General features: G+C 67.2%; 52 protein-coding genes and 1 other RNA gene (1 of these 53 running past the window's edge). 26 read left to right on the top strand and 27 right to left on the bottom strand.

Annotated elements, in window-relative coordinates; all coding sequences use genetic code 11:
• Positions 1-669, top strand: partial view of an IclR family transcriptional regulator gene (locus P6F26_RS01755; RefSeq protein ID WP_278026919.1) — the 3' portion only. 129 nt of this gene lie to the left of the window's left edge; only the last 669 of its 798 coding nucleotides appear in the window; the start codon falls outside the window, past its left edge; its stop codon occupies positions 667-669.
• 37 nt (positions 670-706) lie between these two features.
• On the top strand, positions 707-1762 hold the full coding sequence (locus P6F26_RS01750; RefSeq protein WP_278026918.1) for an ABC transporter ATP-binding protein: 1056 nt from the start codon (positions 707-709) through the stop codon (positions 1760-1762).
• 98 nt (positions 1763-1860) lie between these two features.
• On the opposite strand, the gene cueR is transcribed toward P6F26_RS01750, so the two are convergent.
• The 7 genes from cueR to hemC all read right to left on the bottom strand — a co-directional run bounded on the left by cueR (position 1861) and on the right by hemC (position 9254).
• Complete coding sequence (gene cueR / locus P6F26_RS01745) at positions 1861-2250, bottom strand: Cu(I)-responsive transcriptional regulator (RefSeq protein ID WP_278026917.1); 390 nt, start codon at positions 2248-2250, stop codon at positions 1861-1863.
• Positions 2247-4694, bottom strand: coding sequence for a heavy metal translocating P-type ATPase (locus tag P6F26_RS01740; RefSeq protein ID WP_278026916.1), 2448 nt, complete (start codon positions 4692-4694; stop codon positions 2247-2249). The genes cueR and P6F26_RS01740 overlap by 4 nt, the downstream gene beginning before the upstream one ends.
• Before the next feature lie 123 nt (positions 4695-4817).
• On the bottom strand, positions 4818-5687 hold the full coding sequence (rfbA, locus tag P6F26_RS01735; RefSeq protein ID WP_278026915.1) for a glucose-1-phosphate thymidylyltransferase RfbA: 870 nt from the start codon (positions 5685-5687) through the stop codon (positions 4818-4820).
• Positions 5684-6544, bottom strand: coding sequence for a dTDP-4-dehydrorhamnose reductase (gene rfbD, locus P6F26_RS01730; RefSeq protein WP_278026914.1), 861 nt, complete (start codon positions 6542-6544; stop codon positions 5684-5686). The genes rfbA and rfbD overlap by 4 nt, the downstream gene beginning before the upstream one ends.
• A gap of 4 nt (positions 6545-6548) precedes the next feature.
• A complete protein-coding gene (gene rfbB / locus P6F26_RS01725) occupies positions 6549-7589 on the bottom strand; it encodes a dTDP-glucose 4,6-dehydratase (protein WP_278026913.1) in 1041 nt (346 codons plus the stop codon).
• Positions 7586-8158: a dTDP-4-dehydrorhamnose 3,5-epimerase gene (gene rfbC / locus P6F26_RS01720; RefSeq protein WP_278026912.1), complete on the bottom strand. Its 573-nt coding sequence runs from the start codon at positions 8156-8158 to the stop codon at positions 7586-7588. Before rfbC ends, rfbB begins: the two co-directional genes overlap by 4 nt.
• A gap of 133 nt (positions 8159-8291) precedes the next feature.
• Complete coding sequence (gene hemC, locus P6F26_RS01715; protein ID WP_278026911.1) at positions 8292-9254, bottom strand: hydroxymethylbilane synthase; 963 nt, start codon at positions 9252-9254, stop codon at positions 8292-8294.
• Between the two features lie 105 nt (positions 9255-9359).
• Between hemC and hemE the strand changes: the two genes are divergently transcribed.
• From hemE to P6F26_RS01680, 7 genes are all read left to right on the top strand, one after another.
• Complete coding sequence (gene hemE / locus P6F26_RS01710; RefSeq protein ID WP_278026910.1) at positions 9360-10406, top strand: uroporphyrinogen decarboxylase; 1047 nt, start codon at positions 9360-9362, stop codon at positions 10404-10406.
• A gap of 133 nt (positions 10407-10539) precedes the next feature.
• Positions 10540-11712, top strand: a complete 1173-nt coding sequence (locus P6F26_RS01705) for an NAD(P)/FAD-dependent oxidoreductase (protein ID WP_278026909.1) — start codon at positions 10540-10542, stop codon at positions 11710-11712.
• Positions 11713-12061: 349 nt separating this feature from the next.
• Positions 12062-13357 carry a nucleotide sugar dehydrogenase gene (locus P6F26_RS01700; RefSeq protein WP_278026908.1) on the top strand — a complete coding sequence of 432 codons (1296 nt, stop codon included), beginning with the start codon at positions 12062-12064 and terminating at the stop codon, positions 13355-13357.
• A 9-nt stretch (positions 13358-13366) separates the two neighbouring features.
• On the top strand, positions 13367-14317 hold the full coding sequence (locus P6F26_RS01695) for a Gfo/Idh/MocA family protein (RefSeq protein WP_278026907.1): 951 nt from the start codon (positions 13367-13369) through the stop codon (positions 14315-14317).
• Positions 14314-14886, top strand: a complete 573-nt coding sequence (locus tag P6F26_RS01690) for an acyltransferase (protein ID WP_278026906.1) — start codon at positions 14314-14316, stop codon at positions 14884-14886. The genes P6F26_RS01695 and P6F26_RS01690 overlap by 4 nt, the downstream gene beginning before the upstream one ends.
• Before the next feature lie 3 nt (positions 14887-14889).
• A complete protein-coding gene (locus tag P6F26_RS01685; RefSeq protein ID WP_278026905.1) occupies positions 14890-16005 on the top strand; it encodes a DegT/DnrJ/EryC1/StrS family aminotransferase in 1116 nt (371 codons plus the stop codon).
• A gap of 29 nt (positions 16006-16034) precedes the next feature.
• Positions 16035-17612, top strand: coding sequence for a glycosyltransferase (locus P6F26_RS01680; RefSeq protein ID WP_278026904.1), 1578 nt, complete (start codon positions 16035-16037; stop codon positions 17610-17612).
• On the opposite strand, the gene wecB is transcribed toward P6F26_RS01680, so the two are convergent.
• On the bottom strand, positions 17558-18634 hold the full coding sequence (wecB, locus tag P6F26_RS01675; RefSeq protein ID WP_278026903.1) for a non-hydrolyzing UDP-N-acetylglucosamine 2-epimerase: 1077 nt from the start codon (positions 18632-18634) through the stop codon (positions 17558-17560). The genes P6F26_RS01680 and wecB overlap by 55 nt on opposite strands.
• A 181-nt stretch (positions 18635-18815) precedes the next feature.
• Between wecB and P6F26_RS01670 the strand changes: the two genes are divergently transcribed.
• From P6F26_RS01670 to P6F26_RS01650, 5 genes are all read left to right on the top strand, one after another.
• Positions 18816-19643 carry a class I SAM-dependent methyltransferase gene (locus tag P6F26_RS01670; RefSeq protein ID WP_278026902.1) on the top strand — a complete coding sequence of 276 codons (828 nt, stop codon included), beginning with the start codon at positions 18816-18818 and terminating at the stop codon, positions 19641-19643.
• Between the two features lie 381 nt (positions 19644-20024).
• On the top strand, positions 20025-21863 hold the full coding sequence (locus P6F26_RS01665; protein WP_278026901.1) for an ABC transporter ATP-binding protein: 1839 nt from the start codon (positions 20025-20027) through the stop codon (positions 21861-21863).
• A 63-nt stretch (positions 21864-21926) separates the two neighbouring features.
• Positions 21927-22718, top strand: coding sequence for a glycosyltransferase family 25 protein (locus tag P6F26_RS01660; RefSeq protein ID WP_278026900.1), 792 nt, complete (start codon positions 21927-21929; stop codon positions 22716-22718).
• A gap of 25 nt (positions 22719-22743) precedes the next feature.
• Positions 22744-23619, top strand: coding sequence for a glycosyltransferase family 2 protein (locus P6F26_RS01655; RefSeq protein WP_278026899.1), 876 nt, complete (start codon positions 22744-22746; stop codon positions 23617-23619).
• Between the two features lie 127 nt (positions 23620-23746).
• Positions 23747-24325 (top strand): tyrosine-protein phosphatase, encoded by a 579-nt coding sequence (locus P6F26_RS01650; protein WP_278026898.1) that lies wholly within the window; start codon positions 23747-23749, stop codon positions 24323-24325.
• A gap of 122 nt (positions 24326-24447) precedes the next feature.
• On the opposite strand, the gene hemF is transcribed toward P6F26_RS01650, so the two are convergent.
• Positions 24448-25329, bottom strand: coding sequence for an oxygen-dependent coproporphyrinogen oxidase (gene hemF / locus P6F26_RS01645; RefSeq protein WP_278026897.1), 882 nt, complete (start codon positions 25327-25329; stop codon positions 24448-24450).
• 257 nt (positions 25330-25586) lie between these two features.
• On the opposite strand from hemF, the gene P6F26_RS01640 reads away from it, so the two are divergent.
• Positions 25587-27059, top strand: a complete 1473-nt coding sequence (locus P6F26_RS01640; protein ID WP_430736712.1) for a D-alanyl-D-alanine carboxypeptidase family protein — start codon at positions 25587-25589, stop codon at positions 27057-27059.
• A gap of 36 nt (positions 27060-27095) precedes the next feature.
• On the opposite strand, the gene ccoS is transcribed toward P6F26_RS01640, so the two are convergent.
• The 9 genes from ccoS to ccoN all read right to left on the bottom strand — a co-directional run bounded on the left by ccoS (position 27096) and on the right by ccoN (position 35855).
• Positions 27096-27254 (bottom strand): cbb3-type cytochrome oxidase assembly protein CcoS, encoded by a 159-nt coding sequence (ccoS, locus tag P6F26_RS01635; RefSeq protein ID WP_278026896.1) that lies wholly within the window; start codon positions 27252-27254, stop codon positions 27096-27098.
• Positions 27255-27261: 7 nt separating this feature from the next.
• On the bottom strand, positions 27262-29463 hold the full coding sequence (locus tag P6F26_RS01630; RefSeq protein WP_278026895.1) for a heavy metal translocating P-type ATPase: 2202 nt from the start codon (positions 29461-29463) through the stop codon (positions 27262-27264).
• Between the two features lie 16 nt (positions 29464-29479).
• Positions 29480-29965, bottom strand: a complete 486-nt coding sequence (locus tag P6F26_RS01625; RefSeq protein WP_278026894.1) for a FixH family protein — start codon at positions 29963-29965, stop codon at positions 29480-29482.
• Positions 29962-31383: a cytochrome c oxidase accessory protein CcoG gene (gene ccoG, locus P6F26_RS01620; protein ID WP_278026893.1), complete on the bottom strand. Its 1422-nt coding sequence runs from the start codon at positions 31381-31383 to the stop codon at positions 29962-29964. Before ccoG ends, P6F26_RS01625 begins: the two co-directional genes overlap by 4 nt.
• 208 nt (positions 31384-31591) lie before the next feature.
• Complete coding sequence (locus P6F26_RS01615; RefSeq protein ID WP_278026892.1) at positions 31592-32029, bottom strand: hypothetical protein; 438 nt, start codon at positions 32027-32029, stop codon at positions 31592-31594.
• Between the two features lie 328 nt (positions 32030-32357).
• The gene (ccoP, locus tag P6F26_RS01610) at positions 32358-33272 is read right to left on the bottom strand and encodes a cytochrome-c oxidase, cbb3-type subunit III (protein WP_278026891.1); all 915 of its coding nucleotides are present in this window, start codon (positions 33270-33272) and stop codon (positions 32358-32360) included.
• Positions 33269-33496 (bottom strand): cbb3-type cytochrome c oxidase subunit 3, encoded by a 228-nt coding sequence (locus P6F26_RS01605; RefSeq protein ID WP_278026890.1) that lies wholly within the window; start codon positions 33494-33496, stop codon positions 33269-33271. The genes ccoP and P6F26_RS01605 overlap by 4 nt, the downstream gene beginning before the upstream one ends.
• A gap of 14 nt (positions 33497-33510) precedes the next feature.
• Complete coding sequence (ccoO, locus tag P6F26_RS01600) at positions 33511-34239, bottom strand: cytochrome-c oxidase, cbb3-type subunit II (protein WP_278026889.1); 729 nt, start codon at positions 34237-34239, stop codon at positions 33511-33513.
• A 14-nt stretch (positions 34240-34253) separates the two neighbouring features.
• On the bottom strand, positions 34254-35855 hold the full coding sequence (gene ccoN, locus P6F26_RS01595; RefSeq protein WP_278026888.1) for a cytochrome-c oxidase, cbb3-type subunit I: 1602 nt from the start codon (positions 35853-35855) through the stop codon (positions 34254-34256).
• A 210-nt stretch (positions 35856-36065) separates the two neighbouring features.
• On the opposite strand from ccoN, the gene P6F26_RS01590 reads away from it, so the two are divergent.
• On the top strand, positions 36066-36905 hold the full coding sequence (locus tag P6F26_RS01590; protein WP_278026887.1) for a universal stress protein: 840 nt from the start codon (positions 36066-36068) through the stop codon (positions 36903-36905).
• Between the two features lie 82 nt (positions 36906-36987).
• On the opposite strand, the gene fnrL is transcribed toward P6F26_RS01590, so the two are convergent.
• Complete coding sequence (gene fnrL, locus P6F26_RS01585) at positions 36988-37734, bottom strand: transcriptional regulator FnrL (RefSeq protein WP_278026886.1); 747 nt, start codon at positions 37732-37734, stop codon at positions 36988-36990.
• An 83-nt stretch (positions 37735-37817) separates the two neighbouring features.
• Between fnrL and hemN the strand changes: the two genes are divergently transcribed.
• Positions 37818-39173 carry an oxygen-independent coproporphyrinogen III oxidase gene (gene hemN, locus P6F26_RS01580; protein ID WP_278026885.1) on the top strand — a complete coding sequence of 452 codons (1356 nt, stop codon included), beginning with the start codon at positions 37818-37820 and terminating at the stop codon, positions 39171-39173.
• Between the two features lie 18 nt (positions 39174-39191).
• Here hemN and P6F26_RS01575 read toward each other — a convergent pair whose 3' ends face one another.
• The 5 genes from P6F26_RS01575 to P6F26_RS01555 all read right to left on the bottom strand — a co-directional run bounded on the left by P6F26_RS01575 (position 39192) and on the right by P6F26_RS01555 (position 45916).
• Positions 39192-40796 (bottom strand): ABC transporter ATP-binding protein, encoded by a 1605-nt coding sequence (locus P6F26_RS01575; RefSeq protein WP_278026884.1) that lies wholly within the window; start codon positions 40794-40796, stop codon positions 39192-39194.
• A complete protein-coding gene (locus P6F26_RS01570) occupies positions 40793-42085 on the bottom strand; it encodes an ABC transporter permease (RefSeq protein ID WP_278026883.1) in 1293 nt (430 codons plus the stop codon). The genes P6F26_RS01575 and P6F26_RS01570 overlap by 4 nt, the downstream gene beginning before the upstream one ends.
• A 4-nt stretch (positions 42086-42089) precedes the next feature.
• Positions 42090-43241 carry a microcin C ABC transporter permease YejB gene (locus P6F26_RS01565; RefSeq protein WP_278026882.1) on the bottom strand — a complete coding sequence of 384 codons (1152 nt, stop codon included), beginning with the start codon at positions 43239-43241 and terminating at the stop codon, positions 42090-42092.
• A 6-nt stretch (positions 43242-43247) separates the two neighbouring features.
• Positions 43248-45194, bottom strand: coding sequence for an extracellular solute-binding protein (locus tag P6F26_RS01560; protein ID WP_278026881.1), 1947 nt, complete (start codon positions 45192-45194; stop codon positions 43248-43250).
• Positions 45195-45394: 200 nt separating this feature from the next.
• Complete coding sequence (locus tag P6F26_RS01555; protein ID WP_278026880.1) at positions 45395-45916, bottom strand: c-type cytochrome; 522 nt, start codon at positions 45914-45916, stop codon at positions 45395-45397.
• Between the two features lie 109 nt (positions 45917-46025).
• Here P6F26_RS01555 and P6F26_RS01550 point away from each other — a divergent pair, with 109 nt between their 5' ends.
• On the top strand, positions 46026-46856 hold the full coding sequence (locus tag P6F26_RS01550; RefSeq protein WP_278026879.1) for a prephenate dehydratase: 831 nt from the start codon (positions 46026-46028) through the stop codon (positions 46854-46856).
• 19 nt (positions 46857-46875) lie between these two features.
• Positions 46876-47826, top strand: a complete 951-nt coding sequence (locus tag P6F26_RS01545; protein ID WP_278026878.1) for a DMT family transporter — start codon at positions 46876-46878, stop codon at positions 47824-47826.
• Here P6F26_RS01545 and P6F26_RS01540 read toward each other — a convergent pair.
• Together P6F26_RS01540 and nudC are read right to left on the bottom strand one after the other, a co-directional pair.
• Complete coding sequence (locus P6F26_RS01540; RefSeq protein WP_278026877.1) at positions 47823-48296, bottom strand: SRPBCC family protein; 474 nt, start codon at positions 48294-48296, stop codon at positions 47823-47825. The two genes, P6F26_RS01545 and P6F26_RS01540, sit on opposite strands and share 4 nt — an antisense overlap.
• Positions 48293-49312, bottom strand: coding sequence for an NAD(+) diphosphatase (gene nudC / locus P6F26_RS01535; protein ID WP_278026876.1), 1020 nt, complete (start codon positions 49310-49312; stop codon positions 48293-48295). The genes P6F26_RS01540 and nudC overlap by 4 nt, the downstream gene beginning before the upstream one ends.
• A gap of 153 nt (positions 49313-49465) precedes the next feature.
• Between nudC and P6F26_RS01530 the strand changes: the two genes are divergently transcribed.
• The 5 genes from P6F26_RS01530 to ffs all read left to right on the top strand — a co-directional run bounded on the left by P6F26_RS01530 (position 49466) and on the right by ffs (position 54523).
• The gene (locus P6F26_RS01530) at positions 49466-51403 is read left to right on the top strand and encodes a bifunctional 2',3'-cyclic-nucleotide 2'-phosphodiesterase/3'-nucleotidase (protein WP_278026875.1); all 1938 of its coding nucleotides are present in this window, start codon (positions 49466-49468) and stop codon (positions 51401-51403) included.
• Positions 51404-51653: 250 nt separating this feature from the next.
• Positions 51654-52646 (top strand): ABC transporter substrate-binding protein, encoded by a 993-nt coding sequence (locus P6F26_RS01525; protein ID WP_278027040.1) that lies wholly within the window; start codon positions 51654-51656, stop codon positions 52644-52646.
• Between the two features lie 59 nt (positions 52647-52705).
• On the top strand, positions 52706-53590 hold the full coding sequence (locus tag P6F26_RS01520; protein WP_278026874.1) for an ABC transporter ATP-binding protein: 885 nt from the start codon (positions 52706-52708) through the stop codon (positions 53588-53590).
• Positions 53587-54354 (top strand): ABC transporter permease, encoded by a 768-nt coding sequence (locus tag P6F26_RS01515; RefSeq protein ID WP_430736710.1) that lies wholly within the window; start codon positions 53587-53589, stop codon positions 54352-54354. The genes P6F26_RS01520 and P6F26_RS01515 overlap by 4 nt, the downstream gene beginning before the upstream one ends.
• Before the next feature lie 72 nt (positions 54355-54426).
• Positions 54427-54523: signal recognition particle sRNA small type (ffs, locus tag P6F26_RS01510), an RNA gene on the top strand.
• Between the two features lie 78 nt (positions 54524-54601).
• Here the strand turns inward: ffs and P6F26_RS01505 are convergent.
• Positions 54602-54943 carry a hypothetical protein gene (locus P6F26_RS01505; protein WP_278026873.1) on the bottom strand — a complete coding sequence of 114 codons (342 nt, stop codon included), beginning with the start codon at positions 54941-54943 and terminating at the stop codon, positions 54602-54604.
• A gap of 70 nt (positions 54944-55013) precedes the next feature.
• Between P6F26_RS01505 and P6F26_RS01500 the strand changes: the two genes are divergently transcribed.
• Together P6F26_RS01500 and P6F26_RS01495 are read left to right on the top strand one after the other, a co-directional pair.
• Positions 55014-55376, top strand: coding sequence for a YidH family protein (locus P6F26_RS01500; protein ID WP_278026872.1), 363 nt, complete (start codon positions 55014-55016; stop codon positions 55374-55376).
• A 27-nt stretch (positions 55377-55403) separates the two neighbouring features.
• A partial coding sequence (locus tag P6F26_RS01495) for a DNA polymerase III subunit gamma/tau (protein ID WP_278026871.1) occupies positions 55404-56708 on the top strand: 1305 nt, incomplete at its 3' end.

The raw sequence follows: 56708 nt of genomic DNA, 5'->3' as shown, positions 1-56708 counted from the left end.
GCCACGCTCTACCGTTTCGTTCAGGTCCTCACCAAGCAGGGGATGCTCAGCTACGACCCCGAGCGGCAGACCTACGCCCCCGGCCTCAGGCTGGTGCGGCTGGCCCATGCGGCATGGCAGACCTCGTCGCTTGCGCCGATCGCCCGTCCTCATCTCGACCGGCTGAGCCGGGCAACGGGCGAGACCGTGCACCTTGCCCAGCTCGATTCGGGACAGGTCCTCTATGTCGAGAAGCGCAACGCGGCCGAGCCGGTGGCGATGTATTCGCAGGCCGGCAAGGTCGGTCCCGCCTACTGCACCGGCGTCGGCAAGGCGATGATGGCCTGGCTGCCCGAGGCCGAGCTGGCGCCGGTCCTGCAACGGCAGGCGTGGCACCGCTTCACCGACAACACCATCACGAGCGCCGAGGCGATGCGCGCGGAACTCGCCGCGATCCGCGCGCGCGGTCACGCCTTCGACGACGAGGAGCACGAGCCCGGCATCATCTGCATCGCCGTGCCGATCCTCGCGCGATCGGGCCGCGTGCTGGGCGCGCTGTCGGTCACGTCGACGACGGCGCGCACGGACCTTGACGGGCTCACGCGGCATCTGCCGGAAATCGGGCGCGCCGCCGACGCCATAGCCGGGGAGGCGCAGGACTGGCGCTTTCCCGACGAGGCCGCGGAATAACGGCGCCGAGGGGACAAACGAGAGGGAGGGGCCCGGAATGTCGGGACTGCAACTGCAGAACGTGATCAAGCGCTACGGCGCGACGCAGGTGATCCATGGCGTCGACCTGACCATCAAGGACGGCGAGTTCTGCGTCTTCGTCGGCCCGTCCGGTTGCGGGAAATCCACGCTGCTGAGGATGGTCGCAGGCCTGGAGGAGACCACGGAGGGCGCCATCTCGATCGGCGCGCGCGACGTCACGCGGCTCGACCCGGCCGAGCGTGGCGTGGCCATGGTGTTCCAGTCCTACGCGCTTTACCCGCACATGAGCGTGGCCGAGAACATGGGGTTCGGCCTGAAGATGACGGGCCACCCGAAGGCCGAGATCGACGCCAAGGTGGCCGAGGCGAGCCGCGTCCTGAAGCTTGACGATTACCTCAAGCGCAAGCCCAAGGCCCTGTCGGGCGGACAGCGGCAGCGGGTGGCGATCGGGCGGGCCATCGTGCGCGGGCCGGAGGTGTTCCTGTTCGACGAGCCGCTGTCGAACCTCGACGCGGAGCTGCGCGTCGAGATGCGGGTGGAGATCTCGCGCCTGCACCAGGAGATCGGCGCGACGATGATCTACGTCACCCACGACCAGGTCGAGGCGATGACGCTCGCGGACAAGATCGTGGTGCTGCGCGCGGGCCGGATCGAACAGGTCGGCCGGCCGCTGGACCTCTACAACGATCCCGACAACCGGTTCGTGGCGGGCTTCATCGGCAGCCCCGCGATGAACTTCTTCGAAGGCACGAGCGCGGGCGGGACGGTTTCGGCGCCCGGCCTCGGCGGGACGGCGCTGCGCGCGCCGGAAAGCCTGCCCGGCGACGGCCCAGTCACGGTCGGCGTGCGGCCGAACCGGCTGGGCCTGACGGAGGGCGACAGCCACATGGTGGAACTTTCCGAGCACCTCGGCGGGGTGAGCTACCATTACCTGACCGGGCCCGACGGCACCCGCCTGATCGTCGAGGCGCACGACCAGCACACCCCGCGCCCGGGAAGCCGAACGGGCCTTGCGGTGACGGAGGACGCGGCGCTGTTCTTCGACGCGGCGACCGGGCTGCGCCTTCGCTGAGGGCGGGAAGCGGGAGCCGTGGCATCGAGCCACGTCCCCCGCTGCGCCGTCGGCGTGCGTATTTCGAGAAAGATGAAGGGGAGGCGCGGGGCCCCGCCTCAGCCCGGATCGGCGAGGTCGCTCAGGATCGGGCAGTCCGGGCGCCTGTCTCCCGCACAGCGCCGGACGAGATCGGAGAGCGTGGCGCGCATCGCGGCCAGTTCGGCCATCTTCGCATCGATTTCGGCAAGGTGCCTTTCGGCGACGGCCTTGACGTCCTGCGACGCGCGTTCGCGGTCCTCCCAGAGGGCCAGGAGCGTCCGGCAATCCTCGATCGAGAAGCCGAGCGAGCGCGCGCGCCCGAGGAAGGCGAGCTTGTGCAGGTGCTGCCCGTCGAAGCGCCTGTAGCCGTTGGCGTCGCGATCGGGCCGGACAAGGCCGATCTCCTCGTAGTAGCGGATCGTCTTGGCCGGAAGGCCGGTGCGTTCGGAGACCTCGCCGATGTTCATGCCGCCCTCATCCGCTTGAGCCGAAGCGCGTTGGCGACCACGAGGACGGAGCTTGCCGCCATCGCGCCCGCCGCGAGCATGGGGTTGAGGAAGGGCCCGCCCGCGAGCGCGAGGACGCCCGCCGCGACGGGGATCAGGGCGACGTTGTAGCCGAAGGCCCAGACGAGGTTCTGCGCGATGTTGCGCAGGGTGCGGCGGCTGACCTCGTGGGCGGTCACGACCGCGGAGGGCGCGCCCGACACGAGGACCACGTCCGCCGCCTCGATCGCGACATCGGTGCCGGAGCCGAGCGCGATGCCCACGTCGGCCGCCGCGAGGATGGGCGCGTCGTTGATGCCGTCGCCGACGAAGGCGACCTTCAGGCCCTCGTCGCGCCAGGCGTCGAGCGTCGCGCGCTTGTCCCCGGGCGACAGGGCGTGGCGCGCCTCGGTCACGCCGAGAGTCTCGGCGGCGGCCCGGACCGGCCCCTCGCCGTCGCCCGAGAGGATCGCCACGGCGATGCCGCGCCGCATCAGGCCGGCCACCGCGCGCGCGGCGTCCGGCTTGAGCGGATCGGACAGCGCGATTCGGCCCAGGTAACGCCCGCCGCGCGCGACGTGGACGTTCGTCTCGGGGCCCGGCGGCGGCGCGGGAACCCTGACGCCCGCCGCCTCGAGATGCGCGGCGCTGCCCACGAGGAGCGGCGAACCGGCGAGGCTGGCGGAGATGCCGGACCCCGTCACGCTCTGGAAGCCGTCGGCGTGCGGGACGTCGAGGTCCCGGGCCTCGGCCTCCTCGACGATCGCGCGCGCGAGCGGGTGCTCGGAGGCGCGCTCGCCGGCGGCGGCGAGGGCGAGAAGCTCGGCCTCGGCGATGGCGACGGGGTGCAGGCCCGTCACGGCGGGACGCCCCTCGGTCAGGGTTCCGGTCTTGTCGAAGGCCACGAGGTCGACGCGCGACAGCGTCTGGAGCGCGTCGCCCTGCCGGAAGAGGACGCCGAGGCGCGCCGCCCTGCCTGTCCCCGCAAGGATCGAGACCGGGGTGGCGAGGCCCATCGCGCAGGGGCAGGCGATGATGAGGACGGAGACCGTCACGACGAGCGCTTGCGACGGGTCGGGGCCGAAGGCCAGCCAGAGCCCGCCCGCGACCAGCGCGATGGCCAGCACCACCGGCACGAAGACGGCGGTGACGCGGTCGATGAGGGACTGCACCGGCAGACGGGTCGCCTGCGCGTCCTCGACCATTGCGACGATGCGCGACAGGACGGTGTCCGAGCCGACCGCCGTCGCGCGGTAGACCAGCGCGCCGGTTCCGTTCACGGTGCCCGCCGTCACCGGATCGCCTTCGCCCTTGCCGACCGGCAGGGGCTCGCCTGTCAGCATGGCCTCGTCGACATGGCTGCGGCCATCCTCGACCACGCCGTCGACGGCGACGCGCCCGCCCGGACGCAGCCGCAGAAGGTCGCCGGGACGGATGCGCTCGAGCGGCACGTCCTCTTCGGTGCCGTCCGCGCGGAGACGTGTCGCGGTGTCGGGCCGCAGCGCCATGAGCCCCGCGATCGCCGCGCCGGCCTGTCCGCGCGCGCGGGCCTCGAGCCAGCGGCCGAGAAGGATCAGGGTGACGATGACGGCGGCGGCCTCGAAGTAGACGTGACGACCGCTCTGGGGCACGAGGTCGGGCGCGAAGGTGACGACCGTGGACCACGCCCAGGCCGCGCCCGCGCCCAGCACCACGAGGCTGTTCATCTCGGGCGCGCGGCGCAGGAGCGCGGGCACGCCGAGGCGGAAGAACACCGCGCCGGGGCCCGCCAGCACGGCCGTGGTCAACACGAACTGCGCGATCCGCAGGGGCGTCTGGCCAAAGGTCATGGTCAGCCAGTGGTGAAGCGCGGGCACGATATGGCCGCCCATCTCGGCGACGAAGACCGGAAGCGTCAGGAGCGCGGAGATGACGAAGGCGCGGCGGTAGGGCGCGGCCTCGTCGCGCTCGGCCGGCGCGGTGGCGGACGCGGCCTCGGGCGTGTCGTCGAGGGGGCGCACGGGGTAGCCGGCGGCCTCCATGTGGGACTGCAGCGCGTCCATTTCGAAGGGGCCGCCCGTGCGGATCTCGGCGCGGCGCGTCGCGAGGTTCACGGTCGCCTCCTCGACGCCGGGGGCATTCAGAAGCGCCTTCTCGGCCCGCGCGACGCAGCTTCCGCAGCTCAGGTTGGCGACCTCAAGCCGGATCGGCCGCGCGGGCGCATGCGGCGTGGCGGGGTAGCCCGCCTTCTCCATGGCGGGGCCGACCGCGCCCGGATCGAAGCCGGGACCGGGCAGGATGTCGGCGCGGCGGGTCGCGAAGTTCACGCGCGCCTCGGCGACGCCCGGAATGGCGGACAGGGCGGTCCGCGCGCGCGCGGCGCAGCCACCGCAGCTGAGATTGGCGATGTCGTAACGCAGTCGGTGCTGCTGGAGCGTGTCGGGCATCTGGGTCGGGTCCTTTGGGTGCCGACCGCACATAGGCCTTCCAGTCACTGGAAGGTCAAGAGGCCCCGCCACCTTTTCCGGGCGACGGGCCGCCCGCCGGTGCCACGAGGCGGTTTGAGCCTGTCAAAGAAGGGATTTCAAGTAGTCGCCATAGCCGTTCTTGGTGAACATTTCGATCCGCGCGCGGAGCTGGTCGCCGTCGATCCAGCCCTGCGCGAAGGCGATCTCGTCGGGGGAGCCGGTCTGCAGGCCCTGCCGCTCGGTCAGCGTGCGCACGAAGTTTCCGGCGTCGAGCAGGCTGCCGTGCGTGCCCGTGTCGAGCCATGCGTAACCGCGGCCCATGCGTTGCACGTCGAGCGATCCGTCGTGGAGGTAGCTTTCCAGAAGCGACGTGATCTCCAGTTCGCCGCGGGCCGAGGGCGTCACCTGCGCGGCACGGTCGGGCGCGGTGCCATCGAGATAGTAGAGCCCCGTCACGGCGTAGGGCGAGGGCGGGATGTCCGGTTTCTCGACAATCGCGCGCACCTCGCCGTTCGGTCCGAAGTCCACCACGCCGTAGCGCTCGGGATCGGCGACGTGATAGCCGAAGACGGTGCCCGCGGCGTCGGAGGCGTCGGCGGCCGCCAGCATCTCGGGCAGACCGTGGCCGAAGAATATGTTGTCGCCCAGAACCATCGCCGAGGGCGCGCCGGCGAGGAAGTCGCGCGCGAGGATGTAGGCCTGCGCCAGCCCGTCGGGCGAGGGTTGTTCGATGTAGGTGAACGAGAGGCCCCACTGGCTGCCGTCGCCCAGCGTGCGGATGAACTGCGCCTGGTCCTCGGGCGTGGTGATGATCGCGATCTCGCGGATGCCGCCAAGCATCAGGACGCTGATCGGATAGTAGATCATCGGCTTGTCGTAGATCGGCAGAAGCTGCTTCGAGACGCCGAGCGTGATCGGATAGAGCCGCGTGCCGGAGCCGCCGGCCAGGATGATGCCCTTGCGCTGCGTCATGCGAGATCGCCTTTCGCCTTGAGGTCGGTGAGGATCGCCGCGAGGCCCTCGCGCCAGTCGGGGCGGGCGATGCCGAAGGCGGCTTCGGTCGCGCTGCAGTCGAGCCGCGAGTTCAGCGGCCGCCGCGCAGGCGTCGGATAGTCCGTCGAGGGGATCTCCTCGACGCCGACCTCCAGGCCGGCCGCCTCGAAGATGGCCCTCGCGAAACCCGCCCAGGACGTGTCGGGCGCGCCGGCGAAGTGGTAGGTGCCGGATTTCGCGGGATCGGCAGAAAGCGCCCCGGCGATCTTCAGGCAGGCCGCCGCGATGTCGGCCGCGGGCGTCGGCCCGCCGATCTGGTCGCTCACCACGCGCAGGTGGCCGCGCTGGGGCCCGACCCTGAGCATGGTTTTCACGAAGTTCGCTCCATGCGCCGAGACGACCCAGCTTGTTCTCAGGATCGCGTGGGGCCCGCCCGCCGCACGCACCCCCTCCTCGCCCGCGAGCTTGGAGCGCCCGTAGGCGCCGAGCGGCCCGGTGGGTTCGTCCGGGCGGCGCGGCGAGGCACCCTCGCCGTCGAAGACATAGTCGGTCGAGATGTGGACGAGCGGCACGCCCAGCTCCGCGCAGGCACGCGCCATGGCGGCGGGTGCGGCGCCGTTGATGATCGTCGCCAGCGTCTCGTCCTCCTCGGCGCCGTCGACCGCAGTGTAGGCGGCGGCGTTGATGACGGCGTCGGGGGCGTGCTCGCGGATCGCCGCGGCGCAGTCCTCGGGCTTGCCGAGATCGGCGGCCCCGCGCCCGAGCGCGATCACATCGGCGGCGCGCGCGAGTTCCGTCGCGACCTGGCCGGTCCGGCCGAAGACGAGCACGCGCATGGCCCTACCCCGCCTTTCCCAGACGTTGCCCCACGCCCTCGCGCGCCTGAAGCGCGCGCCACCAGTCCTCGTTCGCGAGATACCAGTCGACGGTGCGCGCGAGCCCCTCCTCCACGGTGACGGACGGGCTCCAGCCCAGCTCGTCGCGGATGCGCCTTGCGTCGATCGCGTAGCGCAGGTCGTGGCCGGGGCGGTCCTCGACGAAGGTGATCAGCCGGTCATGCGGCGCCGCGTCCGGCCGCCGCTTGTCGAGCAGCGCGCAGATCGTGCGCACGAGGTCGATGTTCCGCCGCTCGTTGTTGCCGCCGATGTTGTAGCTGCGGCCTACCACGCCCGTCTCCACCGCAAGCAGAAGCGCGTCGGCGTGATCCTCGACAAAGAGCCAGTCGCGCACGTTAAGCCCCTGCCCGTAGACCGGGATCGGCCGCCCTGCGAGCGCGTTCAGGATGACCACCGGGATCAGCTTCTCGGGGAAGTGGAAGGGGCCGTAATTGTTGGAGCAGTTTGTAAGGATCACCGGCAGGCCGTAGGTCTCGTGCCAGGCGCGCACGAGGTGGTCCGAGGCGGCCTTCGACGCCGAATAGGGCGAGTTCGGCGCATAGGGCGTCTCTTCGGTGAAGAGGCCGGTTTCGCCGAGGGTTCCGTAGACCTCGTCGGTCGAGATGTGGTGGAAGCGGAACGCCGAGGGTCTGCCAGCCTGGGTCCACCACGCCCGCGCGGCCTCCAGAAGCGTATAGGTCCCGGTCACGTTCGTCTCGATGAACGTGCCCGGCCCGTCGATCGAGCGGTCCACATGGCTTTCGGCGGCGAGGTGCATGATCGCGTCCGGGCGGTGTTCCGCAAGGATGCGGTCCATCGCGGCGCGGTCGCGGATATCGGCGTGCTCGAAGGCGTAGAGCGGGCTGTCGGCGACCTCGGCCACGTTGTCGAGGCAGGCGGCATAGGTCAGCGCGTCGACGTTGACCACGGTATGCCCACGCGACACCGCCAGCCGCACCACAGCCGAGCCGATGAAGCCCGCGCCGCCCGTCACCACAAGCTTCACGTTGCGCCCTCCGCGTAGGTGAACGGGCTTTCGAACCCGGCGAAGCGGCCCGCGGCGGCGTCCTTGCCCGACAGGATCGGCGCAAGGCCGCCGAGGCCCCAGTCGATGCCGATGTCAGGGTCGTCGAACCGCAGCGCGCCCTCGGTCTCTGGGGCGTAATGGTCCGAGCACTTGTAGACGATCTCGGTGTCGGGGACGCGCGTGGCGAAGCCATGCGCAAAGCCCTCGGGGATCAGAAGCTGCCTGCCGTTCTCGAAGCTGAGCTCGATGCCGAACCAGCGTCCCCAGGTCGGCGAGCCCCGGCGGATGTCCACCGCCACGTCGAACAGCACCCCGCGCCCGCACCGCACGAGCTTGGCCTGCGCGTGCGGCGGCGCCTGGAAGTGGAGGCCGCGCACCGTTCCGGGCTGCGCCGAAAGCGAATGGTTGTCCTGAACGAAATCGATGTCGATCCCGTGTTCCGCCAGCCGCGCGCGGTTCCACGTCTCACCAAAAAAGCCGCGGTCGTCGCCGAAGCGCGCGGGCGTCAGCACGAGAAGGCCCGGAATGCCGGTCTGGTCGACATGCATTGGTTGAAACCTGCGGTCTTCGTGATCCAAACTGGCCGATCTTCATCGGCGGGTGCGACGATTGCACGGGTGCCGCCCGGTCACAAGATGTCGGGCGCAAGCCTCGGGCGGCGCTGCCGCGCGGCGTCGGGCCTCAGGCGGCGATCCAGTCGAAAAACCCCTCGCCCGCCCGCGCCCGCATGTCACGCGCCATGTCGGCCCCCAGCTTCGCGCCGTCCTCGACGGGTGCTGTCCGGTCGTCGGTCAGCACCTCCGAGCCGTCGGGGCGAAGGATCTCTCCGCGCAGCCTCAGCGTGCCGCCGTCAATCTCCGCAAGCCCCGCGATCGGCGTCTCGCAGGAGCCGTCGAGGCCGGCGAGGAAGGCCCGCTCGGCCGCGAGGCGCAGGCCGGTCACGGCGTCGTGGATCGCCTCGAGCATCGCGGCCGCGCGCGCGTCGTCCGTCCGGCGCTCGATGCCGATCGCGCCTTGCGCGATCGCTGGAAGAACGTCCTCGGGCGCGATGGCGGACTTGACGACCTCGGTCATGCCAAGCCGCCTGAGCCCCGCCATGGCGAGGAACGTGGCGTCGGCCACACCATCGCCCAGCTTCTTCATGCGGGTCTGGACGTTGCCCCGGAACTCCACGACCTCGAGGTCGGGCCGCCGCGCCTTCAGCTGGGCCCGCCGCCGAAGCGACGAGGACCCGACCCGCGCGCCGGAGGGAAGGTCGGCGATGGCGTCGTGGCGGAGCGACACGAAGGCGTCCCGAACATCCTCGCGCGGGAGGTAGCAGTCGAGCACGAGGCCCTGCGGCTGCAGCGTCGGCATGTCCTTCATCGAGTGGACCGCGATGTCGATCCGGCCCGACAGCATGTCCTCCTCGATCTCCTTCGTGAACAGACCCTTGCCGCCCAGCGTCTTCAACGCGACATCCGCGTCGATCAGGCTGCGGTCGTCCCCGGTCGTCTTGATCACGACGATCTCGAATGCCGCCTCGGGCAGGTCGAACGCGGCCATCAGGCGGCGGCGCGTCTCATGCGCCTGCGCCAGCGCGAGCGGCGAGCCGCGGGTTCCGATGCGGAGGGGCTTGGCGGGGGTCGGAAGATCGGTCGTCATGGCTTTCTCCTACATCTGTCAACCTTGCTTGACAATCACCCTCGGGTTGACAGACTGAACCTTGCGCACAATTCCTGTGGCGCAAACGACCGAAGGACAACACCCATGTTTGACGCGCCTGCCACGGGCCAGAAGAAACTCCTGCGTTCGCTGGCGGGCGAGGCGATGGACGTGCCGCCGGTCTGGCTGATGCGGCAAGCCGGGCGCTACCTCCCGGAATACCGCGAGACGCGGGCGAAGGCCGGGGACTTCCTGTCGCTGTGCTACAACCCCGAGCTCGCCGCCGAGGTCACGCTCCAGCCGATCCGGCGCTACGGTTTCGATGCGGCGATCCTGTTCGCCGACATCCTGCTGATCCCGCAGGCGCTCGGCGCCGATCTGTGGTTCGTGACCGGAGAGGGGCCGCGCCTGTCCACGATCACCGGCCCCGAGGGCCTGCGCGCGCTGAAGGGCAAGGACGACATCCACGACCACCTCGCGCCGGTCTACGAGACGGTGAAGATCCTGTCGCGCGAATTGCCGCAGGAGACCACGCTGATCGGCTTCGCCGGCGCGCCCTGGACCGTCGCGACCTACATGATCGCAGGGCGCGGGACGCCCGACCAGGGACCGGCCCATGCACTGCGCGAAAGCGACCCGGCGACCTTCGCCGGGCTGATCGACCTGCTGACCGAGGCCACGATCGAATATCTCGACGCCCAGGTGCGTGCGGGCGCCGAGGTCGTGAAGATCTTCGACAGCTGGGCGGGATCGCTGAAGGGCGAGGCCTTCCGCACCTTCGCTCTGGAGCCCGCGAAACGGATCACGGGCGAGTTGAAGCGGCGGCATCCGGACCTTCCGGTCATCGCCTTCCCGCGCGAGGCGGGCGAGAAATACGTCGGTTTCGCGAAGGAGGTCGGCGCGGATTGCGTGGCCATCGACACCCAGGTCGACCCGGCCTGGGCGGCAAGGCACCTGCAGCCCGACAGCTGCGTCCAAGGCAACCTCGACCCCAGGCACATGGTGACGGGCGGCCAGGCGCTGGTGGATGCGACGCGCGCCATCGTGGACGCGCTGAAGGGCGGGCCGCACATCTTCAACCTCGGACACGGCATCACGCCGGAAGCCGACCCGGAGAACGTGCACCTGCTCCTGGAGACCATCCGCGGCTGAAGCGGCGGCGGCGCCATGGGGCGGGCGCGGCGATGCGTATTTCGGGAAAGATGAAGCCGGGAGCGGGTCCGGGGCGGTTTGCGAGCGCGCGGGCCGCAGGCTCGGGCAAGGCGACCCCGGGAGATCGGCGGAGATGAGAAAGCGCTTCGACCTGGCCGTGATCGGCCGAGGCCTGATGGGGACGGCCTGCGCACGCCACCTCGCCGAAGCCGGGCGTTCGGTCGCGCTGATCGGGCCGGACGAGCCGGAAGACGCGGCCGCCTTCGAGGGACCCTTCGCCAGCCACCATGACGCGGGACGCATCACGCGCATCCTGGCGGCAGACGCGGACTGGTCGCGCCTTTCGGCGCGATCCGTCGCGCGCTACCGCGACATCGAGGCGCGTTCGGGGATTGCGTTCTACCATCCTGTCGGCGGGATGATGGCGGCGCCGTCCGAGGGCCATGGCAAGGCCTTCGGCGACGCCTTTCTCGCCGTCGCCGATGCCGAAGGGATCGCCCATGACCGGCTGTCGGACGCGGCCCTCGCCGCGCGGTTTACGATGTTGCGCTTCGCGCCCGGAACGCGGGCGGCCTGGGACCCGGCGGGCGGCTGGATCGACCCGCGGGCGATGCGGCGCGCCGAGGAGGCGCTGGCCGTGCAGGCAGGCGCCACCGTCCTGCGCGAAACGGCGGTCAGGCGCCGTGGCGGCGAGGTCGCGCTTGGGTCCGGGCAGATCGTCGTGGCGGGCCATGTGGTCGTGGCGACGGGCGGCTATGCGGGCATGGACGCGCTTTTGCCGAGACCTCCCCGTCTGCAGGTCTTCGGGCGCACGGTCGCCTTTGCGGAGGTCGGCCGAGACCAAGCCGCCGCGTTCGCGGACATGCCCGCGCTGATCTTCTTTCCGGAGGGGCACGGACACGACCTCTACGTCCTGCCCCCGATCCTGTATCCCGATGGCCGCTGGCTCGTGAAGATCGGGGGGGAGTCGACGAGCCCGTCCCTTGGCAGCGCGGCGGAGATGGCGGCATGGTTTCGGGGCGGAGGCAGCGTGGAGGCGGGACGCGGCCTCCTGCGGGAGCTGGCGCGCCTCATGCCGGACCTCCCGATGGAGCGGACATCCGTGGGCGCCTGCGCGGTGACATTCACGGCGACGGGCAAGCCCTGCATCGCGCGGCTGGACGAGACCGTGACCGTGCTGACGGGCGGCAACGGGGCCGGGGCGAAGTGCGCCGACGAGCTGGGACGGTTGGGGGCGATGGTGGCCGAGGGCGCCAGCCTCGCGGCGGAGGGCTACGGGTGCGATTTCGATGCGCCCGCGATATGAAGGACGGTGCCCCGGGATGGGCGCTCCGGATGAGCGCGAAGCGCGTCCCGACCTCGATCGCGCGCCCCCTCGATGAGGGCAAGGGCACCGGCCCGGCCCGTTCGGTGATGAATGCCGGCGCCCTCCGGCGCGGATGCAGGCGAGACTTCCGGCCAGGAACGGCTTTCGCCGGGCGGGCACTTGCTCCCGCCCCCATGATTGCCTAGACCGCCGGGCAGGATCACGCGTCCTCGGATCGCAAGCGCGGCTGGGGATGAACCCGGGACGCCGGAGACTGCGCGCGCGAAGATGAAAACGACCACGACGCGATACCCGACTTCGGCGAAGCCGCCAGCACCTGAGGACCGTCATGAATTTCGTTGAACGTGTGGCCGATCGAAGTCTCGTCGTCGGCATCATCGGTCTGGGCTACGTCGGCATCCCGCTTGCCCTTGCCGTTTCGGGCTCCGGGTTCCGGGTCGTCGGGTTCGACATCGACGCGTCGCGCGTCGCAGATCTGAACCGGGGCAGGAGTCCGCTCAAGCACGTCCCTTCCACGCGCATCGACGAGCTTCGAGGGCGCGGCTTCGAGGCGACGGCGGAGTTCTCGCGGGCAGATGAATGCGATGCCCTCATCATCTGCGTGCCGACGCCGTTGAACCAGTACCGCGAGCCTGATCTCAGCTTCGTCGAAGGGACCATGGAGAATATCGCGCCCCACCTGCGCAAGGGGCAGATGATCAGCCTGGAGAGCACGACGTGGCCCGGCACGAGCCGGGAAGTGCTTCTACCGTATCTTGAAGGCACCGGGCTCACGGTCGGCGAAGATCTCCATCTCGTGTATTCCCCGGAACGTGAGGATCCCGGGAATGCCAGCTTCCAGACAAGCACGATCCCCAAGATTGTTGGGGGCCACACGCCGAAATGCCTCGCCGCGGGTGAAGCATTGTACGGCTCCTTCATCGACCGGATCGTGCCGGTCAGTTCGACGGAAGCCGCCGAGATGGTGAAGCTGCTGGAGAACATCCATCGCGCCGTGAACATCGGCCTCGTCAACGAGACGAAGATCCTGTGCGACAGGATGGGGCTCGACGTGTTCGAGATCATCGATGCGGCAAAGACGAAGCCGTTCGGCTTCACGGCCTACTATCCCGGACCCGGCATCGGCGGTCACTGCATTCCGATCGACCCCTTCTATCTTACGTGGAAGGCGAGGGAATTCGGCCTGCATACGCGGTTCATCGAACTCGCGGGCGAGATCAATGCGTCGATGCCGCAATACGTGGTCGACAAGACGGTGCGCGCGCTGAACGAAGTCGGGAAAAGCCTGCGGGGGGCCAGGGTCCTCGCCCTCGGCATTGCCTACAAGCGCAATGTCGATGACATGCGCGAGAGCCCGTCGGTCTTCGTGATGGAGCGGCTGCGCGACTGGGGCGCGGAGGTGGAGTACTCCGATCCCAACGTTCCGGTCTTTCCGCGGATGCGCCAGCACAGCTTCGACCTGACTTCGGTCGACCTGACGCCCGAGGTGATCGCCGGGTTCGACGTGGTGCTCCTTCTGACCGACCACACCGATTTCGACTATGACATGATCCGGCAAAACGCACGGATACTCGTGGACACACGCGGCAAGTTCCGCGGAGTTCCGGGTGTCGTACGCGCCTGAGGGGAAAAGATGCCCAAGACCTACGCGTTGATCGGTGCAGCAGGCTACATCGCACCGCGTCACATGAAGGCGATGGCCGAAACGGACGGAACCCTCGTGGCCGCATACGACGTGAACGACAGCGTCGGCGTCATGGACAGCCATTTCCCGGACGCCGCCTTCTTTACCGAATTCGAGCGCTTCGAGGCGGATGTCCACGATCGTCGCCTCCTGGGAGGTTCTCTCGACTTCGTCTCGATCTGCTCGCCGAATTACCTCCACAAGGCACATATGGCCTTCGCGCTGCGTGCCGGCGCCGACGCGATCTGCGAGAAACCCCTCGTGCTCGATCCGGCAGAACTGGACGCGCTCGCGGCGCTGGAAGCCGACAGCGGTCGGCGGATCAACTCGATCCTGCAGCTTCGCCTTCACCCCTCGATAATCGCGTTGAAGGAAAAGATCGCTGCCGGACCGGCCGACAGGGTGCATGACGTGGACCTTGGCTACTTCACGTCGCGCGGGGCCTGGTATCATGCATCGTGGAAAGGGCTGGACGAGAAATCGGGTGGCATAGCCACGAACATAGGAGTGCATTTCTACGACATGCTCTCCTTCGTCTTCGGGCCACTCAGGACGTCGGTGGTGCATCACCGCGCGGCGGACGCCGCAGCCGGATATCTCGAGTTCAGCAAGGCCCGCGTGCGCTGGGTTCTGTCCATCAACCGGTCTCACCTGCCACCGCAGACCCCCGCGGGGCAAAGCACCTACCGGTCGATCACCGTGGACGGGGACGAAATCGAGTTTTCGGGCGGTTTCACCGACCTGCACACGGCAAGCTATCGCGGTATCCTCGCCGGTGAGGGCTACGGGCTCGACGAGGTTCGAGCATCGATCGAACTGGTGAGCGGCATTCGCACCGCGCCCATCGAACCGAGCCGCGGCGAGCGGCACCCGGATCTCCGGAAGGTCGTGGGCGCATGAGCAAGGCCGACTACGTCGTGCACGAAAGCGCATATGTCGACGATCCCGTCGAGATCGGGGCTGGCACACGGATCTGGCATTTCGTGCATATCCTGCCGCACACGCGCATCGGGAAGAACTGCGTCTTGGGTCAGAACGTCATGGCCGGACCGCATGTGACGATCGGCGACGGATGCAAGATCCAGAACAACGTGGCCCTCTACAAGGGCGTGACGCTGGAGGACGAGGTCTTCTGCGGGCCGTCCTGCGTCTTCACCAACGTCCTGACGCCGCGGGCCAACGTCGAGCGCAAGGACGAGTTCGCCGAGACCATCGTCGGCCGTGGTGCCACTATCGGAGCGAACGCCACCATCGTGTGCGGCAACCGGCTGGGCGCCTACTGCATGGTGGCGGCAGGGGCGGTGGTGACACATGACGTGCCGTCTCACGCGCTCGTCGCAGGCGTGCCGGCGCGGCAAATCGGCTGGGTCAGCCGGGCAGGCGAGCGGCTGGGACAGGACCTGGTCTGCGGACGGACCGGCGAACGCTATGCAGAGGAAGATGGCGAACTCAGGCTGATCGGAGAGTAGACGATGCAATTCATCGACCTCGCGGCCCAGCAGGCGCGCCTGCGGAGCCAGATCGACGCCCGGATCGCGGCGGTTCTGGATCACGGGCAGTACATCATGGGGCCGGAAGTCGCGGAACTCGAGCACAAGCTCGCCGCCTTCTGCGGTGCCTCGCATTGCATGAGCTGCGCAAACGGAACCGACGCGCTGCAACTGGCGCTGATGGCACTCGGGATCGGACCCGGAGATGCGGTCTTCGTGCCCTCTTTCACCTTCGCCGCTTCTGCCGAGGTCGTCCCTTTCGTCGGCGCGACGCCGGTTTTCGTCGACATCGACCTCGACAGCTACTGCATGTCGGCGACAAGCCTCGGACGGACGGTCGATCACGCACGCAACCAAGGTCTGCGTCCCGCCGTCGTGATGCCGGTCGATCTTTTCGGCAGGCCTGCGGATTACGACAGTCTCGGCGCGATTGCCGAGCGGGAAGGCATGAAGATCGTCGCCGACAGTGCTCAGGGCTGGGGCGCGACCTACAACGGCCGCATGACCGGCACCTTCGGCGATATCACGACCACGTCCTTCTTCCCGGCCAAACCGCTGGGCTGCTACGGGGATGGCGGCGCGCTGTTCACGGAGGACCCCGAACTGGCGGCGTTGCTCGACAGCTTCCGGATCCACGGCAAGGGCACGGAAAAGTACGACAACGTCCGGATCGGCATGAACTCCCGCCTCGACACGATCCAGGCGGCAATTCTGCTTGCGAAACTGGAGGTCTACGCGTCGGAAATCGAGGCGCGGCAGAAAGTGGCCGATCGCTATACGGCCGGCCTTCCCGACCGATTCATCACGCCCCAGGTCCCGGCGGGCGTCTCCTCGATCTGGGCGCAATACACCCTGATGGCGCGTGACACCGGAGAGCGGGACAATGCGTTGCGATCGCTGAAGTCCGCGGGAATTCCAGCGGTGGTTTACTATCCGCAACCGCTTCACCAGCAGACGGCATACCTTGGCTTTCCGAAGGATCCGAACGGACTGGCGCACAGCGAGTCGGCCGCTTCCCGCGTGTTCAGCGTTCCGATGGGTCCATATCTTCGAACAGACGACCAGGACCGTGTAATCTCGACCCTGACCTCTGTATGATGCAGGCTCCGAACAAGAGGCGCGAAGATATGGCAGACGAGTCACCAGGGACGATAATAAGCCTGACATATCACGAGATAACCGCCGACCCGCGTGTCCTCAAGGAAGCTCGGGCTCTCGCAAGAGCGGGCTATGACGTGCACATCTTCTGCGACTGGCCGGAAGGAAAGCCGCAGCATGACGAAATCGACGGCATCCGCGTCACGCGCTTTTCCTGTTTCGGAACTGACGGGATTTCATTGGCTGCCTTTGAAGCCATGGACTTCCTGACTTCTTCGAGGCCGGCGATCGCCGATCGGTACGTTCCATATGCGTCTGCATGCGAATTCCTGACCGGGATTAGACCACACCTTAATGAGCGCTTCGGATCCGACTCCTTTGATCGCCTGAAATCGTCCTATTTTCGAAAGCACAAAGGCGTCAAGAAACTCAAGCGTTTCGTCTCGTATCTTTCCTTTCATCTAAGCCTCAGACAGTTTGATGCCAAGTCGCCCCGAGAGGAAGGAGCGTCCGTCAAGAAGATGAGTCTTTCTGCAGCTTTGGCAGACTGGAGAAAGCACCGAGGGCGGCAATTTCAGGCGCAGTCAATTGCCTTCTGGTCCAACCTTTCGAACGAGAAATTCGATGGTCAGTATGCCGCAGTCCATGCACATGACATCTACTGCCTGCCCGCGGGTGTAATGCTTGCCCGGCAACTGAACGTCCCTCTCGTGTACGATGCGCACGAATACGAACCTGCCCGCGCGACGAAAATCGCTTCAGACGCGCCGCAGTTGCCCGAATTGATCGAGAATGATTGCTTTGCACATATCGACCGCATGATTACCGTATCTGAGGGCATCGCAGAACTCTATGCGCAACGTTACCAGGGACCAGCACCCACAATTGTGATGAATGCTCCAGAAACCGACGCGCACGGTGCGTTGAAAAAGGGAGACTTACCTGCGGACTTTCGTACGGTGCGTGATCAGGTCGGTCTCGCTGACGATCAACCTCTTGTCGTCGCAACGGGCGCGGTCCAAAGAGCGCATCGCGGCATGGACAAGGTTCTGGAGGCGCTCGTTCACCTTCCGGATGTGAATCTCGCGAGCCTTGGCCCTCGTCATGCCGCAAACGACAACTGGTTCATGGGTGTCGCAAGGAAACTGGGCGTCAGCAGCAGGGTTCACTTGTTACCGCCGGTCGACGCGAAGCATGTTCCCGCCGCCATCAATTCGGCGAACGCTTCGATATGCGCCTTTCAGGACGTATCCCTCAATCATCGACTTGCTATGCCAAACAAGTTGTTCGAGGCAGCATTCGCACGAATTCCCATCTGCGTATCAGACCTACCCGAGATGCGCCGCTTTGTGGAGACACTCGAGATCGGACGTGTCATGGACCAGACTTGTCCGGAGAGTATTGCTGCCGCTCTCCGCGATGTGATCCAAAATCCCGAAAACTACAGACCAAATTCTGAAACTGATCGAAAATTGGCTGAGGTCTACAGTTGGCCAAGGCAGGCCGAAAAACTGATTGGACTATATCAGGATCTATTCGGTGCCCCAAGTAGCTATGACGAAAGTATTCGCTCCACTATACGGGCAGAAGCAGAGCCGTCGCCGTAGAGCGCAACGTCTTGTCCGACTGTCGAAACCCGATCAAGGACGGTCTGTGCGATCTCAACCGCTGAGACAGGCGGGCAAATGCAGTTCCAGCCGGTATCGACAAGTTCTGTCCACTCGGTTTCGTCTCGCAGCGTGACGCAAGGCACGCGCTGGAAATACGCTTCTTTTTGCACTCCGCCCGAGTCCGTCACAATGGCTGCGGCATTTCTTTCAAGCACCAGCATATCCAGATAGCCAAGTGGATCGACTGCAATGATACCGGGCCCGATGGACAATCCTTGCTTGGACATCCGCGAAAGCGTTCTGGGATGCAGAGGCAACACGACCGGGAGTTCCGAAGATACGCCGCTCAAACCGTCAAGAATCGCCGAAAGCCTTTCGGGGTGGTCTGTATTCTCCTGCCGATGCACCGTAGCGAGCACGTATCCTTTGGTCGTGACACCCAATTCCGACAAGATCCCGGCATGACGGTCGGCAGCCTCACCAAACAGAAGCGTCGCATCCTGCATTACATCGCCAACCTGTAAAATCTTCTGAGGGGCGACACCTTCGTTCAAGAGGTTTTTTGTGGCAACGTCGGTCGGGGTGAACAGCAAGTCCGAGCAGTGATCGGTGAGGATCCGATTGATCTCTTCAGGCATCTGTCGGTTGAAGGAACGGAGACCGGCTTCGACATGCGCCAACGGAATCTGAAGCTTGGACGCGGCCAAGGCAGCGGCGATCGTGGAGTTGGTGTCACCATAAACCACGACCCAATCAGGCTTTTCGCTCTCGAACGTTTCCTCAAGCGCCTCCAGCATTCGCCCGGTCATGGCACCATGAGAAAGCCCGGAGATACCGAGGTTGTACTTTGGCCGGGGTATGCCGAGCTCTTCGAAAAATACATCGGACATGTTCGCATCGAAGTGTTGTCCGGTATGGATGATTACTTCTTCAACGCCGGCGCGCTGCACGTAGGCCTTTGAAACAGCTGAACTCTTTATGAACTGCGGGCGCGCGCCCAGCACGGTGCAGACTCTCATTCGGGTCTCCGTTCGTCGTTGCAGCCATTTTGGGATTTCTGCCGCGCCGTACTGCTGCGGTCAACCTCGCGCCGGCCACGCGACCGGGAGGCGTCGATCGAGGCGTTACCGTTCAGGGGTCAAGTATCGGTCGACGCCATCCCAACCCCGCCGAATTGCCAAACGGCGGTTCGAAACCTTGATGCTTGAAGTGCAGTGGACAGGATGTGGCTTGAGCCCGAAGGCGAGAAGTGCTATCTGTTTGTCAACTAAGACACTGAAAAAGAGAAAAAAGTCGTCTAAAATGAACCCGGCCAAGTGGTTTGAATCCGCCCGCAATGCAGCGTTGAGAGAACGGAATGCGGCCCTGGAAAAGAGGGTCGAAGAACTGAAGGCCATGGTTAGAAACGTTCGCAAGGGCGTTGAAGACGTGAGTCCGGAATCGCACAACTCGGAAGCGGGCATGGATGGCTTCTTCGCCGAAGTTGTGGACGAAGAACCCTACCGCCGATTTGGAAGATCCCTTATTTCGGCGCTTCGGAAGCATGACGTTGTTTTTGATCACAAACACGTAGCCGACGCAGGAACAGGACCTGGCATTGCGCTTCACGAGATGCTTATCGGAAGTCAACCGGCTTCCGTGACAGGGTTTGATTTTTCTGAAAATGCTTTGGTGTATGCGCGCAAGCTGATGGCTTATGGAAAATTTCAGAAACACAGCATTTACGATCCGCTCCCAAACGAGTTCGATATAGTAATATGTACCGAGGTTCTCGAGCACCTTGATCATCCAGCCCAAGCGCTTCAAAACACCTTTCGCGCGGTGTCGCCAGGTGGCCAACTGATTTTATCGGTTCCCGATGGGCGGATAGACTTCTCTCGTTATCACATTAACTTTTGGAGTCCTGAAAGCTGGAAGAATTTCATCGAGGACAACCTTCCAAATATCAGTGTCGTCTTTGAAAGGTTCAGGATTCATGAAACATCGAATTATGAAAATTGTCTCGCGATCATATCAAAGCCCAATTGAAAGGTTTTGATTTGAGTCAAGCCGCCGTGCCGCCCCACACTGCACAATTTGCGGCAGGAGCATTCGCTGCTCGTCGTGGTCGGAGCAAGTTCGCTTTGCTGACACCCATCGGCCATAACGGCAACGAAGACGCAGTTGAACACGAGCTTGGCTTTAGGTAACCGGCGTCCGCCGCGCTTTCAGCCATCATTCAGGCGCTGGAGGCATGATCCGGGCGCTCATTGGCCGAGTGCGGTGCGCCATCACGGGATCGGCCCATGATGCCGCAGGGCAATCGGGGCGCGTTCGATCCGCCGGGTCACCTTGGCCGGGAGCACCGATGTCTGGATAATCACCTTGCGGCCTGATAGGTGCCAGCAGCACATTGGTGATGGAACGCACGTGACCGAAGCGATCAGTCTCAACAGCAAACCCGACACCTCCGGACGTGAGGCCGCGGCGGTGGCGCGCAGGTTGCTGCGCGAGGCCCTTCCATCACGTTGGAAGCTCTTCGCCCTATCGCTGGTCTGCATGCTGGGCGTGGCGGGCTTCACCGCGGCGCTTGCCTATTCCACGCGCCTTATCGTCAACGACGTCTTCGTGGCGAGCGATGCATCCGCCGCCATCGGGATCGCGTTTCTCGTCATCGGAGTGGCCTTCGGCAAGAGCATCTTCGACTACACCAACTCGGTCATTGCCGTGATGTTCAACCGCTCGGTGTCGTCCCACTACCAGAAGCTCGTGTTCCGCAAGACCGTCACGAACGACGTCTGGCACTTTGCCGGGCTTCATCCGGCCACGCAGATGACGCAGGTTCGGATGTTCGGCGAAGCGTGCGGCAAAACGGTCATCGGCATCAGCAACAGGTTGCTGACCGACTCGCTGACCGTGCTGGCTCTCGTGGTGGTGATGATCGTCCAGGATCCGCTGATGTCGCTTGCAACGGCAATCCTGTTCCCGCTGATCTTCCTGCTGGTGGGCACCCTGTCCCGCAAGATAAGGGCCGTCGCCAACGCCGAGACCGAGCTGACGGGCGCCTTCTTCTCGATCGGATCCGAAGCCTTTCAGGGCATCAAGACGGTCAAGAGCTACCAGCTCGAGGACAAGTCGATCCGCCGCTTCAACGATGCCGTCAACATGCTTCAGGAACGGCTTCTCGGCTTCGCCAAGATCACGGCGGCCACTGTCCCGATCATGGAGGCGCTCGGCGGCGTCGTGATCGGCCTGTTCGTCATCTACGCCGCCTGGCAGACGATCACGCAAGGGCAGACGCCGGGCGAGTTCACGGCGTTCATCACGGCCTTCCTGATGGCCTACCAACCCGCCGAACGGGTTTCGAAGACTTGGGTCGAGCTCCAGAAATCCCTCGTGCATGTGGGGCGGATGTACCGGCTTCTCGACACGCCCTTGCGGCAGCGCGACACCGGGACGCGGACGCTCGACGACGCAGACCCGGAAGTGGAGTTCGAGCATGTCAGCTTCGATTACACCGCCGATGCGCCCGCGTTGAAGGACGTCTGCTTCAACATTGCCTCAGGCGAGAGAGTGGCGATCGTCGGGAGATCGGGCGCGGGCAAGAGCACCCTGATCGACCTCGTTCTGCGGTTCTACGATCCGACCGAAGGCCGCGTCCTGATCGGGGGCGTGGACCTGCGCGATGTCACCGAGAAGTCGCTTCGGCAATCGATCGCCTTCATCAGCCAGGACGTGTTCCTGTTCGACGGAACGATCCGCGACAACATCCGCGACGGCAATCCAGACGCGACGGACGCCGCGATCGAGGAGGCGGCGAGACGTGCGCAACTCGACAGCGTTGTCGCGGCCCTGCCCGACGGACTGGATTCGCGCGTAGGCCCCAACGGCTCGAACCTCTCGGGCGGCCAGAAGCAACGCGTCGGTATCGCGCGGGCTCTCGCGAAGAACGCGAATATCTACATCTTCGACGAGGCGACCAGCGCCCTCGACGTCCAGAACGAGCGCCTGATCATGGAGACGGTCGTGAACGAGCTGGACGGCGCGACGATCCTCTTCGTGACCCACCGACCCTCGACGCTGAACTACGTCGATCGCGTGCTGATGCTGGACGCGGGGCAGGTCGTCGCGTTCGACCGGCACGAGCGGCTCGAACGCGAGAACGAGCGCTACCAGACCCTGTTCAACCTCGCGATGAAGGATGACGAAAAGGCCGCCGAGGAGGATGCCGAGGTTGACCCGGAATGGAAGGCGGCCTCGGGTGACTGAACGGCGGCCGAAGGTGCCGTCCGGCCCCGGCATGGTGGCGGCCACACCCGGATTCCCCATGACATGAAGCCCTCGATCTTCGTCATAAATCTTGACCGCAGGCCGGATCGGCTGGCCTTCATGGCGCGACAGCTGGAGGCCATGAACCTTCCCTGGCAGCGCGTCCCGGCGCACGACATGCGATCCGTCGACGAGACGCTGCTCGCCCGGGAGGTCGCCCTTTCGGGGCACCGCGTCGGCATGGGTCGCGGAAGCCAGTGCTGCGCGCTGACGAATTTCGACATCTACAGGCGGATCGTGGCCGACGACCTGCCGGCCGCGCTGATCCTACAGGACGACGTGGAGCTTTCGCCGGATCTCGCGCCGTTCATCGCGTCTCTGGACTGGCTGCCGCGTGGCGTGGAGATCGTGCAATTCGAGAAATATGGACGGAAGCGGTCCAGCCGGCTGACCGGTCCGGCACTCGGCACGATGCCGGTCGCAGGCCGCAGTCTTCACCGGCTCCACTCCCGCACCGCCGGCGCGGCCTGCTACCTGATCACCCAAGCCGGCGCCGCGCGCATCCTTGCCGAAAAGCCGCTACTCGACATGCCGATCGACCATTTTCTGTTCAGCCCGAACGTCTCGCCCCTTTTCGAACGCCTCGGGGTGGCCGTCGTCCGGCCGGCCCTCGCCCGTCAGCGCGACGAGGACATGGGCTCCGATCTTGCAGGCGAACGGAAAGGCCGGTCCAAGGGCGTCTCGGCGCGGCTCCGGCGGCTCTGGCAGGAGGTCAACCGGGCGCCTGCGCAGCTTGCCGCAATGACCCGAGGGGCCAGGTGGCGCGACTTCACCCACGAGTCTCCGCACGATTGAGAAAACTCGCAGGAAGCCCATGTCCGTGAAAGCCACAGTCATCCTGCCGACCTATCGCGACTGGACGAGCGCGGCGCGATGCCTCGACGCGCTTGCGGCGCAGGACCTTCCGGCGTCCGAGTTCGAGGTGATCGTCGCCAACAACAATCCGGAGGAGGCAGCGCCGGATGACCTGCCCGGCGCCCCTAACGTGCGGGTGATCTGGGAGCCGAAGCCCGGCTCCTACGCGGCGAGGAACGCCGCCCTGGCGCAGGCGCGCGGAACGTTCGTATTCTTCACGGACGCGGATTGCACGCCCGCGCCGCACTGGCTGTCCCGCGGCCTGCATCTTTTTCGGACCGAGCCGGGCTGCAGGCGGATCGCGGGACAGGTGGTGATGGAGCCGGGCCCGGACGGATGGACGGGGTGGAGCCTTTACGACAGCCTGTTCAATCTCCGACAGGACGACTATGCGCGGCGCGGATACGCGGTGACGGCGAACCTCGCCGTTGCGCGGTCCGTCTTCGAAGAGGTCGGCCCGTTCCGAGAGGACGCCTTTTCGGGCGAGGACAAGGAATGGAACCGGCGCGCGAGCGCGGCGGGTGTGCCGATCCGATACGATGCAGCGATGTCAGTCCGCCACCCCGCGCGCACGACCCTCGCCGAGAACGCCGAGAAGAAGCGGCGCCTCGCGGGCGCCCGCTTCGTCGCCAAGGCCGGGCGGCCGATCGCCCGGCGCCTGCCTCGGCTGCACTACCTTTTCCCCTCGCCCATGGCTTGCGCCCGGATCTGGCGACACCCCGCAGACGCCGGCGTCGCACCGAGACTCGGCGCCATGTGGTGCCACTACCGCCTCGGATGGACCTACAATGCCGAGATTGTCAGGCTGGGTCTTCTCGGTGGCGCGCCCGAGCGCAATTGACCCCGGGACCGGTCCACCAGCCTTGCGCTGGTCGGCACGCGGATTTATCCCCTCCATTCCCGGTACGAAACGCGCCAACCTGACCCATATGCCCAGACCGCCCTCGCCAGCTTCCAATGCGTCCGACGTGAGCGCGAGGCGTCTGTTGCTCGAATACTGGCTCAGGGACCACGCCTGGGTGCGCCTGTTCGTGCCGAACTTCTACAAGGTGGATGCGGACCTTTACCGCGCGAACCATCCGGGGCATCGCCGTCTGCGGATCGCCCGGGACCTCGGCGTCAAGTCCGTGCTGTCGCTCCGCGGGGATCGCGGCACGGTCCCGACGCTCGTGGAGAGACAGGCCTGCGATGCCCTTGGGCTGGACCTGCAATCCGTCAGGATGTGGACGACAAAGCTGGTCGAGGGGGAGGTCCTGCTCGATCTGGTCGACAAGCTTCGACACATGCCAAAACCGATGCTTGTCCATTGCAAGTCAGGCGCCGATCGCACCGGGTTGGCGGTGACGCTCTACCTGCATGTCATCAAGGGGGTGCCTCTTGCCGAAGCGCGCAGGGCGCTGAGCTGGAAATACGCTCATCTGTCGTGGACGAAGGCGGGCATCGTGCACCGGGTTCTCGACGCCTACGAAGCCGATCACGTCGCGACGGGCATCGGTTTCGAGGACTGGGTGCGCACGCGCTACGACCGCGAGGCCCTGTCGCGCTGATCCAGGCCTGCCCGCGAGGCGGCGACGACCTTGAGCACGCCGCCGGCCTCGCGCGATCGCACTGCAATCAGACCCGCGAGGTCACACCACGGCCTTCGGCCCGGTGCGGCCCATCGCCTTCCTCACGTCCACTTCGCCACGGGCGGCAGGCTCATCAGGACCGCGTTCGCGTCATGCCCCGTCTCGAGGCCGAATTTCGTGCCGCGGTCGTAGACGAGGTTGTATTCGGCATAAAGGCCGCGATGGATCAGTTGCGCCTCGCGGTCCGCCTCGTCGAAGGCCGTGTGGCGGCGCTTTTCGACGCAGGGCACGAAGGCCGGCAGGAAGGCGCGGCCGACGTCCTGCGTGAAGGCGAAATCCGCCTCCCAGTCGCCGGTGTTCAGATCGTCGTAGAAGATGCCGCCGACGCCGCGCGCGCGGTGCCGGTGCGGGACATAGAAATACTCGTCCGCCCAGGCCTTGAACCGCGCGTAGTAGTCGGGGGAGTGGCGGTCGCAATGCTCTTTCAGCACGGCATGGAAATGCGCCGTGTCCTCGTCGTATTCGATCGCGGGGTTCAGGTCGGATCCGCCGCCGAACCACCATGCGACGGGCGTCCAGAACATGCGCGTGTTCATGTGGACGGCCGGGACGTGCGGGTTCTGCATGTGCGCCACGAGGCTGATGCCCGAGGCCCAGAAGGTCGGATCGTCCTTGAGGCCGGACAGGTCCTTGCGCGCCGCCATCGCGGCGACCGCACGCTCGCCCAGTTGCCCGTAGACCGTGGAGACGTTGACGCCGACCTTCTCGAAGACCCGGCCGCCGCGCATCACGCTCATCAGGCCGCCGCCGGCGTCAGATCCGTCCTCGGAAGTGCGGCGCGTCTCGCTCACCTGGAAGCGGCCCGCCGGCTGGTCGCCGCCCTGCGCGTCCTCCAGCGCCTCGAAGGTCGCCACGATCTCGTCCCTCAGGCTGCGAAACCATTGCGAGGCGCGCGCCTTCCGGTCGTCGATAGTGTCCTTCATGGCAGAGCCCTCCATCTCGTTTGCCGACCATTAGCACCGCTTTGCGGGCCGCGCCACGCGGGCAAACGTCGCTTCGCGCCGCACAGGCTGCGACATGCCGCCTGCCCGGCGTTGCCGTCGCGCTGCGCGCCGCGATTTGAAGGTGCGGCTCGCGTTTCGGTGATGGATTTCCACGATTATCTGTCCTAGGATCAAGTCAAACGCCGCTCCAGACGGCACCCAGAGGCAGAACGAGCAGTTTCGTGACCACCGGACGCATGATGACCGCCCTTTGCGGGCTGATCCTCGTCGCTTGCCTGGCCTTTTCCGGCCCGGCGCGAGCCGCCCCCTATGCCGCGATGGTGATGGATGCACGGACGGGGGAGGTGCTGCATTCGCGCAATGCCGACACCCGCCTGCATCCCGCCTCGCTGACCAAGATGATGACGCTCTACCTCGCGTTCGAGGCCGTTCGCCTCGGCGAGATCGGGCTCGACACCGAGGTGCGCATCTCGGCGAACGCCGCCGCCGAGCCGCCCTCGAAGATCGGGCTGAGGCAGGGCAGCACGATCCGCTTCCGCTTTCTGATCCGGGCCGCCGCGATCCGCTCGGCCAACGATGCCGCGACGGCGATCGGCGAGGCGCTGGAAGGCTCCGAGGCCGCGTTCGCGCGCCGGATGAACCGCACCGCCCGCGCGCTCGGCATGACGCGGACGACCTTCCGCAACGCGCATGGCCTGACCGAGGAAGGCCACATGTCCACGGCACGCGACATGACGATCCTCGGCCGCCGGCTGCACTACGACTATCCCCAGTATTACAACATCTTCTCCCGGCGCGAGGACAACGCGGGCATCGCCACGGTGCGCAATACCAACCGTGCCTTCCTGAACGCCTACAGCGGCGCGGACGGGATCAAGACGGGCTACACGCGCGCGGCGGGCTTCAACCTCGTGGCCTCGGCGCGGCGCGGCGACGAGCGCATCATCGCGACGGTCTTCGGCGGGCAGTCCACCGCGTGGCGCAACCAGAGGGTCATGGAACTTCTGGACATGGGCTTCCAGCGGGCGCCAAGCACCGCGCCGGTGCGGGTTCCGCCCCTGCCGACCTACGACGACGTGCCCGATGACGAGAACCAGATCTTCACGGCGCTGGTGGCGCGCAGCATCCGGCCGCTTCAAAGGCCGCTCGCCGCGCCCGCGGCAGAGCTGCTCGCGGCCATCGACGCGGCGGTGGGCGAGGCCGTGGGCGAAGCGGTGGCCGAAGCTGCGGCCCAGACCGCGACCGCCGCGCTTCTGCAGCCCGCGCCCCGCCCCGCCGGAGCGCGCGTCGAGGCGATCGCCCCCGAGGCTGTCGCCGCCGCCCTGACCGAAGCATTGGAGCCTCCCTCCGCCGAAGCAGCTGCAGCGCCCGGCCCCGAGCCCCTGCCCCGGCCCGAGCCGCAATCGGCGGTCGCCGAGGCCCCCCTGCCCCAGCCTGTCGCGACCGAGGTCGTCACGCGGGCGTCCTCGACAGGATCGCGCCTTTTCGGCGTGTCGCTCGGCTATCAGTCGACGGAACACGCTGCCGAACGGTTGCTTCTCCAGACCGCGCTGGCCGAGCTTGGCACCTTCGACGACGCGCTGCGCCGGGTCGTGCGGCGCTCCGGCGGATTCGACGCGCGGTTCGCGGGAATGACCGAGGATCAGGCGCGGCGCGCCTGCGCCCGCCTCGCGGCGCGCGCGATGCCCTGCGAGACCTTCGGCCCCTGAGCGCAGGCCGGGGCGTCCCCGACAGCCGGGTGCGCCTCATTCCTTCGGGTGGTCGTCGTAGTCTTCGCTGAGGATGCGGTTCGCGTCGCCCTCGGGGTCGTCGAACTGGCCACGCTTCAGCATCCAGAAGAACGCGCCGAGGCCGATGAGCCCCAGAAACAGGCTGACCGGGATCAGGATGCCGAGGACGTCCATTCGTGTCTCACTTCAGCCTGAGCGCGTTGAGCGACACCGTGATCGACGACATGGACATGGCCAGCGCCGCGATCAAGGGCGTGGCGAGGCCGGCGATCGCCAGCGGCACGGCCAGCACGTTGTAGACCGTGGCGATGGTGAAGTTCTCGCGGATCCGCCGCGAGGCCGAGCCCGAGGTCGTCACGGCGTCCGCGATGGGCGCGAGGCTTCGGCCCATCAGCACCATGTCGGAGGCCGTGCGCGCGGCATCGAGCGCCGAGGCGGGCGAGATGGAAACATGGGCGGCCGCCAGCGCCGCGGTGTCGTTCAGGCCGTCGCCCACCATGAGGACCCGCGCGCCCGCCTGCGCCAGCTGCGTGACCAGCGCGGCCTTCTCGGACGGCAGCGCCTCGGCGATGACCTCGTCGATGCCGATGCGCGCGCCGAAGCTGCGCACGGCGCCTTGCGTGTCGCCCGAAAGCAGGATCACCCGCTTGCCCGAGGCCTTCAGCGCAGCCACCGTCGCCTCGGCGCCGTCGCGCAGCGTGTCCGTGAACCGCAGGGCCACAGGGCCGGCCTCGCCGATCTGCAGGAAGGTGGCGGTCATGTCCGGAGCCTCCGCCCCGACCCAGCCCGCGCGGCCGAGCCTGGCGCGCTGCCCGCGCCAGTGGGCCTCGACGCCGTAGCCCGGCACCTCGATCGCATCCGAGACAGGCTCCGGCTCGAGGCCGCGGGCGCGAAGCCCCTTGGCCAGCGCCTCGGCCAGCGGGTGGGACGAGACCTCGGCGAGGGCGAGCGCCACGCGCATCGCCTCCGGGGGCTGCGCGTCAAGATCCACGGGATCGGGCGCGCCCGTGGTCAGCGTGCCGGTCTTGTCGAAGACGACCGTGTCGGCCTCTGCCAGACGCTCGAGCGCGCTTCCGTCCTTGATCAGAAGCCCTTTGCGAAAGAGCCGGCCCGAGGCGGCGGTCGTCACGGCCGGCACCGCGAGGCCCAGCGCGCAGGGGCAGGTGATGATGAGGACGGCGGCCGCGATGTTGAGCGAGATCCGCACGTCCCGCGTATAGAGCCACCATCCGGCCGCGGCGAGCACGGCGAGGATATGCACCCCCGGCGCGTAAAGCTTCGCCGCCTGATCGGCGAGCGAGTTGTAGTTGGCCCGGCCCGACTCGGCCACCGCGACAAGGTCGGCGATCCGGTGAAGCGACGTGTCGCGCCCGGCCGCGCGCACCTCGACCAGAAGCGGCCCCGTCAGATTCACCTCGCCCGCGCTGACGGCCATGCCGGGACCGGCATAGGCCGGCAAGCTTTCGCCGGTCATCAGCGACCGGTCGAGTTCGGACTGGCCTTGCGTCACCACGCCGTCCACCGGAATGCGGCCGCCGGGCTTCACACGGACGATGTCGCCAACCGCAAGGTCGGCGGCGGCCACGATCTCCTCGCCCTGCGCCGTCACGCGCGCCGCGCGCGGCACTTCCAGCGCGGCAAGCTCCTGCGCCGCCGAACGTGCCGAGGCGCGTGTACGATGGTCGAGGTAGCGCCCCCCGAGCAGGAAGAAGCACAGCATCACGGCGGCATCGAAATAGGCATGATGCCCCGACATCACCGTCTCATAAAGCGACGTCCCGACGGCCAGCCCGATGGCCAGCGTGATCGGCACGTCCATGTTGAGGCGTCCGCCCTTCAGCGCGCCCCAGGCCGAGACGTAGAAGGGCCGTCCCGAAAAGATGACGGCCGGAATCGCGATGGCCGCGCTGATCCAGTGCATCATGTCGCGGGTGACGCCCTCGGCCCCCGACCAGACCGCGACCGACAGCAGCATCACGTTCATCATCGCGAAGAAGGCGACGGCGAGCCGCATCAGAAGATCGCGGCCCTGCCGGTCGGTCTCGGTCGTCGACAGCACGCCCGGATCGAGCTCGTGCGCCTCGTAGCCCGCGCGCTCGAGGACCTGCGACAGCGCGTCGGCCATGACCTCCGGCGAGGCCTCGACCGCGGCGCGGCGGAGCGTCAGGTTCACCCGGGCCGAGCGCACGCCCGGCACGGCGTTGAGCGCTTTTTCCACGCCCGAGATGCAGCCCGCGCAATGGATGCCGGGCAGCGAGAGCATGAGCGTGGCGTCCTTCGGGAGCTCGGCCATCCGTTCGGCCGCGGGCGCGGCGTTGCAGGCCGGACAGGCCGAGGGCCTTGCGCGTTCCGGCGCGCCCGCGTGCTCGAAGGTAGTGGTCATTCGCCCTCCCGTGGGCTCAGCCCCGAAGCTCGAAGGTGATGTTGTGGCGATACTCGGTTCCGTCGCGCGCGACCCCGGTCAGCCGCAGCCGCCAGCGCCCCTCGCTGACCGTCACCGGCGCGGTCAGGACGCCGTTCGCGCCCCGCGCAAGGGTCAGGGCCTGGTCCTCGGTCCGGTTGGTCGGGCGCGTCAGAAGCGCGTCGAGAGCGGCCGGATAGACCGGGCGGCCGTTCCCGTCCACCAGCGTCAGAACCAGCATGTCACCCTCGATGTCGACCGAGGCGTCCCACCCCAGCGCCTCCTGCGCGTCGCGGCGGTCGTCGAAGGTCTGGCTGTCGGCGTAGCTCGACGAGACTTCCATGCCGGGAAAGGTCGCCACCGCGCTCCATGCCATGAAGATGTTCACCGCGAAGATGGTGCCGAAGCCCGCGACGAAGATGGCGAGCACCTTGCCCCCGGTCAGCTCACGGCCCTTCGCGCGGGCCTGTCGTTCAGTGCTCATTCCATGTCCCTCCCGAAGAACGTGGTGTCCTCGAAGCTGCGCGTGGTGGTGCCGAGGTCCTCGACCCAGAGCCGGAGGTCGGTGAGGTTGCTCTGCGCGGCGGCGCTTCCGGCCGGCGCGATGACGTAGACCCGCTGCAGCTGGGTGCTGTCGACGGGCACCTCGACGACGTTGCCCTCCTGGCCCTCCAGCTCGATCCGCAGGGGCTGGTCGGCCGTCAGCGTTACCTGGAAGTCGGTGGTCTCGCCGGTCATGTTCCGGATCCGCACGTCGTAGGTGTTGCGGATCGACCCGTCGGACAGGACCACGAATTGCGGGTTGCGCACGGGGGCCACGGTCATGTCGATGTCGGAGCGCACGAACAGCATCACCGTCAGCGCGATACCGATGGCCGACCAAAGCGCGGTGTAGATCATCGTGCGCAGGCGGAAGATGTGTTTCCAAACGCTGACCTTGGGGTTGCCCGCGCGTTCGTTGGTCTCGTCGGTCAGCGCCATGTAGTCGATCAGGCCGCGCGGCTTGCCGACCTTGGCCATGATGTCGTCGCAGGCGTCGATGCACAGCGCGCATGTGATGCATTCAAGCTGCTGGCCGTCCCGGATGTCGATGCCCACGGGGCAGACGTTCACGCAGGCGTTGCAGTCGATGCAGTCGCCGAGATCGTCGCGGGACTTGCCCTTGCCGCGCGGCTCGCCGCGCCAGTCGCGGTAGGCGACCGTGATCGTGTGCTCGTCCATCATCGCGGCCTGTATGCGCGGCCAGGGGCACATGTAGATGCAGACCTGCTCGCGCATGAAGCCGCCGAAGACGAAGGTGGTGAAGGTCAGGATGCCGATCGTGGCATAGGCGACCGAGGCGGCCTGCCCGGTCACGATCTCCATGAACAGCGTGGGCGCGTCGGCGAAATAGAACACCCATGCCCCGCCTGTCGCGACCGCGATCAGTAGCCATACGGCGTATTTGGCAAGCCGGAGACGGATCTTCTGGAAATCCCAGCCCTTGCGCCAAAGCCGGAGACGCGCGTTGCGGTCGCCCTCGATCCAGCGCTCGACCGTGAAGAACAGGTCGGTCCAGACCGTCTGCGGACAGGTATAGCCGCACCAGACCCGACCGAGCGCCGAGGTGAACAGGAACAGCCCGAGGCCAGCCATGATCAGAAGGCCCGCGACAAAGTAGAACTCGTGCGGCCAGATCTCGATCCAGAAGAAGAAGAAGCGGCGGTTGGCGAGATCCAGGAGCACCGCCTGGTCGGGCAGGTTTGGACCCCGGTCCCAGCGGATCCACGGCGTGATGTAGTAGATGCCGAGAGTGACGAACAGGATGAGCCATTTGAGATTGCGAAACTTTCCCGTCACCCGCTTTGGAAACACGGGTTCGCGGGCGGCGTAGAGCTTTTGAGGCTCTTCGGTGGCACTCATGTCGGGTCAGGCCTCGGGTTCGGTTGTCACTGTTCGCGCAGGACCGGTGTAGGAGGACGGCGCCGGCCTCTCCTTGACGTGGATCAACCGTAAACTCGAAGTGGGCGGCCTGACCAATCCCCCCAATGCGGCGGTTGCGCGCAGTCACTGCACGAAAAAAAGGCGCCCCGGACGGGACGCCAGTGGCAGGTTCTGCAATCGCTTGGTGTCAGCAGTCCTCGGCACGGGGGGCGGCGAGCGCCTGGCCCCGGGACTGGGAATGGCTCTTGTCGAAGATCATCCGAAGCCGCGCGTGGACCGAAGGCGCGTCCTGCGCGGCGCGGTTCGCGGGTCGGGGGCGGCGGATCCGGCGCCCCCCGAGCGACGGAATGGCGCTGTCGGGAAGGCCCCTGATCCAGAGGCGGCTCGGTTGGGTCGTGGCGAGGTGCCATTCGAACGAGGCGGGCGCGGACGCGTGCGGGATCGCGACCACGCGCGACCAGCCTGCCGACGGTTCGAAGTTGAGGTTTGCCTCGACGGCGTAGGGCGCGGGAAGGGATCCCACGCGGGACGCCCGGAGCCTTGGCCTCACGGGGCGCGTCTGGACCGTCCAGTCGATGTTGATCCCGCCCTCCCTGGCGGTGACGAAAACGGCGACACGCTTCATGCTGCAAATCCTTCCCGAAAAATATCTTCTTGGTTGAATATCTGGGCGCAAGATCGCGCAGGATCTGGGTCGCATCACGCCCGCAATCGGTCAGCAAGAGAGTATATTCGGGGAAAAATCGGGCGCGCGGACACATCTGCGCCCCACTTGCGTCCGAACCGGGGCGGAGGGGGCCTGGCCGGAGGGAAGTGAGGCACCGGTCCCGCAGGAAACGCGCGAACAGGACCGGGACCGGTGCCGATCCGGCGCCCGGGAGGGGCCGCCGGAACTTGATGCACGGAGGCGGGGCCGCCCGCCTCCACGCGGTGTCGGGAGCGCGGCGACGGCGCTACTGGCCGCCGCCGAGGCTGTGGACGTAGACGGAAACCGCGCGCACCTCCGCCTCGGAGAGGCGACCGGCGTCGGAGGCGTCCGAGGACCACGGAGGCATCACGCCGAAGCGGGCGTTGCGCACCGTGTACTCGATCGCCTCCTGCGATCCGCCATAGAGCCAGATCGCGTCGGTCAGGTTTGGCGCGCCGAGGAACGGGTCGCCGGTGCCGTCATCCATGTGGCACGCCGCGCAGTTGTCGTAGTAGACCTGCCCGCCCAGCTCGACCACGGACGCGTCGTGGTCCTGCCCCGAGATGTTGCGCACATACTGCACGACCGCGCCGATCTCCTCCTCCGTGAGGATGCCTTCGAAGGCCGTCATCTGCGAGTAGCGGGCGTTCGGGTCGTCCTCGTTGCGGATGCCGTGGCTGATCGTCGTGTGGATCTCGTCGATCGTGCCGCCCCAGAGCCAGTCGTCGTCGAGCAGGTTGGGATAGCCCGAGGCCTGCACCCCGGCCGCGCCCGAGCCGTGGCACTGGGAGCACCACGTCGCGAAGGTCGCCGCCCCGCCCTGGATCGCGTAGTTGTAGAGATCCGCGTTGTCGTTGGGGTTGATCGCCGCAAGCTCGACCTCGGTGATGCGCTGGCGGATGTCGGCGTTCATGTCATCGAAGCGCTGAATGTCCTCGACCACGTCAGCCCGCGTCGAGAAGCCCAGAACGCCGGGCGTAGCGCCGTTGATCAGGGGCCAGGCCGGATAGGCGATCGTGTAGCCCACGCCCCAGATGATCGTGGCGTAGAAGGTCCACAACCACCAGCGCGGCAACGGGTTGTTGAATTCCTTGATCCCGTCCCAGGAATGGCCCGTCGTGTCGGGATCGCCCTCCAGGAGCTTCTGTTCCTCGGGATGCTTGTTCTGGTCGTCGGTCATTGCCGCGCCTCCTTGAACTGGCGGGACTGACGGCGGGCCTCGGTGGCCTCGTCGTCCCCTGCCGGCCGGTCGTCGTGTCGGAACGGGATGTTCGCGGTGTCGTGGTGGATCTGCCGGCTGCCGGGACGCAGCGCGAAGACGATCACCCCGAGGAAGGACAGCAGGAGGAACATCATCCCCCAGCTTCCCGCGAAGACCCGCATGATGGTGTAGGTGTCTTCCATCCGTTCAGGCCCCCTTACCGGCTTGCCAATGCTTCTTCTTCGGAGAAGGTCGAGAAATCGACCAGCGTGCCGAGCATCTGGAGATACGCGATCAGGGCGTCCATCTCCGTCACCTCGGGATTGCCGTCGAAGTCCCGCTGCTGTGCGCCGGGGTAGCGCTCGACCACCCCGCCATCGCCGAAATCGGTCGCCTGCTGGACGAAATCGAACGAGGCCTGCTCGATCATCTCGTCGGTGTAGGGCACGCCCACGATCCGGTGCGTGCTCATGAGGTCCGCGACATAGGTCGGGCGCAGTTCGGCATCCGAAAGATACGCGTAGGCGGGCATCACCGATTCAGGCACGACCGACTGCGGATCGGTCAGGTGGTCGACGTGCCATTCGTCCGAGTATCGGCCGCCGACGCGGGCGAGGTCGGGCCCCGTCCGCTTCGAACCCCACTGGAACGGGTGGTCGTACTGCGACTCGGCCGCGAGGCTGTAGTGGCCGTAACGTTCGACCTCGTCACGCATGGGCCGGATCATCTGGCTGTGGCAGACGTAGCAGCCCTCGCGGATGTAGATCTCGCGCCCCGCCAGCTCGAGCGGCGAGTAGGGGCGCACCCCTTCCACGTCCTCGATCGTGTTCTCGAGGTAGAAAAGCGGCGCGATCTCCACGATGCCCCCCACCGTGACGACCAGAAAGCTGAGCGTCAGAAGGAGGGTCGCGTTGGTTTCGATCTTCTTGTGACCTTCGAGTGCCATGTTCCAGACCCTCCTTATTCTGCCGGCGCCACGACGGGGGCGTCCTTGCGGACGGTGCCCTTCGTCACGGTCATCCAGAGGTTCCAGGCCATGATCAGCGCGCCGGTGAGGTAGAGAATGCCACCGGTCCCGCGGACCACGTACATCGGGAATTTCGCGGCGACCGTGTCGGCGAAGGAGTTCACGAGGAAGCCCTGCGCGTCGACTTCACGCCACATCAGGCCTTCCATGATCCCCGTGACCCACATCGACGCGGCATAGAGAACGATGCCGATCGTCGCGAGCCAGTAGTGCCAGGACACGGCCCTGACGCTGTAGAGCGCCTGCTTGTTCCAGAGCTTGGGGAACAGGTAATAGAGCATCCCGAAGGTGATCATCCCGTTCCAGCCCAGCGCGCCCGAGTGCACGTGGCCGATCGTCCAGTCCGTGTAGTGCGACAGCGAGTTGACCGCGCGGATCGACATCATCGGGCCCTCGAAGGTCGACATGCCGTAGAACGCGACCGACGTGACCATCATCCGCAGGACCGGGTCCGTGCGCAGCTTGTCCCACGCCCCGGACAGGGTCATCAGGCCGTTGATCATGCCGCCCCACGAGGGCATCCAGAGGATGATCGAGAACACCATGCCCAGCGTCGAGGCCCAGTCGGGCAGCGCGGTGTAGTGCAGGTGGTGCGGTCCGGCCCAGATGTAGAGAAAGATCAGCGCCCAGAAGTGGATGATCGACAGCTTGTAGCTGTAGACCGGCCGCTCGGCCTGCTTGGGGATGAAGTAGTACATCATGCCCAGGAAGCCCGCGGTCAGGAAGAAGCCCACGGCGTTGTGGCCGTACCACCACTGGGTCATCGCGCTCTGGACGCCGGACATGACGTGCACCGACCGCGACCCGAAGATGGACACCGGGACCGTGAGGTTGTTCACGACGTGCAGCATGGCCACCGTGACGATGAACGACAGCAGGAACCAGTTCGCGACGTAGATGTGCGGCTCTTTCCGCTTCAGGAGCGTGCCGACGAAGACCGCGAGGAAGGCGACCCAGACGATCGTCAGCCAGATGTCGACGTACCACTCGGGCTCGGCGTATTCCATGCTCTGGGTCGCGCCCATCAGGTAGCCGGTCGCGGCGAGCACGATGAAAAGCTGGTAGCCCCAGAACACGAACCACGACAGCCCGCCGCCCCACATCCGCGCGGCAGATGTCCGCTGGACGATGTAGAACGACGCCGCCAAAAGCGCGTTGCCGCCGAAGGCGAAGATCACGGCGGAGGTGTGCAGCGGACGCAGCCGCCCGAAGTTGAGATAGCCCTGCGCCCAATCGAAGTTGAGCGCCGGGAACGCCAGCTGGAAGGCGATGTAGACGCCGGCCAGGAAGCCCACGACGCCCCAGAAGGCGGTGGCGATCGCGGCGGCCTTCACCGGGCCGTCCATGTATTCGTTCGCAGGCGCAGGCACCCTCGGCTCGCCCGTGCGGCGAAGCTGCCACAGGAAGACGCCGCCAGCCACTGCCATGATCAGCAGGGCGTGGACCAGGTAGGCCATGTCGCGGGCGTAGTTGGCGGCGATCGCGCTAAAGATCACGATGACACCCAGGACCGCCAGCTTCAGGTAATCGAGCATTGATCGTCCCTTCGTCTTGCCCCGGTTCCGAGCGAGCGGTTCGAGTCGCGTCGGCCCGTCCGGGGCTGTTCCATCCGCTCCCACATCGCGGAAGGAACGGGCGAGAGCCTTGATCCATGTCAAAAATCCGGAACGGATGCTTGACGCAGGTCAAGGTGCCGCAGCGGCGGGCCGCCTATCAGTGTCCGGCAAGGCACGAGGAGGGTTTCTATGGCCTACAAGAGCATTCTCACGATCCTGACGGAGACCGACGAGGTCGCGCCGGTGCTGGACGCGGCAGTCAGCGTCGCCGAGGCGGCGGAAGCGCATCTCGACGTTCTGTGCATCGGGATCGACCGCACGCAGACTGGCTATTATTTCGCCGGCGCGACGGCGCTCATGCACGAGGAAACGCTGGCGCAGGCCCAGTCCGAGGCGACCCGGATCGAAAAGGCGGCGCGCGAGCGGCTGGCCCGCACCGGGTTGAGCTGGGGGGTGGAGGCGCTGGTCGCGCAATCGGCCTCCGTCACCACGATCGTGGCGCGGCGCGCGCGCTATGCCGACCTCGTCGTCCTGCCGAAGCCCTACGGCGAGAACCTTCCGGCCGACGCGCCGGTCGTCGTGGAGGCCGCGATGTTCCAGGGCCACGCCCCGGTCATCGTGCTTGCAGACGGGGCGCCGCCCGTCCTCACGCCCGAGAAGGTCGTGATCGCCTGGAACGACTCGCCCGAGGCGATGGAGGCGGTTCGCCGCGCCATGCCGCTCCTCGTCAGCGCAAAGCTCGTGTCGATCTGCACGGTCGCCCCCGAAAGGCACGCGTCCGAAACCTCCGACCCGGGTGCTGAACTGTCGCAGATGCTGAGCCGTCACGGCATCCACGTCGAAGTGAACCTCCAGCCCCAGACGCTGCCGCGCGTCAGCGAGGTCATCGCGCGTCACGTCGAGGACATCGACGCCGATCTGCTGGTGATGGGCGCCTACGGCCATTCCCGCTTCCGCGAGGCCATCCTCGGCGGAGCGACGCGCAACATGCTGGAACACGCGAAGATCCCGGTCTTCATGGCGCATTGAGGCCGGTCGCCCAGGACTGAAGACGAACGCCCCGAAGCCTCAGGCTCCGGGGCGTTTCTTTCGTGGCCGGCGCCGCGTGGGCTCAGGTCAGGATGCCGCCATCCGCGTCGTCGCCGGTTTCGTCCATCAGCAGGTCGAAATCGGGGATCACGACGTGGCGCTTGCCCTCCAGCCGGATCACGCCGTCGCGCTTCAGGCCCGACATCTGGCGGCTGACCGTCTCGAGCGTCAGTCCGAGGTAATCGGCCATCGCCTCGCGCGTCAGGGGCAGGTCGAAGAACACCTCGCCGGCGCCGCCGGTGTTGTTGAAGGTCGCGTCGCGGCGGGCGATGATCGACAGGAAGCTCGCGATCTTCTCGCGCGCCGTCTTGCGGCCCAGGAGGAGCATCCACTCCCGCGCGGCGTCCAGTTCGTCGAGGGTCATCTCCAGCAGCCGCTGCGCGATGTGCGGCGTTTCGTCCATCATCTCCACGAAGGGCACCCGGCGGAAGCAGCAAAGCTGCAGGTCCGTCGTCGCGGTGACGTCGTAGACGACCGATTCGCGGTTCGGACGGCCGAGGAAATCCGACGGCAGAAGAAGGCCGACCATCTGGCGGCGGCCATCCTCCATCGTCTGCGTCAGGGACGCCACGCCGTGGACGACCGAGGCGACGAAATCCATCTTGTCGCCCGCCCAGACGATCGTCTGCCCGGCATCGTAGCTTCTGTAATATTTGATCGACTCAAGCTTCTGAAGCTCGTCCGTCTCGCAGCGCGCGCAGACGGCGCGATGCCGGATCGGGCAATCGGCGCAATCCGCCTGGGGGAATGCGAGCTGCTTGCTGGGCATGTCGGGTCCTCCGGCACTGGTGACCGACCTCATTTGATCCACATCAAAGTGAGGGTGCGCGTTCTACCTCTAGTAGTAATATAATGGAGCATCTTACGCAACTTCGCCGCCTCGGCCTCTTCGACGCCAAAGTGCCGCGCTACACCAGTTATCCGCCCGCGACAAAGTTCTCGAACGATGTCACGGGCGCGGTTTTCCGCCAATGGGTTGAGGCGATTCCCGAGGGATCGTCCATCTCGGTTTACATCCATGTGCCGTTCTGCCGACGCCTGTGCTGGTTCTGCGCCTGCCGCACGCAGGGAACGCGCTCGGACGAGCCGGTAAGGGCCTATGTCGAGACCCTGAGGCAGGAGATCGCCAACCTCGAGGCGGCCCTGCCCCGCGGCGTCACGATCGCGCGGCTGCACTGGGGCGGCGGCACGCCGACGCTGCTGCAGCCCGACCAGATGAAGGCGCTGGCAGGCCGGATCTTCGAGGCGATGCCGCTTGCGGACGGCGCCGAGTTCTCGGTCGAGATAGACCCCAACGAGATCGACGAGGCGCGCCTCGACGCGCTGGCGGCCATGGGCATGAACCGCGCCTCGATCGGCGTTCAGGATTTCGACGAGGATATCCAGAAGACCATCGGCCGGATCCAGGGCTACGAAGTGACGCGGCAGGCGGTGGAGGCTCTGCGCGCCCACGGCATCCGCTCGCTCAATGCCGACATCCTCTACGGGCTGCCGCACCAGAACCAGTCGCGGATCGCGGAAAGCGTGCAAATGCTGCTTTCGCTGTCTCCCGACCGGGTCGCGCTTTACGGGTATGCGCATGTGCCTTGGATGGCCAAGCGGCAGTCCATGATCCCGACCGAGGCGCTGCCGACACCCGAGGAACGGCTCCACCTCTTCCACACCGCGCGGCGGCTGTTCCTGTGGGACGGTTATGACGAGATCGGCATCGACCACTTCGCGCGCCCCTCTGATTCGATGGCCGTCGCGGCAAGGACCGGGCACCTGCGCCGGAACTTCCAGGGCTACACCGACGACACCTGCGACGTGCTGATCGGCCTCGGCGCCTCGGCCATCTCGCGCTTTCCGCAAGGCTACGCGCAGAACGCGAGCGGCACGGCGCAATACCAGGCCGCGGTGCGCGAGGGCGAGATGGCGACCGGGCGCGGCCACGTCTTCAAGGGCGAGGACAAGTGGCGGTCGCGGATGATCGAGATGCTTCTGTGCGACTTCGCCATCGAGACCGCGCCAATCGTCGAGGAGTTCGGCGTCGACCGCGAGAAGATCCTCCAGATGTATGGCGAAGTTGACAGGGCCTTTCCCGACATGACCCGCACGACGGTCACGGGATTCGAGATCACCGAGGAGGGACGCCCCCTCGCCCGGATGATCGCGCGCGCGTTCGACAGCTACGAGATGCGGGCCGAAGGGCACTCGGCCGCGTTCTGAACCGCCCGGATCGCCGTCTCAGGCGGCGGTCCCCGGCACCTCTCCGAAAGCGGCCTTCATCAACTCACGCGTGTATTCGTGACGCGGGTTGTCGAAGAGCGTGTCGGTATCACCGGCCTCCACGACATCGCCCTGCTTCATCACGATCACCTTGTGGCTGAGCGCGCGCACGACCTTGAGGTCGTGGCTGATGAACAGGTAGGCGAGCCCGTGATCGGCCTGAAGCCTGCGCAGAAGCTCCACGATCTGCACCTGCACCGTCATGTCGAGCGCGCTCGTCGGCTCGTCGAGCACGACGAGTTTCGGCCGCAGGATCATGGCGCGCGCGATGGCGATGCGCTGGCGCTGGCCGCCCGAGAACTCGTGCGGGTAACGGTCCATCATCCGGGGATCGAGGCCGACCTCGTGCAGGATCGCGGCCACCCGTTCGCGCCGCTCGCCCCGCGCCACGCCGTGCACGGCGAGGCCTTCCGAGACGATCTGCTCGACGGTCATCCGGGGGCTGAGGCTTCCGTAGGGGTCCTGGAACACGACCTGCATGTCGCGTCGGATGCTGCGCATGTCGCGCGACTTCAGGCCCTGGATGTTCCGACCCATGAACACCACCGGCCCGTCCGAGGAGATCAGGCGCAGGACGGCCAGCGCAAGCGTCGTCTTGCCCGAGCCGCTCTCGCCCACGATGCCCAGCGTCTCGCCCGAGCGAACGCTGACGCTGGCGGCGTTCACGGCCTTCACATGACCAGCCGTCCGCCGCAAAAGTCCGCGCTGGATCGGGAACCACACGCGAAGCGCGTCGGTCGAGACGATCTCCTTGGCGCCGTCGGGCACGGGCCTTGGCGTGCCGCGCGGATCGGCCGCCAGAAGCTTCTGCGTATAGGGGTGCTGCGGGTCGGCGAAGGTTCGCGCCGTCTCGCCCTGCTCCACAATCACGCCGTCCTTCATCACGCAGACCCGGTCGGCGATGCGCCGCACGATACCGAGGTCGTGGGTGATGAACAGCAGGCTCATGCCGAGGTCGCGCTTCAGTTCGGCCAGCAGGTCGAGGATCTGCGCCTGGATCGTGACGTCGAGCGCGGTCGTAGGCTCGTCCGCGATCAAGAGCTTGGGATCGTTGGCCAGCGCCATCGCGATCATCACGCGCTGCCGCTGCCCGCCCGACAACTGGTGCGGATAGGCGCCGAGGCGGCTTTCGGCATCGCGGATGCCGACGCGTTCCAGCAACTCGATGATCCGGGCGCGCGCCGCCTGCCCAACGATCCCCTGATGCAGCGCAAGGCTTTCGGCGATCTGCTTTTCCAGCGTATGAAGCGGGTTCAGCGAGGTCATCGGCTCCTGGAAGATGAAGCTGATGTCGTTGCCCCGGATGGCGCGCAAGCGGCCTTCGTCGGCGCCGACCATCTCCAGGCCGTCGTATTCGACCGAACCTCCGACCTCGGCGGAGTCGGGCAGGAGCGACACGGTGGACAGCGCCGTCACCGACTTGCCCGATCCGCTTTCGCCCACGAGGGCGACGGTCTCGCCGTGGCCGACGTGGAACGTGACGCCGCGCACCGCGCGGATCAGCCGCTCGCCCTGCCGGAAGCCGACCGTGAGGTTGCGGACGTCGAGGATCGGGTCGGTCACGTCTTGCCCTCCTCCTGCAGCATGGCCCCTGCCTCTTCGCCCTCGGGCTCGCCGGCGTCCCCGGCGCCCGAGAACGTCTTGCGCGGGTCGAAGGCGTCGCGCACGCCCTCGAAAACGAAGACAAGCAGCGACAGCATGATGGCGAAGGTGAAGAAGGCGGTGAAGGCGAGCCACGGCGCCTGAAGGTTGTTCTTGGCCTGCAGCGTCATCTCGCCCAGCGACGGCGCCGAGGACGGCAGGCCGAAGCCGAGGAAGTCGAGCGAGGCGAGCGCGCCGATCGTTCCGGTGACGATGAAGGGCAGGAAGGTCAGCGTCGCGACCATCGCGTTCGGCAGGACGTGGCGGAACATGATCGTGCCGTTGCCCACGCCCAGCGCGCGCGCGGCCCTGACGTATTCGTAGTTCCGGCCGCGCAGGAATTCCGCCCGCACCACGCCCACCAGGCCGGTCCATCCGAACAGCACCATCAGGAACACGAGGAGCCAGAAGTCCATCGTGAAGATCGCCGATATGATGATGATGATGTAGAGGCTGGGGGTCGAATTCCATATCTCGATGACGCGCTGGAACACGAGGTCCAGCAGGCCCCCGTAATAGCCCTGCGCCGCGCCCGCCGCGATGCCGATCACCGAGGTCAGGAACGTCACGACGAGCGCGAAGCTGACCGAGAGGCGGAAGCCGTAGATCACGCGCGCCAGCACGTCGCGCGCGGTGTCGTCGGTGCCGAGCCAGTGGTCAGCGTCCGGCGGCGAGGGCGCGGACCGGCCGAGGTCGTTGACCGTGTTGTAACTGTAGGGGATCGGCGGCCACAAGAGCCAGCCCTGGCTTACTTCCACGCCGTCGAAGGTGCCCGTCTCCTCGACCTGCTCGATGACGCCCTCGGGGTCGTCCCAGCAATCGTCCAGCCCGCCCGAGATGATGAGGCATCGCACCTCGACGTCGCGGTAGACGGCCTCGGTCCTGAAATCGCCGCCGAACGCGGTCTCGGGATAGAAGTTCCAGATCGGCGTGTAATAGCCGCCCTGGTATTGCACGAGGATCGGTTTGTCGTTGGCGATGACCTCGGCGAACAGGCTCAGGCCGTAGAGCAGCGCGAAGATCCACAGCGACCAGTAGGCGCGTCGGTTGGCCTTGAAGTTGTCCCAGCGGCGCCTGTTGAGCGGCGAAAGCCAGCCGCGCCTCGGCGGCGGCGTCACCAGCGGCGGCGTCGGGCGCAGGCCGGGCTCGGGGTCGATCCGGGGGCGCGCGGGATGCGCCTCGTCTTCCGGGCGGGGATCGGGACGGGCCATCGGCTCAGGTCTCCCGCGTCTCGAAGTCGATGCGCGGGTCGATCCAGACATACATCAGGTCCGAGACGATGTTCACCAGAAGGCCGATAAGCCCGAAGACGAAGAGCGTTCCGAAGATCACCGGATAGTCCCGCGTCACCGCAGCCTCGAAGGCGAGCCGACCCAGCCCGTCGAGCGAGAAGATCGTCTCGATGATCAGGGAGCCGCCGAAGAAGACGCCGACGAAGACGGCCGGGAAGCCCGCGATGACGATCAGCATCGCGTTGCGGAAGACGTGCCCGTAAAGCACGCGGCTTTCCTTCAGGCCCTTGGCCTTGGCCGTCATGACGTACTGCTTCTTTATCTCGTCGAGAAAGCTGTTCTTCGTCAGAAGCGTCAGCGTCGCGAAGGCCGAGATCGTCGAGGCCAGGACCGGCAGCGTGATGTGCCAGAAATAGTCGCCCACCTTGCCCAGAAGGCTCAATTCTTCCCAGTTGTCGGACGTGAGGCCCCTGAGCGGGAAGACCTGGAAATACGATCCGCCCGCAAACAGCACCAGGAGAAGGATCGCGAACAGGAAACCCGGTATCGCGTAGGCCACGATGATCAGGCCGGACGTCACCGTGTCGAACCGCGTCCCGTCGCGCACCGCCTTGCGGATGCCGAGCGGGATCGACACGAGATAGGCGATCACCGTGGACCACAGCCCGAGCGTGATCGACACCGGCAGCTTTTCGGCCACCAGCTCGATCACCGAGATCGAGCGGAAATAGCTCTCGCCGAAATCGAAGCGGATGTAGTCCCACATCATCAGGCCGAAGCGTTCGAGACCGGGAATGTCCTCGGCCACGCAGCCCTCGGCGTCGAGATCGGGTTCGCCGGTGAACCCCTCCTCGCAGACGATGCGGGCGAAGTTGAACTGCACCCGCAACTCGTCGAGGAACTGCGGCGGCAGGCCCCGCGCGCCCTGGTAGCTGTCGTCGATTTCCGAGGCGGTGTCGGCCTCGTTGCCGGCCCCCGAGATGCCGGCGAAGGCGTCCCCCTCACCCTCGAGCTGGGCCAGAACCTGCTCGATCGGGCCGCCGGGCACGAATTGCGTCAGGGCGAAGTTCACGACCATGATCCCCAGCAGCGTGGGGATCATGAGGGCGATGCGTCTGAGGATGTAGGCTCCCATGCCGGGTCAGAGCACGCCTTGTTCGCGCAGCTCGGCCGCAGCCTCGGGGTCCACCCACCAGAAGTCGAGATAGCCGATGCCGTAGGGGGGCAGAACCTCGGGGTGGCGGTAGTGGTTGTAGTAGGCCACCCAGGAGCTGTCGTTGAACCATTGCGGCACTCGGATGCGATGGGCGCGCAGCACGCGGTCGAGCGCGCGCGTCGCCACCTCCATCTCCTCCCGGGTCTCGGCGCGGATCACCGTCTCGAGCAGGCGGTCCACGCCTTCGTCGGCCAGCCCGGCCACGTTGAACAGCGCCTCGTCCGCCCCGAGGGTGCCGAAATACTGCCTGAGGCTCGTGCCGGGCTCGTAGCTCATCGGGTAATGGTCGGTCAGGATGTCGAAGTCCGCGTTGCGCTGGCGCTGGCTCATCTGCGCGCCGTCCACGCGGTTCATGCGCGCGTCGATGCCGATGGCGCGCAGGTTCTCGACGTAGGGGTTGATGATGCGGTCGAACAGCGGGCCCGCGTTGAGGAATTCCACCTCGAGCGTCTGGCCGGCCTCGTTGCGCAGCATCCCGTCGTCGCCGGGCGTCCACCCCGCCTCCTGCAGAAGCTGCGTCGCGCGCCGCGCCTGACGCCGGTCGAAGGTCCGGTCGGGGTCGGATGCGGGCGTCGCGAAGGGCGGTTCGGTGAAGACCTCGTCGGGCAGAAGGCCGCGCAACGGCTCCAGCACCGCCAATTCCTCGGGCGGCGCGATCCCCTCGGCCTCCAGATGCGTGTTCTCCCAGAAACTGTCGATCGGCGAATAGAGCCCGTAGAACAGCGTCTGGTTCGTCCATTCGAAGTTGAACATCAGCGCGATGGCCTCGCGGACGCGGGGGTCCTGGAACTTCTCGCGGCGCAGGTTGAACACGAAGGACTGGCCGCTCGCGATCAGGCCCTGAGGGATGTCCTCGCGGATGACGATCCCCTGGCGCAGGCGCGGGAAATCGTAGCTCGTGGCCCAGTTCTGCGAGGAGTTCTCTTGCCGGAACATGTAGTTGCCAGCGGTGAAGCCTTCGAAGGCCGCGATGGCGTCGGCGTAGTATTCGACCCGGATCGAATCGAAGTTGTGCCGACCCTGGTTGATCGGCAGGTCCCAGCCCCAGTAGTCGGGGTCGCGCTCGAACACGGTCGAGCGGCCGGGATCGACGTCACCGAGGATGTAGGGCCCCGACCCCACGAGCGGCTCCAGCCGGCTTTCGTCGAAGTCGCGGCCGCTGTCGACGTGGCTCTGGCGGCTGAACACGGGAAGCCCGCCGGCCGCCTCGATCCGTCCGCGCACCTGGCTTTCGGGGTTGAAGTCGAAACGGATGCGCCGCTCGTCGAGGACGGTGGCGCTGTCGATCGTGTTGGGCAGGTTGGCGCGGAACGACGGCAGGCCCTCGTCACGCAGGATCTCGTAGGAAAACAACGCGTCGTCGGCCGTCACCGGCGTGCCGTCGGAAAAGCGCGCGTTCTCGCGGATCGTGAAGATGACGTAGGACTTGTCCTCGGGGTAGGCGATGGTCTCGCACAGCAGGCAGTAGGACTCGCCGATCGTGTCGAGCGTCCCCTCCAGCATCGACTCGAAGAAGATCGAGGACAGGACCGCCGGGTTGCCCTGGTTCGTGTAGGGATGCATCGAGTCGAACGACCCGCCCGCGCTGGACCACGACAGCGACATCTCCCCGCCCCGCGGGGCATCGGGGTTGACGTAGGAAAGATGCGCGAAGTCGGCGGGATAGGTCAGATCCTCGAGCCCGAAGGTCGCCACCGCGTGCGTCACGACAAGCGTGTCGTCCTGCTGCGCGGGCGCGGGAAGCGCCGCGATCGCCCAGAGCGCGGCGGCGCCCACAAGCGGAAGAGCGGCGAGGCGCGGCGCGGGGGGCATGCGCCGTGCGGCGATGGCCGCGACGGGCAGCGGCGCGGGGGGGAATGGGAGATCTTGCATCGGGGTCTCCAAGCTCGTCCGGGGCTGTGTCCCTACATGTGGGCCGGATCACGTTAGAGACCACCCCCGCCACGGTTCAAGACGAGATTGCGTGATCGGCGGGTGAACGCGGGATTCGCCGCGCGACAGTCCCGCCCGAAACGACCGAAGGCCGCGCATAGACGGCGCGGCCTTCATGCGATCGGTGGCGGCTCGGCGGATTACTCGCCGATCGTGGCGAGGTAGGCGATCAGGTTCGCCCGATCCTCGACGTCGCGCATCCCCGCGTAGGACATCGCCGTTCCGGGCGCATACTCGCGGGGGTTCTCGATGAAGCCCGACAGGTTCTCGGGCGTCCAGTCGCCCTCCATCGACGACAGAGCGTCGGAGTAGCTGAAGCCGTCCACGGCCGCCTTGTCCCGCCCGACGACCCCGTAGAGGTAGGGCCCGACGCCGTTCTGGCCCTGCTGCAGCGCGTGGCAGGCCTGGCACTGGCGCCACAGGCGTTCGCCGGCGGCGGGGTCGGCGCTGGCGTAAACGTCGGCAAAGGCGACCTCGACCACCTCTTCCTCGGGCGCGTCGTCGGCCGGGGCGTTCTCGTCGATAATGACGTAGCCGCGCGCCTGATCCTCGGGCCGGTCGACATGGTAAAGGCTCTCCGCCGCCCAGCCCCCCAGCAGGAAGACGAGGAGCGCCCCGCAAAGGGCGCCGAAGGCCTTGGTGACGGTCATCGTATCAAGCATGGCTCACCCACTTCGTTCGCGATTTCGCGGGTATGTATGGTGTTTCCACGGGCGGAGGCAAGGTGTAGGGAGCGCGACAGAACGCCCAAGTGTCACGGATGGTTGCCCCATGACGACCCGCATCGCCTTCCAGGGAGAGCCCGGCGCATACTCGCACCAGGCCTGTCACGCCGCCCGCCCGCAGCTCGAGGCGCTGCCCTGCCCGACATTCGAGGCGACGATCGACGCGGTGCGCGAGGGCCGCGCGCTGCAGGCGATGGTGCCGGTCGAGAACACTACATACGGGCGCGTTGCGGACATCCACCGCCTGCTTCCCGAATCCGGGCTGCACATCGTCGACGAGGCCTTCGTTCGGGTTCACATCAACCTGCTCGGTGTGCCGGGCGCGACGATCGCGGACGTGAAGGAGGCGTGGTCCCACCTCGTGCTTCTGCCGCAATGCGCGCGCTTCCTGCGCGAGCGCGGCATCACCGGGCGCGTCAGCCCCGACAACGCGCGTGCCGCCCGCGACGTGGCCGAGTGGGGCGACCGCGCGAAGGCGGCGCTCGCGTCCGAACTCGCGGGCGAGATCTACGGCCTCGACACCCTCGCGCGGCACATCGAGGATCACGACACCAACACGACGCGCTTCCTGATCATGGCGCGCGAGCCCGACATGACGCGCCGCGCCGAGCACATGATGACGACCTTCGTGTTCCGCGTCCGCAACATCCCCGCCGCGCTCTACAAGGCGATGGGCGGGTTCGCCACGAACGGCGTCAACATGACCAAGCTGGAGTCCTACATGGTCGACGGCTCCTTCACCGCGACGCAGTTCTACGCCGACATCGAAGGCCATCCCGACGACGCGCCGGTGCGCCGCGCGCTGGAAGAGCTGGACTATTTCACCAGTTACCTGAAGGTGCTGGGGACGTATCCCGCCGATCCCGCGCGGGACTGACCCCCTCCGCCGGATCCAGATGACCGACAGCGCGCCGTCCCTGCCCCAGATCAACCCGCTGCGCGGCATCGCGCTCAAGATCGGGTCGGTCTGCATCTTCGTGGCCATGTCGGCCCTCATCAAGGCGACCTCCGACATCGTGCCGCCCGGGCAGGCGGTGTTCTTCCGCTCGGCCTTCGCGGTGCCGGTGATCGTGGCATGGCTCGCCATGCGGCACGAACTGCATACCGGCCTCAGGACGGCGAACCCGATGTCGCACGTCTGGCGCGGCCTCGTGGGAACCAGCGCGATGGGCCTCAGCTTCACGGGCCTCGGCCTGCTTCCGCTGCCGGAGGTCACGGCCATCGGCTACGCGGCGCCGATCCTCGTCGTGGTCTTCGCGGCCATGTTCCTCGGCGAGCAGGTGCGCGCCTTCCGCCTGAGCATGGTCGCACTGGGGCTTGCCGGCGTGCTCGTGGTGCTGTCGCCCCGCCTCGAGGTCGATCCCGAGACGGTGGGCACCGGCGAGACGCTGGGCGCCATCGTCGTCCTGCTCGCGGCGGTCTGTGCGGCGCTCGCCCAGGTCTTCGTACGCAAGATGGTGCAGACCGAAAGCACCTCGGCCATCGTGTTCTATTTCTCGCTGACGGCCAGCGGTCTGTCGCTTCTGACGCTGCCCTGGGGCTGGACCATGCCGCCGGCCTGGGCTTTCGCGCTTCTCATGCTGGCCGGAGTGCTGGGCGGGGTGGGTCAGATCCTGCTGACCTCGTCCTACCGCCATGCCGACGCGTCGCTGATCGCGCCGTTCGAATACACCTCGATGCTGCTGGCGATCGTCGTGGGCTACACCGTCTTCTCCGAGATACCGACGCGCACGATGCTGATCGGGGCGGCGATGATCGTCGTGGCGGGCGTCGCCATCATCCTGCGCGAACGCCAGCTCGGCCTCGAGCGCGCCCGCCAGCGCAAGGCCGGGCCGACCCAGCCCTAGCCCGAACTCCGCGCGGCCCAGGCGCGCTCGACCGTCTGGCCCTGCCGCACCAGCGCGCCCTCGATGCGCCGCATCGCGCGCCGCCGCGCAAGCTTCAGCGTCTGGAGCATCAGCCGGGCGGACATGGTCGATGCCCTGAGCTCCAGCACGATGGAAACCCGGGTCATGCCGTCCGGAAGCGGCGCGAGCGTCATCTCGTAGGTGCAGGCCATGCCGCCCACCCGGCTTTCGATGACGATCGCCTCCTCGGGCGCGAAGGTCGTGATGCGGGCCTCGATCGGCTGCGCCCTGCCCTGCACGGGAACCGATCCGCGCCACGCCGCGCCCGGCCGCGCCACCTGCCAGCCATCGACGCGCTCAAGGTCGGCGTCGCGGGCGCGGATGTCGGCCTCCACGGCGGAGAAATCGGTGAACCCTGCCCAGGTCCAGGACAGCGGCGCCTCGACATCCTCGGCAACCTTGAACTTCATTCCCGCGCCTCCCCCACCGGCGGCAGGGCGCCGTCGTGATCGATCCGGTCGGCAAGCCACGCCTGCATCAGGAAATGCGCGATCGCCCCCTTGCGCGCGCCCGCGATTTCGGGGTGGCGGCCCATGAACACCTCCAGCATCTCGGAGCGGCTGACCCAGCGGGCGTCCTGCAGTTCCGCGGGATCGACGGTGATTTCGGTCGTCTCGGCCTCGCCGTGGCAGCCCAGCATGAGAGAGGCGGGAAACGGCCATGGCTGGCTGGCGAGGTAGCGCACCGGACCGACGGTGACGCCCGCCTCCTCCAGCACCTCGCGGCGCACCGCGGCCTCGATGGTCTCGCCCGGCTCCACGAAGCCCGCGAGCAGCGAATACATGCGCTCGGGCCACGCGGGCGAGCGGCCCACGAGCACGCTGTCGCCGTGGGTGATCAGCATGATCACCACGGGATCGGTGCGCGGGAAATGACCGGCGCCGCAGGCGGCGCAACGGCGCTGCCAGCCGCCCTCGGAGGGGGCCGTGGCGGCTCCGCACCGGGCGCAGAAGCGGTGCGTCGCGTGCCACTGCAGAAGTCCGCGCGCGGTCGCCGCAAGCTCGGCGTCACGCGGCGACAGCGCGGCCATGACCGACCGCAGCTCGACGAAGCCCGCGCCGTCCAGCGCCTCGGCCGGGTGACGCTGCACGCTGGCGTCGAGGAACGCGCCCACCTGCGCCTCGTCCACGTCGTCGGGCACCCACGACGACACGTCGGCCGCGAACAGGTGCGCACCGTCCGCCGCGACCCCGAGGAACACCGGCGCCTCCGCCGCCTCGGCCAGCACGGGGTGCGCAATGTCGCGGAACGCAAGCCCCGGCGCCGCCTCGCCGGGGGCGCCCGAAAGCAGCGGCTTGCCGCGCCAGACAGGCAGGACGCCCGCGCCGCGCGCGAGCGACGCGGCCAGAAGATCGCCGTCGCGACGCAGATGGGCGGCCCGATCCAGACCCGATGCCCCGAAGACAACCTGACAAGCGTCGCGCATCCCGATATCCCTGATTCACTGCATCCGGCGATGAGTATGGCGCGGAGGCCACAAAAGCCACAAGGCGCCTCACTTTCTCCCCATTGTGCCGTATTGAGTGTATCGGACGAACGGGAAATGTCGTTCAATTTCCCTGCAACTATAGGCGGTTGAATGTCCCGCAGCGAAGAATTCGCGCAACAGATCGAAGACCCGCCTGCGGGTGCGTCGCGCGTGGTCGTCCGCATCCTCGCGACCACCGATCTCCATGCCTACCTGATGCCCTACAACTACTATACCGACACCCGCGACGACAGCGTCGGGCTGGTGCGGATCGCGGGCCTGATCGACGCGGCGCGGGCGGGATCGCGGAACTGCATTCTGGTGGACAACGGCGACACGCTGCAGGGATCGCCGCTTGGCGACGTCGCGGTGGAGGAACTGCTGCCGCACGGCGCGCCGCATCCCATGATCGCGGCGATGAACGCGCTCGGCTACGACGTGGCGACGCTGGGCAACCACGAATTCGACTATGGCCCAAAGGTCCTCGGCACGATCCTGTCGCAGGCGCGCTTTCCGGTCGTGGCCGCGAACGTCCATACGGCCGAGGACGGAGGCGCGTTCAGGCCGGGCCGCGTGATCCTGACCCGGACGCTGCGCGACCACGCCGGGCGGGACGTCGAGATGCACATCGGCATCACCGGCATCGTTCCGCCGCAGACCGCGATGTGGAACCGCGCGGTCATCGGAGGGACGCTGGTGTTCTCGGACACCGTGGCGGCGGTCGCACGCGAGGTCTCGGCGCTTCGCGCGGACGGGGCCGATATCGTCGTCGTGCTGGCCCATACCGGGCGGGGCGACCCCGACACCCCCCCGCGGCCGGACGACGGCGCCGAGAACACCGCGGATGCGATCGCGGCGCTGCCCGGTGTGGATGCCGTCGTGGCCGGTCATACGCACGAAGTCCATCCCGCCGCCTCGCCGCGCGACGTGCCGCCGGGCGAGACGCCGATGGTTCAGCCCGGAAACTGGGGGTCGCATCTGGGCTGCATGGACCTCGCGCTCGACGGACGCATCGCCCCGGACGGTGACGGCTCACGCCGCACATGGTCGGTCGTGAAGGCGCGCACGCAGAACATACCCGTGCGCGGTGGCGGCTTCGAAGCCTCGACCGCCCTTCGCAGCGTGATGCGCGCGCATCCGCAGCTGCGGCAGCAACTGGCCGGTCAGCACCGCGCGACCCGGCGCTTCACCAGCCGCGAGCTCGGGGAAACGGCGATCCCGCTCAACACCTACTTCAGCTTCGTCGCGCCTTGCGCCGCGACCCAGCTGGTCGCCGATGCCCAGCACATGGCCGGCCGCGAGGCCATCGCCGACCACCCCGAGCTTCAGGGGCTGAGGATGCTTTCGGCCGTCGCGCCCTTCCGCGCGGGCGGCCGCGCCGGTCCCGAGCAATATACCGACATCGCCGTGGGTCCCCTGCGGCTGCGCCATGCGCACGACCTCTACTGCTTCCCCAACCTGCTGGCGATCCTCAGGGCGCGCGGGAGCGACCTGAGGTGCTGGCTGGAACGGTCCGCCTCGATCTTCCGGCGGATCGATCCCGATGCGGCGGGACCGCAGGCCCTGATCGACGACGCCTTCGCGCCCTACAATTTCGATCGGATCGACGGGCTTCTCTACGACATCGACATCAGCCGTCCGGCCCGCACGAACGCCATCGGCGACCGGCTGTTCGAGACCGACGGGCGCATCCGCAACATGCGTTTCGCCGACGGCACGCCGCTCGATCCCGACGCCGAGGTGCTGGTCGTCACGAACTCCTACCGCGCCAGCGGCGGCGGTCATTTCCGAACCTGCTTCACGTCGGAGACGGTCCTGATCGGTGCGGATCCGGTCCGCGATCACGTCGCCCGCTTCATCGCGGCGGCAGACGAGCCGTTGAGCACCATCCCCGGTCAGACGTTCCGGCTGTGCGGTCTCGGCGGGGCCGAGGTCGTGTTCGCCACCGGCGCGGGCGCGCTGCGCCACCTGGACCGGGCGGAGGAGCTTGGGCTTGCCCGGCGCGGCGATGTCGACAACGGCGTCGTGCACTTCACGCTGAACGGCTGAGGGACCGAGCGCTCGCCCTCTCCACCTGCACAAAATTTTTGCATGTTGCCTGCGATGCGGGCAATCTGAGGGGCAAGCCGCGCGACCCGGACACCGGCCATTGACGCCCAGGGTCCGCGAGGTCTGAGTCGGGTGCGGTGCCGGGCCCGAGGGACCCTGCCATTCAGATTCGCCGGCCGGCCCCGCCTGCCGGTTCATATCCAAGGAGGACACCTTGCCGAACCGTCTGTTGACCCCCCCGGCCGCCGCGATGATCGCCGCGCTTGCCGCCGCGACGCCCGCGCTGGCGCAGGACACCGAGATCCAGTTCGCGCTCGACTGGCGCTTCGAAGGCCCCGCCGCGCCGTATTTCCTGGCCATCGACAATGGCTATTTCGCGGAGGAAGGGCTCGAGGTGGAAGTGACCGCCGGGCAGGGATCGCTCGACGCCATTCCGAAGGTCGCCTCGGGCGCGTTCCCGATGGGCTTCGCCGACATCAACAGCCTGATCCGCTTCCTCGACCAGAACCCCGGCGCCCCCGTGACTGCCGTCATGATGGTCTACGACAACCCGCCCTTCGCCATCGTCGGCCGTGTCAGCCAGGGCATTTCCGGGATCGAGGACCTCGAGGGGTCGGTCCTTGGCGCGCCGCCGCCCGACGGCGCATGGGCGCAGTTCCCGATCCTCGCCGCCGTGAACGATATCGACGTCTCCACGATCACCGTGGAAGAAGTCGGCTTCCCGACCCGCGAGCCGATGCTGGCCGAGGGCAACGTCGATGCCGTCACCGGCTTCAACTTCTCGTCCTACCTGTCGCTGGCGCGGCTCGGCGTCCCCGAGGAGGACATCACGACCATCCTCTTCGCGGATCACGGCGTCGCGCTTTACGGCAACGCGGTGATCGCCAACACCGAGTTCGCCGAGGCGAACCCCGAGGCCGTCACCGGCGCGCTGCGGGCCATCGCGCGGGGCTGGTCCGACGCGATCGCGGACCCCGAGGCAGGTTCCGCCGCCGTGCTCGAGCGCAACCCGGCCGGCGATCTCGCCCTCGAGGCGGAGCGCCTGCAGCTTGCGATCGACGGCAACGTCCTGACCGACTACGTCGTCGAGAACGGCATGGGCAACATCGACCCGGCGCGGATGGCGACGGCGCTGGAGCAGCTGAGCCTGACCTACGACTTCCAGAACGAGCCGGACATGTCGCTCTACTTCACCGACGCCTACCTTCCCGAGGCAGAAGTGCTGATGATCGCGCCGGAGTGACACCGCGCTGAAGGAACGCTGTCGCCCGGGGCCGTCGCAGGCCGGCCCCGGGCGCTTTCATGCAAAGGACGACGATGGCCGCCTCTCCCCACATGATCGAGCTGCGCGAGGTGTCGCATTCCTACCGCACCAAGGCCGGCCCCCTGCCGGTGCTCGACAACCTGTCGCTGAAGGTCCCCCAGAACACCTTCTGCGCCGTCGTCGGCCCCTCGGGATGCGGCAAATCCACGCTGACGCGGCTGGTCTCGGGCCTGATGAAACCGTCCGAGGGGCAGGTCTGGCTGCACTCGAAGCTCGTCACCTCGCCGAGGCCGACGGTAGGCATGGCCTTCCAGAACCCCGTGCTCCTCGAATGGCGCACGATCCTGCAGAACGTGCTTCTGCCCATGGAGATCGTGAAAAGCCCCATGTCGCGCGCGCAGGCCGAGGAGCGGGCGCGGCACCTGCTGGAACTCGTGGGCCTCAAGGGGTTCGAGGACAAGCGCCCCTCCGAGCTGTCGGGGGGAATGCGGCAACGCGCGAGCCTGTGCCGCTCGATCATCCACAGGCCCGACGTCCTGATCCTGGACGAGCCCTTCGGGGCGCTCGACGCCTTCACCCGCGAGGACCTGTGGTGCACCATGCACGACCTGCGCGAGGAAGAGCCGTTCACCTGCCTCCTGATCACCCATGACCTGCGCGAAAGCGTGTTCCTGGCCGACCAGGTCGTGGTGCTGTCGGGCCGGCCCGCACGGGCGCAATACGTCCTCGACGTGGACATGCCCGCGAAGCGCAGGCTCGACGACCTCTACACGCCGAAATCGGTCGAGATGCTGGCGATCCTGCGTCACCAGATCCAGGTCGCTCAGGGCCGCGCGACCGAGGCCGACGCGCCCGAACCCAAACCCGAAGACGCCGCCGCCCCGCGCGCGTCGCGCCAGCCGGTTCCAGGAGCGATGCAATGAACGACGGGCTGCGCAAGTTCCTCGCGCCGACGATGTTCATCGTCGGCATCATCGCGTTCTGGGAATGGGCGGTCTGGTACAACCAGCTGCCCGACTACCGCATGGCAAGTCCCTCCGACCTGATGCCGCGCTTCGTCCAGTTCCGCGAGCTTTTCCTCGTCGCCTCGTGGGAGACGCTGTGGCGGACGGTGGTGGGTCTGGCCCTCGCCGTGGTGTTCGGCACCCTCATCGGCATGGTCATGGGTTTCTCGCGCTTCGCCCGCGAGGGGCTCTACCCGATCCTCGTGGGGTTCAACGCGATCCCGAAGGCGACCGTCGTCCCCATCGTCGCGCTGATGTTCGTGGGCCAGCACGATTTCAACACCGTGCTCATCGCCTTCATGATCTCGTTCTTTCCGATCGCGGTGTCGGTCTCGATCGGCCTGTCCACGCTCGAGCCGGAATACCGCGACATCCTGCGCTCGCTGGGTGCGTCGAACTTCACGATCTTCTGGAAGATCGCGCTGCCCAAGACCCTGCCGGAATTCTTCGGGGCGCTGAAGGTCGCGGTGACGCTTGCCTTCATCGGCACCAACCTGATGGAGATCGTGTCGCCGCATGGGCGCGGCCTTGGCGCGCTGTTCGATTCGGGACGTATCAGCGCGGATTACCCGCTGATGTTCGCCGTGCTCTTCGCGCTGGCGGCCCTCGGGATCCTCCTGTTCTACGTCGTGGTGTTCCTCGAGCGCATATTCGCGGGCTGGGCGGAACGGGCGCCGTCCTGAGGCGCAAGACGATGCGCGCGGAAGGCCGGGCAGGGGTTGCGGCGGAAGGCGCTATTTCCTATCTCATGACGTGAGAGGTTGGCGCGGGCAGGCGCCTCGCCAACCCGGTCAGGTCCGGAAGGAAGCAGCCGTAACGAGCCCCGCTTGGGTCGTTGTCCAGCCTCTCACCCCGAATGCGCCGTGCGCCATGCACGGCGCATTTCGCGTTCCGGGGCCTCGCCTGCCACCGACAGGCGCGCATCTCCGCTCAGATCAGCCGATCCAGAAGGCTCGCGGCCATGTAGGCCGAGATGAGCCCGAGAACGACGGCAAGCCCGAAATAGAGCGTCGCAGCCTCGAGCGCGACGCGCGCGACCGGCCTCAGGCTGGTCCGCCGCCATTGCCACAGCAAGATCCCCGTGACCGCCGCCAGAACGTGGAGCGCGCCGAACAGGCTGACGGGGCCGGGTCCCAGATACGCCATAAGGCCCGCGATCCCGTCGGGCCAGACCAGCGCCGCGAACCAGAAGACCAGCGCACAGGCCGCCATCCCCCCGAGAAACAGCGCCATCAGCGCGACAAGCGCCCTTGGCGGGACATGTTCTGGCATCGGGCTCCTCCGGTCTGCCTCCGTCCTCCGGTATTGGACAGACGTCGCGTCAGATTCTAGCCTTTCACGCATGACGGACAAACAGGAGCTTGCCGAGACCCGCACGAGCTGGGCCGAGGATCGCACGATGCTCGCCAACGAGCGGACCTTCGCGGGATGGATGCGGACCGGCATGGCCGCCGTCGCCATCGCGCTCGGGCTCAGGGCGCTGTTCCGCGCGTTCGAGCCGACATGGGTGCCGAAGGCGGTGGCCACGATCTTCGTCGTTATCGCCATCGCCATCTTCCTCAGCGCCCAGTTGCAGGCGCGCGCGACCCTGCGCAGGCTTCACAACCACGACGCCCGGCTGCGTTCGTCGCGGTCGATGACCCTGACGGCCCTGGCGCTCAGCCTCGCGTCGGCCCTGACGGGCGCGATCCTCTGGCTTCTCTGACGGGGGCCATGGACCTCGGGCCGGGGAGTGCATAACCTTGGGCGGTCACCCCGACCGCATCGCCCCCGAGAGGCCGCGCAGATGAGCGAAACACCCCAGGCTGCCTACCAGGTTCTGGCGCGCAAATACCGTCCGCAGACCTTCGCCGACCTGATCGGTCAGGACGCGATGGTGCGCACCCTGAAGAACGCGTTCGAGGCCGACCGCATCGCGCAGGCGTTCATGCTGACAGGCATCCGAGGCACCGGCAAGACGACCACGGCCAGGATCGTCGCCAAGGGCCTGAACTGCATCGGGCCCGACGGCGCGGGCGGCCCCACGACCGACCCCTGCGGCGTCTGCCAGAACTGCGTCGCCATCGCCGAAGGCCGCCATGTCGACGTGTTGGAGATGGACGCGGCCAGCCACACGGGCGTGCAGAACATCCGCGACGCCATCATCGAGACGGTGAGCTACCGCGCGGCGCAGGCGCGCTACAAGATCTTCATCATCGACGAGGTCCACATGCTCTCGACGAGCGCGTTCAACGCGCTTCTCAAGACGCTCGAGGAACCGCCGGCGCATGTGAAGTTCCTGTTCGCCACCACCGAGATCCGCAAGGTGCCGGTGACCGTCCTCAGCCGCTGCCAGCGCTTCGACCTGCGCCGCATCGAGCCCGAGGTGATGATCGCGCACCTCAAGGGCGTCGCCGAGAAGGAAGGCGCGCGCATCTCGGACGAGGCGCTGGCGCTCGTCACCCGCGCCGCCGAGGGGTCGGTCCGCGACGCGATGAGCCTTCTCGACCAGGCCATCGCCCACGGCGCGGGCGAAACCGGCGCCGATCAGGTGCGCGCGATGCTGGGCCTCGCGGACAGGGGCCGCGTCCTCGACCTGTTCGAGGCGATCATGGCCGGCGATACCGGCGCCGCGCTGTCCGAGCTTGGCGGGCAATACGCCGACGGCGCCGACCCGGTGGCCGTCCTGCGCGACCTTGCCGAGATCACGCACTGGCTTTCGGTGGTGAAGATCACGCCCGAAGCGGCCGAGGATCCCACCATCTCGGGCGCCGAACGGAGCCGGGGACAGGATCTCGCCGCGCGCCTGCCGATGCGGGCCCTCACGCGGATGTGGCAGATGCTGCTGAAGGCGCTGGAAGAGGTCCGCCTCGCGCCGAACGCGATGATGGCCGCCGAAATGGCGGTGATCCGCCTGACCCATGTGGCCGACCTGCCGACGCCGGGCGATCTGGTGCAGAAACTGTCGGACGCCCCGCCGCGCCCCGCGCCGCCGCCGGGTCCGGGCGGCGGCAACGGCGGCGCCCGCCCCGCGCAGGGCGCATCGCCCTCCGCGTCG

This window comes from Roseicyclus salinarum, from assembly GCF_029624655.1.
Lineage (GTDB): Bacteria > Pseudomonadota > Alphaproteobacteria > Rhodobacterales > Rhodobacteraceae > Roseibacterium > Roseibacterium salinarum.
This window is presented reverse-complemented; position numbering and strand designations above follow the sequence as displayed.

Coding starts and splice junctions, on each gene's coding strand:
- P6F26_RS01750 (WP_278026918.1), top strand. CDS start 707: ATGTCGGGACTGCAACTGCAGAACGTGATCAAGCGCTACGGCGCGACG.
- cueR (WP_278026917.1), bottom strand. CDS start 2,250: ATGAACATCGGCGAGGTCTCCGAACGCACCGGCCTTCCGGCCAAGACG.
- P6F26_RS01740 (WP_278026916.1), bottom strand. CDS start 4,694: ATGCCCGACACGCTCCAGCAGCACCGACTGCGTTACGACATCGCCAAT.
- rfbA (WP_278026915.1), bottom strand. CDS start 5,687: ATGACGCAGCGCAAGGGCATCATCCTGGCCGGCGGCTCCGGCACGCGG.
- rfbD (WP_278026914.1), bottom strand. CDS start 6,544: ATGCGCGTGCTCGTCTTCGGCCGGACCGGCCAGGTCGCGACGGAACTC.
- rfbC (WP_278026912.1), bottom strand. CDS start 8,158: ATGCATGTCGACCAGACCGGCATTCCGGGCCTTCTCGTGCTGACGCCC.
- hemC (WP_278026911.1), bottom strand. CDS start 9,254: ATGACGACCGATCTTCCGACCCCCGCCAAGCCCCTCCGCATCGGAACC.
- hemE (WP_278026910.1), top strand. CDS start 9,360: ATGTTTGACGCGCCTGCCACGGGCCAGAAGAAACTCCTGCGTTCGCTG.
- P6F26_RS01705 (WP_278026909.1), top strand. CDS start 10,540: ATGAGAAAGCGCTTCGACCTGGCCGTGATCGGCCGAGGCCTGATGGGG.
- P6F26_RS01700 (WP_278026908.1), top strand. CDS start 12,062: ATGAATTTCGTTGAACGTGTGGCCGATCGAAGTCTCGTCGTCGGCATC.
- P6F26_RS01695 (WP_278026907.1), top strand. CDS start 13,367: ATGCCCAAGACCTACGCGTTGATCGGTGCAGCAGGCTACATCGCACCG.
- P6F26_RS01690 (WP_278026906.1), top strand. CDS start 14,314: ATGAGCAAGGCCGACTACGTCGTGCACGAAAGCGCATATGTCGACGAT.
- P6F26_RS01685 (WP_278026905.1), top strand. CDS start 14,890: ATGCAATTCATCGACCTCGCGGCCCAGCAGGCGCGCCTGCGGAGCCAG.
- P6F26_RS01680 (WP_278026904.1), top strand. CDS start 16,035: ATGGCAGACGAGTCACCAGGGACGATAATAAGCCTGACATATCACGAG.
- wecB (WP_278026903.1), bottom strand. CDS start 18,634: ATGAGAGTCTGCACCGTGCTGGGCGCGCGCCCGCAGTTCATAAAGAGT.
- P6F26_RS01670 (WP_278026902.1), top strand. CDS start 18,816: ATGCTTGAAGTGCAGTGGACAGGATGTGGCTTGAGCCCGAAGGCGAGA.
- P6F26_RS01660 (WP_278026900.1), top strand. CDS start 21,927: ATGAAGCCCTCGATCTTCGTCATAAATCTTGACCGCAGGCCGGATCGG.
- hemF (WP_278026897.1), bottom strand. CDS start 25,329: ATGAAGGACACTATCGACGACCGGAAGGCGCGCGCCTCGCAATGGTTT.
- P6F26_RS01640 (WP_430736712.1), top strand. CDS start 25,587: ATGATGACCGCCCTTTGCGGGCTGATCCTCGTCGCTTGCCTGGCCTTT.
- ccoS (WP_278026896.1), bottom strand. CDS start 27,254: ATGGACGTCCTCGGCATCCTGATCCCGGTCAGCCTGTTTCTGGGGCTC.
- P6F26_RS01630 (WP_278026895.1), bottom strand. CDS start 29,463: ATGACCACTACCTTCGAGCACGCGGGCGCGCCGGAACGCGCAAGGCCC.
- P6F26_RS01625 (WP_278026894.1), bottom strand. CDS start 29,965: ATGAGCACTGAACGACAGGCCCGCGCGAAGGGCCGTGAGCTGACCGGG.
- ccoG (WP_278026893.1), bottom strand. CDS start 31,383: ATGAGTGCCACCGAAGAGCCTCAAAAGCTCTACGCCGCCCGCGAACCC.
- P6F26_RS01615 (WP_278026892.1), bottom strand. CDS start 32,029: ATGAAGCGTGTCGCCGTTTTCGTCACCGCCAGGGAGGGCGGGATCAAC.
- ccoP (WP_278026891.1), bottom strand. CDS start 33,272: ATGACCGACGACCAGAACAAGCATCCCGAGGAACAGAAGCTCCTGGAG.
- P6F26_RS01605 (WP_278026890.1), bottom strand. CDS start 33,496: ATGGAAGACACCTACACCATCATGCGGGTCTTCGCGGGAAGCTGGGGG.
- ccoO (WP_278026889.1), bottom strand. CDS start 34,239: ATGGCACTCGAAGGTCACAAGAAGATCGAAACCAACGCGACCCTCCTT.
- ccoN (WP_278026888.1), bottom strand. CDS start 35,855: ATGCTCGATTACCTGAAGCTGGCGGTCCTGGGTGTCATCGTGATCTTT.
- P6F26_RS01590 (WP_278026887.1), top strand. CDS start 36,066: ATGGCCTACAAGAGCATTCTCACGATCCTGACGGAGACCGACGAGGTC.
- fnrL (WP_278026886.1), bottom strand. CDS start 37,734: ATGCCCAGCAAGCAGCTCGCATTCCCCCAGGCGGATTGCGCCGATTGC.
- hemN (WP_278026885.1), top strand. CDS start 37,818: ATGGAGCATCTTACGCAACTTCGCCGCCTCGGCCTCTTCGACGCCAAA.
- P6F26_RS01570 (WP_278026883.1), bottom strand. CDS start 42,085: ATGGCCCGTCCCGATCCCCGCCCGGAAGACGAGGCGCATCCCGCGCGC.
- P6F26_RS01565 (WP_278026882.1), bottom strand. CDS start 43,241: ATGGGAGCCTACATCCTCAGACGCATCGCCCTCATGATCCCCACGCTG.
- P6F26_RS01560 (WP_278026881.1), bottom strand. CDS start 45,194: ATGCAAGATCTCCCATTCCCCCCCGCGCCGCTGCCCGTCGCGGCCATC.
- P6F26_RS01555 (WP_278026880.1), bottom strand. CDS start 45,916: ATGCTTGATACGATGACCGTCACCAAGGCCTTCGGCGCCCTTTGCGGG.
- P6F26_RS01550 (WP_278026879.1), top strand. CDS start 46,026: ATGACGACCCGCATCGCCTTCCAGGGAGAGCCCGGCGCATACTCGCAC.
- P6F26_RS01545 (WP_278026878.1), top strand. CDS start 46,876: ATGACCGACAGCGCGCCGTCCCTGCCCCAGATCAACCCGCTGCGCGGC.
- P6F26_RS01540 (WP_278026877.1), bottom strand. CDS start 48,296: ATGAAGTTCAAGGTTGCCGAGGATGTCGAGGCGCCGCTGTCCTGGACC.
- nudC (WP_278026876.1), bottom strand. CDS start 49,312: ATGCGCGACGCTTGTCAGGTTGTCTTCGGGGCATCGGGTCTGGATCGG.
- P6F26_RS01530 (WP_278026875.1), top strand. CDS start 49,466: ATGTCCCGCAGCGAAGAATTCGCGCAACAGATCGAAGACCCGCCTGCG.
- P6F26_RS01525 (WP_278027040.1), top strand. CDS start 51,654: ATGATCGCCGCGCTTGCCGCCGCGACGCCCGCGCTGGCGCAGGACACC.
- P6F26_RS01520 (WP_278026874.1), top strand. CDS start 52,706: ATGCAAAGGACGACGATGGCCGCCTCTCCCCACATGATCGAGCTGCGC.
- P6F26_RS01515 (WP_430736710.1), top strand. CDS start 53,587: ATGAACGACGGGCTGCGCAAGTTCCTCGCGCCGACGATGTTCATCGTC.
- P6F26_RS01505 (WP_278026873.1), bottom strand. CDS start 54,943: ATGCCAGAACATGTCCCGCCAAGGGCGCTTGTCGCGCTGATGGCGCTG.
- P6F26_RS01500 (WP_278026872.1), top strand. CDS start 55,014: ATGACGGACAAACAGGAGCTTGCCGAGACCCGCACGAGCTGGGCCGAG.